Genomic DNA, 57,671 nt, shown 5'->3' with positions numbered 1-57,671 from the left:
TCATGTTTCGGGAGAATATGCCATGATAAAAGCAGCAGCAGAAAGAGGCTGGCTGGATAATGACAAAATTATGATGGAGCAGTTGATGTGTATCAAACGAGCCGGTGCCAGTCTGATTTCGACTTATTTTGCTAAAGAAGCAGCAATTCTTTTAAACAAACAATAATGAAAAAAATACTATTCTTATCAGCCGTTTTGGCTTTGGCTTCTTGTAAAAAAGAAACTTCAGAAACTCCGGTTCAAAATACTACAGAAACCTATTCGGAAGGCGAATCTGCAAAAGCCGCTACACCTGAAGCTTTAGGAAAAGAAATTTTTGAAGGAAAAGGAAACTGTACATCCTGTCATCAGGTTGATCAAAAAGTGATTGGGCCAAGTATTCAGGAAATTGCAAAAACGTACAAAGATAAAAAAGGTGATATTGTTACTTTCTTAAAAGGAAATGCAGAACCGATTGTAGATCCGAGTCAGTTTGCCGTTATGAAAACTAATTTTCCTGTTACTCAGGCAATGTCTGATGAAGAGTTGAAAGCAATTGAAACTTATATTTACAGCAATTTGAAGTAATTCAAAAACCTATAAAAACAAAAACGGCGCTTATTCAGCGCCGTTTTTTATACTTACAGATTACCAGATTTTAACTCGTTTTTCTGGTTCAACATACATTTTATCTCCTTTTTTGATATCAAAAGCTTTGTAAAAAGCATCCACATTCTGAATCGGTACATACGCTCTGTACATCCCTGGTGAGTGCGGATCTGTCTTTACCTGATTTTTAATTGCTTCGTCTCTTGTTTTTGTTCTCCAGACTGTTGCCCAGGAAATAAAGAAACGCTGTTCCGGAGTAAACCCATCTATTAGACCCGGGTTTCCATTTTTCTTTAAATACAACTGTAATCCGTCATAAGCAGCATTTATTCCGCCAAGATCGCCAATGTTTTCACCCAAAGTAAATTTACCATCTACGTGAATGCCCGGTAAAGGCTCTAAAGCACTGTACTGATCTGCCAAAGCAGTTCCTAATTGGGTAAATTGTTTTAAATCATCTGCAGTCCACCAATCGACAAGATTTCCTTCTGCATTGTAACGTGCTCCAGAATCATCAAAACCATGAGAGATTTCGTGTCCGATAACCGCACCGATTCCTCCATAGTTAACAGCTTCATCTGCCTGATAATTGTAAAATGGAGGCTGTAAAATTGCTGCCGGAAAAACAATTTCATTGTATGATGGATTGTAATAAGCATTTACAGTTTGTGGCGACATTCCCCATTCTGTTTTATCAACTGGTTTGTTCAGTTTTTCTAAACCTTTCTTAAAATTCCATTTTGACAAGTTGCGTAAATTCTCAAAAAAGGTTCCGCCTTCTGCTACACTTTTAATTTTCAAAGCAGAGTAATCCTTCCATTTATCCGGATAACCTACTTTTATGGTAATTTTATTTAATTTTTCGATTGCTTTTGCTTTTGTAGCATCAGACATCCATGTCAAATTATTAATTCGGTTTTGATATGCCAGAATCACATTATGAATCATATCAACCGCTTTGGTTTTAGCTTCAGCAGGAAACACTTTTTCAACATATAATTTACCAAGAGCTTCACCAATACTTCTGTTTACAACAGACAGGGCTGTTTCTTCACGTGGTAATTGTTTAATGGCCCCTCTTAGCGCCTTGCTGTAAAAGTCAAAATTTGCAGTTTCAATATCTGTTGTCAATTGTGAAGTAGAACGGTTTAGTACAGTCCATTTTAAATATTCTTTCCATTCTTCAACTTTGTTTTCTGTCAAAATTGTCTGTAAGGCTTTCATGTATCTGGGCTGTATAACTACAACTGTATCGAGTTTAGGCAAACCAAGCCCTGCAAAATAGGCATCCCATTTGATAGCCGGAGTTATTTTTTGAAGTTCAGCCACTGTCATTGGATTGTACTGAAGGCGACTGTCTCTACTTTCAACACGATCTAACCTTGGAGCAGAAAGTGCCGTTTCTAAAGCCAGAATTTCTTTTGCACTTTGTTTTGCTTTCTCAGGAGACTCTCCTATAAACTGCATCATTCTTGCGATATGCAGTTCATATTTGGCACGTTTTTCTTTCGGGTCTTTATCTTCTGATGAGTAATAATCTTTATCTGATAATCCTAATCGGCTTACATTAAGGCTTACGGAGTTTTTAGAGCTGTTTTTTTCATCAGCTCCAATATAAATACCAAAAAAATCGTTTCCTCCTTCAGGCTCCATTTCAACCAAATAATTCTGAAGATCAGTTACATTTTTAATTGCATCAATCTTTTTCAGATAAGGCTTCAACGGTTCTATTCCTCTTTTATTTCTGCCTACTGTATCCAGCACAGTTGTAAACAGGTTTACAGCTTTTCCCTGATCTGTGTCCGATTTATACTTTGGGTTTTTTGACGCTTCCTTCAAAATTGCCATTGCATCCTTATCGGTTTTTTTAATCAGTTCATTAAAACTTCCCCAAGTTGTACGGTCGTTTGGAATCTCAGTTTTGTCAAGCCATGTTCCGTTTACGTAACGGAAAAAATCTTCACCTGGACTAATTTTAGTGTTCATATATGAAACATTAACACCTGGTTCTTTGGTAGTTGTATTTTGTGCTTTGGCTGCTGTTAATGACAACATTACAGAAAAAGCACAAAACACAGGTTTATTAAACTGTTTTTTCATATTTATATATTCTTATAGTGGTTATACAAACATATTGTTATTATTTTAAACATTATGTTAAAATTATGTAATTGTGAATGGTAAGTTTTTTAATGCAAATATCTAATTAGCATCAGCTAAAAATTTCATGCATATATATTTGTTTTTAGTGTTCAATTTGAAATTGTTTTTGGAATATTTGTCAAACCAATAAAACTAAAGTGAAATCAAGATTACAAACTCTAATTCCGGGTAAGGTCCAGGCAATCGGATTACCGATTTTAGCCTTATGCTGGGTAAGCTTCTTTTGGGGAACAACCTGGCTGGCTTCAAAAGAAGGTGTAAAACATATGCCGGCTCTTCAAATGGCTGCAATTCGTCAATTCTTAGGCGGAATGTGTTTTGTAGTTTTTTATATTGTAAAAAAAGAATCATGGCCGAAAGGAAAACAATGGCGTACGATTTTAATTCTGGGTATTTTAAATTTTGCTTTGAGCAACGGCCTAAGTACCTGGGGTCTTAAGTATATTACCACAGGGTTGGGTGCGATTATCAGCGCTCTTTTTCCTATTTGGATTATTATAATCAATTTTTTTAATGGGAAAAAAATTGCCAAGATGTCTTTAATCGGAATCCTGATTAGCTTTGCTGGGATCTGTATTGTTTTTATTGATTACTTATCTGATTTTTTTAATCGTGATTTTCAATTCGGAATTATTTTGACGGTTGCTTCTACGATTTCATGGGCTTTTGGAATTTTAAAAACAAAGAAAAAGGCAGCCAGCTTCAATCCGTACTTTAGTCTGGGACTGCAAATGTTGATTTCGAGTATTTTTCTTTTTGGAATTACCGAAGCTTCGGGAACGAATATTCCGTATAGCCAGATACCATTAAGCTCCTGGTATTCTATTGCTTATTTGGTAATTATTGGGTCGGTGCTGACATTTGTTGCTTTTATATATTCATTGCAGCATCTGCCAACCGAGATTAGCAGTATTTATGTTTACATCAATCCGATAGTAGCCATGGTTTTGGGTGCTTTGATTTTTGGTGAATCTTTAACACAGGCTATTGCCATTGGGGCAACGGTAACTTTGACAGGATTATATCTTGTCAACAAATCGATTCGAAAATCCAAGAAGCCTATAATCTGATTTTTCTGTGTTTCGAGAATTGTTTTTCATAATATAATTCGTGAATTCATGGCAATGAAAATCATAATATTTAGGAGTTAAAAAAGTCTTTAATTAGAATTTTAGAATGTGCTTTTTGTATTTTTGCGCCAAATTATGTTTATGAAATCGCTTCTATATAAATACCGCAAATTCTTTATTGTTTTAATTTTATTTTCGGTTGTCACAATATCCCTGTTTTATTCGGCATTAAAACCACAAAAAACATTACCAATTTACAATCCTGCTGATGTTAATCCTGAATTGGTAGACAGTACGGTCCAATACAAAAGTAAGTACCACACCATTGCAGACTTTTCTTTTGTAAACCAAAACGGCGAGACCATTACACAAAAAGATTATGAAGGCAAAATTTATGTTGCCGACTTCTTCTTTACAACTTGCGGCTCGATCTGTCCAAAAATGTCAACCAATCTTGTTGAAGTTCAAAAAGCAGTTTTAAACAATCCGAAAGTAATGCTCCTTTCTCATACTGTTTTTCCTGAAGTTGACAGCGTATCTGTTTTAAAAGCGTACGCTATAAAATATGGAGTTGTTGACAGTAAATGGAATCTGGTAACGGGTGACAAAAAACAAATATATACTATGGCCAGAAAATCTTATCTGGCAGTAAAACAAGGAAGACCGGATCAATTGTATGATATGGTTCATACAGAAAATTTTGTATTGGTAGATCAAAAACGTCGTGTACGTGGTTTTTATGACGGAACCGATAAAGAAGACATCAAACGTTTACTGGAAGACATCGATTTTCTTTGTAAAGAATAAAATCCTTTTTTTAGAAACATTTAGCATTTGTAAAAGTGTTAAATCGTTTTATATATAGAATAAATGCCTACTTTTGCAATCTAAATTCAATCTAAATAAGCTTTGCAAAATACAATTCATACCCTAAAAAAAGGCGAGAAAGCCATTATCAAAGATTTTGATATCGAAGTTATTCCTCTCAAATTATTAGAAATGGGTTGTTTGCCGGGCAGCGAGGTAGAATTACTGCAAATTGCTCCTTTTGGAGATCCCTTGTATTTGGACATTAATGGCTCTCATGTTGCTATTCGTATAGAAACCGCTTGTCAAATTGAAGTTGAACTTATCAAAAACAATTTGCAATGAGTGTTCAAAATATTAATGTTGCCCTTATAGGGAATCCAAACACAGGAAAAACTTCAGTTTTTAATCAGCTTACAGGACTTAATCAGCAGGTTGGGAACTATCCCGGGATTACAGTTGAAAAGAAAATAGGTTTTTGTAAACTTCCACACGGAATAAAAGCCAATATTCTGGATTTACCGGGAACGTATAGTCTGAATGCCAGTTCTATGGACGAAAGTGTTGTGATTGAACTTTTACTGAACAAAAACGATAAGTTATATCCTGATGTTGCTGTTGTTGTGACTGATGTTGAAAATCTGAAAAGGAATCTTTTGATTTATACACAAATAAAAGATCTTGAAATTCCGACGATTTTGGTTATTAATATGGCTGATCGTATGGAAACAAAAGGAATTACTTTGGATATTCCGCTTCTTGAAGAAAGGCTAAAAACCAAAATAGCCTTAATAAGTTCAAGAAAAGGAACCGGAATTGAAGATTTAAAAAACCTGATCGTTTCCTATAAAACCATTCAGCACGAAGCTTGCCTTAATACTTTTGATATTGACCCGGAGTATTTTAGTTCTTTACAAAATTTATTTCCAAACCAATTGTTATATAAGTTGTGGCTTGTAATAACGCAGGATGTAAATTTCTCCAATCTGGACCGAAATGAAATCCGAAATGCATTTACCAAATCACATTCAGAATTAAAACGACTTCAGCAAAAAGAAACCATAAAACGTTATCAGTTCATTAATGATGTTTTAAAGGATGGATTAAAAATAGATGCTTCGATGGCAAAAGACATCAGGGCAAAACTGGATCGCGTATTAACGCACAAGGTTTGGGGTTATGTTATTTTCTTAGGTATTCTCTTTCTTATTTTCCAATCTATATTTAGCTGGTCAACAATTCCCATGGATTTTATTGACAGTACTTTTGCTTCATTAAGCAGTTGGGCTGCCGAAGAATTACCAAGCGGGATTTTAACCGATTTACTTTCGCAGGGAATCATTCCCGGCATTGGCGGTGTTATTATTTTTATTCCCCAAATTGCCTTTTTATTCCTTTTCATTTCTATTCTGGAAGAAAGCGGTTATATGAGCCGTGTCGTTTTTCTTATGGATAAAATTATGCGCAGATTTGGGCTTTCAGGAAAAAGTGTTGTGCCTTTGATCTCTGGAACTGCCTGTGCAATTCCGGCAATTATGGCTACCCGAAATATAGAAAACTGGAAAGAACGTCTGATTACTATTTTGGTAACTCCATTTACGACCTGTTCTGCCAGATTACCGGTATATGCTATTATTATTTCATTAGTAATTCCGAGCAAAAGAGTTCTGGGAATTTTAAACCTTCAGGGATTAACTCTTATGTTTCTGTATGTTTTAGGATTTGCAACTGCTATTCTATCCGCTTATATTCTGAATAAAGTTTTAAAATTAGAGACTAAAACGTATTTCGTTGTCGAAATGCCAAGTTATAAATTACCGCTTTTTAAAAATGTTGGAATCAATGTTGTCGAAAAAACTAAGGCGTTTATTGTGGGTGCTGGTAAAATCATTCTGGCAATATCTGTTATTTTATGGTTTTTGGCTTCTTATGGACCAGGAAAAGATTTTAACGAAGCAGAGGCTATCGTAAAAGAAAGAACAGCCGGAAAACAATTAACGGAAATCCAGGTTGAAAATGAAATTGCTTCTCAAAAACTGGAAAATTCTTATATCGGATTAATGGGAAGAGCTATTGAACCAGCGATTTCTCCTTTGGGTTATGACTGGAAAATTGGTATTGCACTTATAAGTTCTTTTGCTGCACGTGAGGTTTTTGTTGGAACATTGGCCACAATTTATAGTGTTGGTGACAGTGATAACGAAGCCACCATAAAAAGTAAAATGCAGGCAGAAGTAAGCCCTTCTACCGGTAAAAAGATTTTTAATTTTGCTACCGGAATATCACTCTTGCTCTTTTATGCTTTTGCGATGCAATGTGCCAGTACACTTGCCATCACCAAAAAAGAAACCAATTCATGGAAATGGCCGGCAATGCAGCTGGTTTTTATGAGCGGCCTGGCTTATTTTGTTGCTTTAATATCATATCAATTACTTAAATAAAATGCTATGTTACAAGAAATTATAGCTTTTGCCATTTTAGGGTTTGCTGTTGCCTTTCTTATTAAAAAGTTCTTTTTTAAATCTAAAAAGAAAAAAAACTGTGGCGATGGTAATTGTGGATGTTCGTAGAGTAAGGCACTGAGATGCTGAGATTCTAAGTTAGCTAAGGTCTAAAGGTTCCATTCACAGAGATATGCTAAGAAAACACAAAGCTTCACGAAGATTTCTAAAATCTCTGTGAAGCTTTGTGTTTTTTATATATGTAATATCTGTGGGATAAAAACTATTTAATCCCTTCCCACTCGGCATAAAATTGCGAAAGGAATGATTCCATAAATTGATGTCTTTCGGCAGCAATTTGTTTTCCGGTTTCTGTATTCATTTTATCCTTTAAGAGTAATAATTTCTCGTAAAAATGATTTATTGTTGGTGCATTATTCTTTTTGTACTCGTCTTTTGTCATATTGGTAACCGGGGCAATTTCCGGATTGTACAAAGCTCTGTCTTTAAAACCTCCATAATTAAAAGCTCTTGCAATTCCAATTGCGCCAATTGCATCCAATCGGTCTGCATCCTGAACAATATCTAATTCCAAAGAAGAGAATTTCTTTTCAAAATTACCGCCCTTATAAGATATGTTTTCAATAATGTTTACTACGTGTTTGATGATATCTTCAGAGACATTTTCGGCTTCCAGAAAAATACGTGCTGTTTTGGGCCCTATTGTTTCATCCCCGTCGTGAAATTTACTGTCTGCAATATCATGTAGCAAAGCTCCCAATTGTACCACTGTAAGATCACAATTAGTGTTTTTAGCGATCAAAAGTGAATTCTTATATACTCGCTCAATATGAAACCAATCATGACCTCCTTCGGCGTTATGTAATTTTTCTTTGACAAAGACAATTGTTTTGTCTATTAACTTTGTATCAGTCATAATGAATTTAAAATTTTATACCCTTACTCCTGAAATAAATCATACAGGTTTTTCGATGTTTTAATTGTGAACAATGTTGCATTAATAAAATGCTGTAAATTTTGGCACAAAAAAAATGTTGATTGTCAAAGATTTACCAGCTTCTTCAGTCAACACTTTTTTATATGCAATATCGTTGCGTTAAGCAATAATACTTATTTCTAGAAAATTATCCGAATAATTTATTCTTTATAATCTCGCAGGTTCTACCCATTTGAAAATATGGGATTCCTGAGGAATCACCAAACGTTCAGAAATTTTAGCCATGCGCGCTGGCAGTCTCATCAAATAATCACGAGCTTTTTCTGCTTCGTCAGTTAAATTAGAGATTTTATCAATCTCCCATTTATCAATTAATTTTTGCATGATATCAACATAATCACTTGCGGTATAAACTCCAATACGCTGAGCAGAATCAGAAAACTGTTCAAACGCAGTGCTTATCTTTTGGCCAGACTCTCTTAAAAAATGAGCAGGCATCACAATTTTTTGTTTCATCATATATTGAAATGCTAACATCATTTCGCTCGGATCAACCTGAAAGATTCTGGTAACAAATTCGCTATAAGCATGATGATGGCGCATTTCGTCACCCGCAATCATTTTACACATTTTAGACAATTTATTATCACCAAATTTCTTAGCCATCTGGGCTACTCTATTATGCGATACATAAGTTGCCAATTCCTGAAAACTGGTATATACAAAGTTTTTGTACGGATCAGATCCAGTTCCGATATCAAAACCGTCGTTAATTAAATGCTGTGTAGTCATTTCGATTTCACGCATATTAACACGACCAGACAAATACAAGTATTTATTTAATAAATCTCCGTGGCGGTTTTCTTCTCCAGTCCATTGACGAATCCATTTAGACCAGCCATTTCCACCATCTTCAACCTGATTTATTCCTTCTACATCCATTAGCCATGATTCATAAGTTGGCAAAGCTTCTTCGGTAATGGTATCACCGACAAGCGTAACCCAAAAATCATATGGCAATTCTTTAGCAATTTCACGCAATTCTTTTACCTCTTCAAAGAAGTTTTCTCCTTGAGAATTTGGTAGAAAATCCGTAGGCTGCCAAATTTTTTCCACTGGAATTAAATACTGTTCAACGAAGCTATCCACGTTTTTTTCCAAAAACTGCATTACTTCTAATCTAATGTTTTTTATAGACATTACTTATTTTAGATTTGGGATTTAAGATTTAGCTTTTGCTAAAACAAAAATCTATTTATATTCATTTACTCCTTCTACAACTGCCTTTTCAGTCAATGCCATTAATTCGGCAAAATCATAATCTTTCACAGCCAAAGCTTTATGAACGGTGAAAGAAAGGCGATTTCCTAATCCGACAGGAAACATTCCATATCTTACCATTTTCCAGGAATTGTTTATGCTTACCGGAACAACATACGCAGATGGCGCATATTTACATAATATTTTCAAACCACTCTGAGCAAATTCTTTCGGTTTTCCGGTTTTGCTACGGGTACCTTCAGGGAAGATAACGGCAGATCTGGTATGTTTTTCAATATATTCAGACAAGCCTTTGATTACTGGAATCGCTTGTTTAGGGTCTTTTCGGTCAATTAATACAGAACCTCCATGTCTCAAATTAAAAGAAACACTTGGTATTCCGCTTCCTAACTCTTTCTTACTTACAAATTTACAATGAAATCGTCTAAAGTACCAAATCATTGCCACGATATCGTACATACTTTGGTGATTCGACACAAATATCAAGGGAACTCCCACAGGAATGGTTTCTCTGTTTTCGATTTTATAAGTTGTTCCTACAAGATTTGTACATCTTAAAAGGAAAAAATTTAAATAGTCTACACTTTTTTTATGAGCCTGATAACCAAAAACTTTTAGGCAAAACCATTGTATTGGATGAAAAACAGCCAAACACAATCCAAAACATAAATAATAAATTACGGATATGGGATACGAAATTATCTTCTGCATGCTTAAAAAAATTAAAGGCCAAAAGTAATAAATATATTTTTAGCGGTATTAAAATTAAAAACAATAACCGTGTTTCTGGTTTAATTGTACCTTTGTCCTATAAATTTGCAACTTTTTTCTGAATTAAATGAACTTTACTTACCCAAAAAATGAACGCTTAAAAAGCAAAACAACAATTGGCTTACTATTTTCTGAAGGAAAATCGGTTTCTAAATATCCGTTGCGTTTGGTTTATCGCGAAGAAAAAGGTGAAGTTGATGAAAAAATTAAAATCGGGGTGTCTGTTTCTAAGAAATATTTTAAGAAAGCCGTTGACCGAAATTACTTCAAACGTGTTCTTAGAGAAACGTACCGATTAAATAAACATTTACTTTGGGATAATCTGCAAGAGCCTTATTCTATCATGTTTTTTTACCAAAGCAAGGACCGATTATCCTACGCAGAAATCAACACAAAAACCATTCAGCTGTTTGAGAAATTTCTTCTGCAAATAAACAAAACGAACGAATCTCAAAACAAAATAGATTTGTAAGGCCCGAAAGGTAAGTTTGTTTGTCAAATTAGACAGAAAATTATAAAAAAATTGTAGTTTTAGCTCTAAATTGAAACTTTATGCGATATTTTTTCTTTTTATTACTCTTTGGATTGCTTTTTCCGGGCTGCAGTAAACAGGCAGAAGCAGGCACTCCTGTATATAATAATGAAGTTGCAGCAATAACAATGTCTGCTCCTCTTCCTCCTAAAGAAAAAGTAATACAGCAGAAAATAATTAAATCGGCAAGTTTGCGATTTGAAACCAATGATTTGGAAGATACGTACAAGCAAATTCAGGCTGCAGTAAAAGAAAGCCATGCTTCTATACAGTCAGATTCTGAAGGCAAAAATGATGTTTCCCTGTACAGAACGATAATGATTCATGTTCCAAGTCAAAATTTTGATGTTTTTTTGCAATCAGTTTCAAAGGGTGTTTCTTATTTTGATCAAAAAGACATTTCTTCTGAGGATGTAACGGAACAATATATTGATCTGGATTCGAGATTGAAAACAAAAAGAAAACTCGAAGAACGTTATTTGGAAATTTTAAAAAAGGCCAATAAAATCAGTGAGATACTAGAAATAGAAGAACAGATTTCTCTGATTCGTGAAGAAATAGAAGCTAAAGAAGGTCAGTTAAAATATTTGGAAAGCCGCGTTTCTGAAAGTCGCATCTCTATACAATTTTACAAACCTATTGCCGAAAAACAAAGCATCAAAATTTCATACGGCTCAAAAATATTAACTGCCATAAAATCCGGTTTCAATGAATTATCTGGTGTATTTATCTGGATTATCAGTATTTGGCCGTTTATCTTTCTGTTTTGCTTATTAGCCTATTTTATTAGAAAAAGATTTAAAAGAAAAAATATATAACCCATGTATCCTTATTTAAAAAAGAAGTTTGTCATACCAGCCGTTGCTGCAGGATTTTTATTTATCGGAACCAGTTTCAAAGATGATTTTTTTGAAATAGCCAAGCAAATCGAAATCTTTACGACTTTGTTCAAAGCTGTAAATACAAACTATGTAGACGAAACAAATCCAGGGGATTTGATGGACAAGGCGATTAAAAACATGTTGGGAAGTTTAGATCCTTACACTGTATATTTTAACGAACAGGATGTTGTCAATTTTAAAATTAACAACACTGGAGAATACACGGGGATTGGTGCCATGATAGCCAGAAAAAAAGACCGCCTCATTGTGCGTGAGCCTTATAAAAATTATCCTGCCGATAAAGCAGGATTAAAAGCCGGTGATGAAATTATACAGATTGGAGACATTTTGGTTGCTGATTATAAAGATGATACATCACAATTATTGAAGGGAACCAAGAATACAAAAATCAATATAAAATATCTTCGTCAGGGTAAAACGTATACTACGGTTCTTGTTTTGGATGAGGTCGATATTAAATCGGTTCCGTTTTATGGAAAAATAGATGATAAAACCGGATATATTGTTTTGGCACATTTTAGCAGAAAAGCTGCTGCTGAGGTAAAAGCTGCTTTGGAAAAACTGAAAGCCGACGGAGCCAAACAGATTGTTCTTGATTTGAGGGGAAATCCCGGAGGATTATTAAATGAAGCTATAGATATTTGCAATTTGTTTGTTCCTAAAAATGAAGTTATTGTAACTACAAAATCCAGAATCGAAAAACACAATAATACGTATAAAACACAAAATGAACCAATTGACACAGAAATTCCTTTGGCCATTTTAGTAAACGGAAGAAGTGCTTCTGCCTCTGAAATTGTTTCTGGGGCTTTACAGGATTTAGATCGTGCTGTAATATTAGGAAGCCGCAGTTTTGGAAAAGGTTTGGTGCAGCGATCTGTTGACCTGACTTACGGAACGCAGTTAAAAGTTACTATTTCGCGTTATTACACTCCTTCAGGACGTTGTATCCAAGCTTTGGATTATGCGCATAAAGATAAAAATGGAGTTGCAGTAAGAACCGATGCCAAAAACTTCAATGCGTTTAAAACCAGAAAAGGAAGAACCGTATATGATGGCGGCGGGGTTTTGCCGGATATTGAGCTGGAAGAAACTAAAATGAGTCCGATTACAAATGCTTTATTAAAAAACGACGGAATTTTTGATTATGCTACAACTTACTATTACAAAAACCCAAATTTAGGAGATAAAATCCCTGTTTTGACTGATGCTGATTATGCTGGTTTTAAACAATATTTAAAAACAAACAAAATTAGTTTTGATACCGAAACTGAAGTGGCATTGAGAAATACACTTGCTGCTGCAAAAAATGAAAAAATAGACGAAACGATCGCGACAGAATATCAACAATTACTAAACGCCTTAGAAAAAAGCGAAACTACTTTACTTGACAAAAACCAAAAAGAAATCAAGGGACTGATTCAGGAGGAACTTATCAAAAGGTACCAATATCAGGAAGGTTTGTATCAATTTTACATTAAAAACAATTCAGAAATTAAAAAAGCCGTGAACGTTTTGAATAATCAGACTGAATATAAAACGATTTTAAAAATGTAAAAAAATGAAAATTTGTAAGGCAATATCTCTTTTCTTTATTTTGAATTTGTCAGCTCAGCAAAAGCCAATCGAAACGGTTTATTTTGATTTCGACAAATTTGATCTTAATGAAAAGCAAACGGAAGTTGTTACAAATTTTATAAAAACAATTGATACATCAAAAATAGAATCAGTACAGATTTACGGATATTGTGATGATCGCGGAAATGATGAATACAATTTTCGCTTATCCAGAAACCGGGTCAATACAATTCAGCAGCTGTTGGTTACAAAAGGATTTAAACACAGTAAGATCGTTATTCTAGAAGGTAAAGGCCGTGTTGTGATAAAACCGGATACGGTAGAGAATTTATCAGAAACACGATCTCAAAACCGGCGTGTTGACTTAATTGCAGTAAAAAAGAACAGTTACGGAAGAGAAATTCCAAACTCTTTTAAAAACAAATTAAAAATTGGGGACAAAATCTGCCTGGAAAATATATCATTTGATATTGGCAGCTCCAAGCTCACGCATGCTTCAAAAAAAGAACTAGACAAGATTGCTAAAGTACTTCAGGAAAAAAACACGCTGCAGTTCGAAATTCGAGGACATGTGTGCTGCACTCCTGAAGTATATACAGACGGAATTGACAGAGCAACCAAAGAAAGAAGACTTTCCTGGAACCGTGCCAAAAATGTTTTTATCTATCTACTAGACAAAAAGATAGCTATAAACCGAATGACTTTTCAGGGTTGCGGTAATAAATATCCTTTAGGAAAAGGAGATAATTTTGACAGACGGGTTGAGTTTGTGATCACCAAAACTTAGCATGATTCTTAACCTAACTGCATCTCAATATGCGGAATATCATCTTCTAAATACATTTCACTTGTTTGAACAAATCCGTGACTTTCGTAGAATTTCTTTAAATACAATTGTGCACCAATTGTAATTTTGTCCTGATCAAAATGTCTTTTTATTCCGGCAATAGCCTCACGCATCAAATCGTGTCCCCATTTTCTGTCCCGGTAATTGGCATCTACCACTACTCTTCCGATTGAAGCATTATCAAAACTGATTCCGGCATCGAACAAACGTGAATAGGCTACAATTTTACCATCGTATTCACCAATAAGGTGCAAAGCGAGTTTGTCTTTGCCATCAATGTCCAGATAAACGCAGTTTTGCTCCACTACAAAGATTTGGCTTCTAACTTTGAGCAAATCATATAACTCATGAACTGTTAATGCCTCAAAGGGCTTTATTTTCCATTTTAATTCCATTTCGGCAAGTTTAATTCTGTAAAATAGGTTTTAATGCTTTTACTTTCAAACATAAAAAATAAATAGCCTTTAACTGTCATAAAAAAACAATTAATTTAAAAAATATATGCCTAAAAGCCAAATACCCGATTACGGTTGTAATCGGGTATTTGGTGTCATAAATAAAAAAGAAATTACTTTCTCTTCATTAAAATTTCCATACTTTTATATTCTTCCCCATTTTTGAAATCAAACATTTCCATTTTTCGGGTATTCGCGTCAACAATAGTATAAATTTCCCTGTAAGGTGTTTTTTTACCGTTTAAGGGATTAACCATTTCTCCCTTTAATTCCATACTCTTACTTTTTTCATCAAATTTACCAGTTGCTACCATTATACCAGTTCCCATATTATCTATAAAAGTTGTGGTAAATTCTTTGCTGGCATTATTGTATGCGAGAGTGCTTTTTCCTTCAAAAGGCTGTCCCATCATCATTCCGCTATAATTTGCCTCCTGGTAACGGCCACCCAAAATCATTTTGATGGTTGCTGTAGAAGTTGCTTTATCGGGTTTTCCATTTGGTTCCATCCAAAAAGTCATTTCGCAGTTCCATGTTCCGGTCTCATCAGCCATCATTTTATGCAAACTGCCTGGCGTAGCATATTCTGTCCACGCTTTCATTTGTGCTGCAGAATCTAATGGGGCTTCTGCAATTGGCTCTTCGGTTTTAATACTATCAGTAACTTTAGTATTTTCTGATTCTGTTTTTATTTCTTTTTTACAAGATGAAAGACAAAATACCAGCATTGACAATGAAATACAAAAATTTTTCATAATTACTTGATTTATAGTTAACTAAAACAAAGTAACAAAAAAATACTTAATTATCTTTTGTCAATTTTTACGGATTTAATAATCGCTTCCAGTTCTAACATTAGATCACGTGCCTGATTTGATGGTGAATAACAAAACCCTTCAATTACCAAAATTCTGTTGTAAGCCTTGTCAATAATGGCATAATTGATAAATGGCCCTGTCATAAAATCATTTCTTAATTCCCATGTTCCTTTGGTTTCAAATGCTTTTTTTCCGTTTAGTTCCGTAACAGAAAAATAAGGTGCATAGGCTTCACCGGTAATCATTTGCGTATTGGGTTCGCGGCCTTTTATGTATCGGCCAACAGAATCTCTCATCTTTACTATGTTTTCTACGACATCAGGGCCCTGTTTTAATTTTTGTAATGGAATCTGATAAATAAGTAAACTGGTGTTTCCGCTTATGATTTCTTTTTTAAGCCACATGAAGTTTTTTTTATGCAGCATGTATTCATATCCGGTTGGAATTTTTAAGTCGACATGAAATTTGTTTTTTATTACAGCAGGGTTTAAGAGTGATTTGCTGTTGTCTTGCTGGATTTTCTGAATTTCAGCATCACGGATCATCTTAATAATCTGTGCCGAATTTAATTCTATACTGCAAATAATGTCATCTACAGATTTTCCATAAATACGGAAAGTATTGTGTGGGAGAGATTTAGAATTGTGCTTAATTTCGAATTTATCTGCCGCTGCTTTTTTAACTACAATGATGCTTCGGCTGTCGGTAACAAAACCTTCCAGAAGTTTGGCGGGATATTGATTTATAGTAAATAATGGTTCTTCTTGTGTAAGACCAAGAACCGGTGAGGCAAATTTATTTCTGATACTGTCGCCCACTTCTCCATACCACAACTGATCGTCGATGATAATAGAAATTGTGTTTGTTTTTCCGGATACAGGTTCAGGCTGTTTTTCGTTTTTAAAACAAGAAACAAACAGACACGAAAGTAAAAACAATAAAAAATGGGTTTTATTCATTTTTTTAATTTATGAAATAAAACCCAAATTTAGTTAAGATTTTTTATTATCCGTTTATTTTAAGTTTCATTCCGGGTTTTAAATCATCATCTTTTATACCGTTCCATTTTTTAATATCTGAAATAGTTACTCCAGGATATTTTTTTGAAATGCTGTATAGAGAATCTCCTTTTTTAACGTAATAATCTTCGCCGATATTTTTAGCAGATGCAGTTTTTTTCTTAAAAGAATCAATAGAGCTTGAAGCTATTACTGTGTTTTCTGCCTGTACTACCTCAATTTCTCCGGCATTTTTAGAAATAACCAAAGTTTTTCCTAAGCCAAGATTGTTTGCAGTCAGATTATTTAATTCTTTTAATTCAGCAATAGTCGTACCGAATTTTTTTGCGATACTTCCTAAATTATCACCAGAAACGACAACATACTCTAAAGGTTTAGCAGCAGCTTTATCTTTATTGTCTGCCGAAGCGACTGCTTCTTCAACTGCTTTTTTATCAATTTCAGGAGTTTTTAATTCTTTTGTTTTAACAGCAGAATCAGCAGCTGATTTGATTTTTATTGTTTTACCAAGAGCTAGTGAATTGGTTTTAAGATTGTTCCATTTCTTTAAATCTAAAATCGAACAGTCATATTTATCAGCAATAGAACCTAAGTTATCTCCTTTGCGAACTTTATAGAACTGAATATCCTGTGTGCTTTTTTCAAGAGTTTTCTTTGCTCTTGGAGTTACTTTTAAAGCCAGTCTTGTCGGAAGTGTTTTAAATTGAGACTGATGTTTTACGTAAGCATAGATTTTATCTTCATTAGAAACAAACGTGGCAATTTTATCTTTCGGCAAACGCAAATAATGTGGTTCGTTTTGATAAAATGGAACTACATTTAATTTGTATGATGGATTTAAAAGCTGAATTTGTGCTTGTGGCATGTCCAGTAAATCTGCAATTTGTTTGAAAGTCATTTGGGATTTAATCTGAACAGTATCTGTTTCAAAATTTTTGACAACAGCTCTTTCCGGGTTTATTCCGTGTTCTTTGTGAAATTCAAAAAGATACATTGTAGCCAGGAAAGCAGGAACGTAACCTTGAGTTTCTTTTGGAAGATGGTTACGGATATCCCAGTATTTGGTTTTTCCTCCAGAACGACGGATTGCTTTGGTAACATTTCCAGGTCCTGAATTATAAGATGCTAAAACAAGTTCCCAGTCTCCAAAAATATTGAACATTTTTGTCATGTATTCTGAGCAGGCTGCTGTAGCTTTCATAGGATCGCTTCTTTCGTCTATATAGGAATCAATTTTAAGATCATACTGTTTTCCAGTTCCGTACATAAACTGCCAAAGTCCTGTGGCGCCCATTTTAGAAACTGCTTTAGGGTTTAAAGCAGATTCTACAACGGCTAAATATTTAATTTCTAAAGGAACATTTTGTTTTGCAAAAGCATCCTCAAAAATTGGAAAGTAATATTCTGATAAAGACATTAATCGTGAAAATGATTTTTTACGATTCTTGAGAAATGACTTTATTATGTTTTCAAGACCTTGATTATATTCAATCTCAAAAGGCGATTTCTCATTCATAACCTGAAGTCGCTGTTTCAACAACTCAGTTGGCAATTCTTCATCAACAGAAACATCTGAATTGATGGTTTGAATGTCTTTCGTTAAATCATCGTAAATATCCAGACTTGCTAATTCTTTCATCCAGAGACTGTCTACTTTTGTAGCCATTTCATCTTTCTTAAAAGAACTCTTAACAGAATCTAAGTACGAGATCTTTACATCTGGCTTTATTTGAAGGTCTGTTTTGGCAACATCTTGTGCAAAACCAGCCATTGAAAATAAAACCGAAACCGCTAAAGAAACTTTTCTTATAATCATATAACATTTTTTTAAAATCCTATAAAACAAACAATTACGAGGACTTGTATTTTTGCAAACTTAAGGCCTTTATTGAAAAAAAATATTAAAAAAAATGTTAATTGTGATTTTTTAGTCCAAAATCGCAGCAATTCCAGGTAAGATTTTACCCTCTAACATTTCCAGCATTGCCCCCCCCCCAGTGGAAACGTAGCTCATTTTATCTTCAAATCCGAATTGTTTTACTGCAGCAACAGAATCTCCACCTCCAACTAAAGAAAACGCTCCATTTTGGGTAGATTCTGCAATATAATCACCTAAAGCGATTGTTCCTTTAGAGAATGATTCCATCTCAAAAACTCCTAATGGACCATTCCAAAGAATTGTTTTTGACTCTAAAATTACTTTTTTGAAATTTTCTAAAGATTTAGGACCTGCATCCAAACCTTGCCATCCGTCAGGAATTGCTGTTACATCTACAATCTGCGTATTTGCAGTATTTGAGAAATCATCAGCAGCAATAACATCAACCGGAATGTGAACCTGAACACCTTTTTCTTTAGCTAATCTCAAAATTTCAAGAGCCAATTCTTGTTTATCATCTTCACAAATAGACTCACCGATTTTTCCTCCCTGAGCTTTAACGAATGTAAAAGTCATCCCTCCACCAATAATCATGTGGTCAACTTTGTCTAAAATATTTTCGATTACAGTGATTTTAGAAGATACTTTAGATCCGCCCAAAACTGCTGTAACTGGTTTTTCACTGTTTTTAAGAACTTTGTTTAAGCTTTCTATTTCTTTTGCCAGTAATGTTCCGAAACATTTATCGTTTGGAAAAAATTGTGCAATGATAGTTGTAGAAGCGTGTGCTCTGTGTGCTGTACCAAAAGCATCGTTTACATAGATGTCTCCAAGTGAAGCTAATTCTTTTGCAAAATTAACATCTCCGGCTTCTTCTTCGTTATGAAAACGTAAATTCTCTAACAACAATACTTCTCCTGGCTTAAGATCTTTTGCGGCATTCTGTGCTACTTCTCCAACACAGTTTTCAGCAAACTTTACCTCAACTCCTAATATCTCAGAAGCAGTTTTTAAAATATGCTTTAATGAATATTTCTCTTCAGTTCCTTTTGGTCTTCCTAAATGCGACATCAAAATTACACTTCCGCCTTGTGCCAAAATAGCATCAATAGTTGGTTTTGCAGCTTCGATACGTGTTGCATCAGTTACATTAAAATTTTCATCCAGCGGCACATTGAAGTCAACACGGATAATTGCTTTTTTATTTTTAAAGTCGAAATCGTTTAAAGTTTTCATTTGATAGTTATTTAATTTTTTTTGAAAGAATAACAAATATAGAACTTTTAAAGTAGTATTAAATTTGAAAAAAACAAAAATAACCTATCTATAACAACGAAAACGTTGTAAATTATGAAAAAAAACAAATTTACTTTTAAAAAAGAGAAAATTGGTTGCTTAATCGTGAACCGGACTTTGTGTACAAGGACAGTTACTGATTGATCCAAAGAAATCAAATCCGATAGTTACGACGTGAGTTCCGGTGTTGTAATTACCCAAATCGTTGAACATGATCTGGTATGAATATCCAAAGTAAAACTTAGATTTCATGAAACCTGCCATTGGCCCAACTGATAAAGGTTTTGGAAACTGGTCGTTAAGGAAACGATATGAAACTCCAATCCAGTAATAATCTTCGTAACGGTTGTAACGTCTGTACTTAAAGTTAAAATCGGTAGTAGAACGTTTATCACTTGCAAAGTACTGGTAAAACACAGATGGTTCATATTCAATACGTCTGTTTTCTCCATCTCTGAATGTGTAACCTGTATATACCTGATAGTTTGATAGTAAATCTGGCTCTACTCCTCTGTACTTATTGGTGTTTTTCTTTAAAACGTTATTCGCATTAAAACTGATGTAGAAATCTTTATTACGATATAAAGCACTGACATCAAAGTTATTATTTGAAGTATAACGGTTATCGGTAATTGCAGGGTCAAAAACCGGCGCTCCTCCATTATTATAATCAAAATCATTTACATCAATTCGAAAACTGTTGAAATTATACGAAATACCGAATGACAAATATTGTTTTGAATAATAATCCAAAATCAAGTGATGCGCAAAAGAAACTTTGGCACCTGTTTGTCTTGTATAACCATTTTTATCATTATACAATGAAACTCCAACTCCTGAACGATCCATAATTCTAAAATCGGCATACAAAGACTGATTGTCTGGTGCATCTTTAATTCCGACCCATTGTGTAAGCCCATTGGCCCTAATCCTAAGATTATCACCAATACCGGCATAAGCAGGTGAAAGCACAAATGGGTTATCAGCAAGATACTGAGTAAACACTGGTAGGTTTAACTCTTGGCTGTAACTTGTTGTTACAGCCATGAGTACTAAGGATAATAATAATTTTTTCATTGTAATAATTTTTTTAGACAACATCATAGGGGCAATTATTTTGTTATCTGTATAAAGTAAAGTGTCCAACAAACTCTCTTGCATCTTTCTCGTCATTTAGTTTAAGAACATACCAGTAATCACCTGTTGGTAATTCGGCACCGTTATATTTACCATCCCATTTTTGACCATAGTGATATTTGGCTATTACACGACCGTATCTGTCAAAGATTTCGAATGTTAAGTTGTTGTAAATATTTGTACAACCAGGACCCCATTCGTCAAACTGACCGTCTCCGTTTGGAGTAAAGTGATCCGGTACGCAAACATCAACATAAATCATCGGAACAACTTTTGTTACCTCACAACCATTTTGATCTCTAACTATTACTGTATAATCTCCAGATTTGTAGATTTTGTATTTGTTGTCTGATGTAAATGGCTCACCGTTGAAGCTGTATAGGTAATCTGGTTTTCCTCCAACTCCTTTAACTTCGATTACGTTCATTTCAGTTACTCCAGCAGAAACTATAGTTAAGTCCAGCTTAGCAAAACCTTCAATTGTAAACTCTTGTGTTTCTAAAATACAGCTATTAGTGTGTCTTACAAATATTTTGTGCGGACCAGGAACAAGATCTTTAAATTCGTTCTCAGCCTGATAAGGACCAGCTATATTATCCAGTGCATAGTCAATATCTGCAGGGTCGATTGTTGTATCTAAAACATTTACTGTTACTGTATTAGTTTCACAACCATAAACCACATCTACTTCAGAAGTTAAATCAACCGGCAGTGGTACATCAACAGAAATCTCGAAAGTACAGCCATTAGCGTCTTTTACGTACACTTTGTGATTACCGCCTTTGATGTTATCAAACGGATGAGGTATTACTGTAACTGGTTCGTAAGTTCCATTTTTATCATCTAAGCTTACTGTATAAGGTGCTGTACCTCCTACAATATCGATTGTAAATCCACCATTAGAATCATTTAAGCATTCCTCTCCGTGTATAGATCCAGGAGTTACACCCACAAATAATGGAGTAGCTGGTCCTGTAACTTCAACTTCCTGCATAAACGGACATCCGTTTTGATCATTGGCCAGGATTATGTATGTTCCTACTTCTAATTTGTCAAATACTCCAGTATCGAAATATTGATCAGATCTTGGTGAGATAGAATAAACATAAGCTCCTGTACCACCTGCACCCACTACTTCGATTCTACCTGTTTTCTCTCCAAAACAGTATACCGGAGTAACTGTTACTGTAGCCGTAAATGGTGTAGCTGGCTGGCTGATAATAATTGCTGCCGATGTTTGTGAACAATCTTCGCTATCAACTTTTACGCTGTAAGTTCCTGCAACAAGATTTTCGAATCTGTCTTCTGGTTGAGGTCCTGCAAGAACGTTTCCGTTATTATCATATAAAGTATATTGATAGCTTCCTAAACCTCCTGTTGCTTTTGCAACAATTACGGCACTATTGTCTCCTGTACATTTTACAATTGCATTAGTTTGATCTAATGTAAGAGTCAATGGCTCTAAAGGATCAATTTTAATATCATTTGATACTACGCTTACGCAACCTTGAGCATCTTTAACATAATACTTATAAGAACCAGCAGTTACATCAAATGTTACCGGAGTAGTAAATGATCCAATCACTGTTGCAAAACTAGCATCGGTACTGTATGTATATGGACTTGATCCTCCTACTGCACTCAATGTAAGCTGCGCTAAAGTTGTACATGCTAAGCCTTTTGATTTAACTAAAGTTGCTTTAACCTCTGTTGGCTGATCAATGATGATGTTACCAGAAGTTGCAGAACAATTAAATCCGTCAGTTACTGTTACTGTGTAAGTTCCTGCACCCAAATCGGTAAATACCGGAGATGCCTGTGGACCTGAAGAAATAACCGGATTGGCAGAAACAACATTTAAAGTATATAAATAATTACTTCCCTGACCTCCTGTTACGCTTGTTACAGTAATGCTACCAGACGTATCTCCAAAACATGTTAACATAACATCTGGTGATGTTGTAATAACGATTGGAGCAGGAACAACTAATGTTGCAGTTGTAGTTGCGATACAATCATTACCGTCTTTAACATTTATTGTGTAAACACCTGCAGATAATCCAGAGAAAACAGACTGATCAGAATAATCGATCAATGTTGTTCCGGCTAATACTAACTGGTATTGGTATTTACTATCCCATCCTCCAGTTGCAACAGCTGTAATTATACCATCATTGTTACCTGTTATACAAGTAATGTCAGATTGTGTTGTTACTACTGTCAACGCTGCAGCTGGCTGCTCTATTGTGAACAATGTTGTCACAGTACATTCTGGATTGTTAACCAATTTTGCAACAACTGTATATTGACCTGCAATTAAATTAGCAATATTAAATGGACCGGCATTTGTTGTAGTTCCTGTAAGTGTAAGAGGACCTGTGATTGTGTAATCAAAAGCACCTGCATCATTTGTTGGAACCAATTGGTTGTCTACAAAAGTTAAATCTACACTTCCGTCAGTTGTTCCGAAACAGATTTTTGCGTTTGCTGAAACCGCTTTAATTTCGAAAGTATTAGGATCATTTACATAATGGATTTTCTCAATTGTACATCCTGTAGCAGGATTTTCAACTTTAATTAAGTAATCTCCAATTATTAAACCTGTGAAAACACCATTTGTATTTGTTTGGTTATAAGTATTACCATTCATACCTGTTACAGTATAATTTAATAGTACCGGTGTTCCTCCTGTTGATGTTACAGATACTGTAATATCCTCATTAGAAATACATGTAACAGCTGTGTTTACAGCAACATTTACAGCATCTAAGCTAATGAACGGATCTATAGTAACCGGTGCCGCAGTAGAACCTATACAACCATTATCATCATAAACATTTACAGTATAGTTACCTCCTAAGAAGTTTGATTCGCTATAAACATTTGATGAACCTGTTTGAACTATTACTCCATTTTTAAGGAATTCGTAAGTAATATAATTTCCTGAACCACCTGTAACTGTGCTTACTGTAATAGTAGCAAAATTTGAAGTGTTTGTTCCTGATGCACAACCATATTGTGCAATTACCGGAGCAGCGACAACAATTGGCTGAGGCTCAGTAATTCTGATATCTTCAGAATCCACACAACCTCTTCCTGATGTAACCGTTACTGAGTAATCTCCAGCTTCAAGATTATCAAAAACATTTAAAGTCTGAGCTGGTCTGTTAACAGCAACACCTAAAACTGTTGTTCCTGTTAATGTATAAGTATAAACCGGGTTATCATTTACACCTGCGCCATTTGGAGCAATGTTTGTCGTGATAGATCCGTCAGCAAAACCTTTACATGATACATTTTTACCAGTTAATGTTAATCCTGTAATTATAGTTGCAGGAGCAATTTCAACTGTAACATCAAATGTACATGTTGTAACTATGTCTCTTACTCTAATAATGTGAGTACCCGGAGCTACATTGTTAAATACTGTAGGAGTAGTTGTAAAAGTAACACCTCCGTCTAAAGTATATTCGTAATTAGCAGTTCCAGATCCACCTGTAGCAGTAGCTGTGATGATACCGTTATTAGCTGTACAGCTTGGTAATGCTGTTACAACTGCGTCAAGTTGTAATGCTGGTGCAATATTTACAGCAGCTGTTGCTGTAGCTTCACAACCATTAGCATCACGTACAGTTACATCATAAGTTCCTGAAGGCACTGTGAATGTTGGACTGCTTTGGAAACCATTTCCAATGCTGTACTCATAAGGAGCCATTCCTGAACCTACACTTACTGTAAATGTGAACTGACCTGTTGGTGAAGGACACTGACTTGCAACAACCGCAGTGATAGCAGTTGGCAATGGATCTACAGCAATTACAATTGGAATAAATGTTTCACATCCTTTTGAATCAAGAACATAAGCATCCCAGTTCAAACTTACAGCCTGATCTAAAACAGCACTATTGCTGTTTGTGTAATCTGCTGCTGTAGGAGTTGTTCCACTTACAACAAATGCATATTTATAATTTGGAGTTCCTCCTGCAGCTGTTACACTAACCTGAGCTCCTGTGTTGCAATTTGCATTAATACTAGTTGATGTCAATGTCAATGCAGATGGCTGACCAACGGTTACAGAAGTACTTGCTCTACAGCCTGTTGTTGTATCCACTACTTCAACTGTATAAGTACCAATTGTTAAGTTTGTTAATGTTACAACTTTACCAGCCTGAGTAAGTGTTCCTGTAGTTGGACCACCTATTAGAGTAGCTGTATAAGCACCTGTAACTTTATCAATATCAAATTTAACTGAACCATCTGCGCCACCGTTACAGCTTACATCATTTACCAATTGACCTGCAATAGTAATATTAGCTAATGGATCAACAGTATAATAAGCATCATCTTTACAACCATTGGCGTCAGTTACCTGAAATAAGTACGTATCTGCCGTTAAGCCTGTAAATATACCGTTGGCTGCTCCTGAAATATTTCCAACTGCACTTGCAGGAGAAAGAATTTCATAATGTAAAGGAGCAACACCGTTCGAAACAGCTATAGTAACTGTACTTGTAGTGTTTGCAGCCGGAGTACACCAGATTGGTGTTCCTGTAATAGTGTCAATTGTTGGCGGATCTAAGGCCGGAACTACAACATCAATTGGTGTAGCAATGGTACAGTTGTTAGCATCTTTTACATACACTGTAACTGTTCCTGCATTAAACGTTGTAAACGTATTGGTTGAACTGTAATTTGATCCTCCATTGAAACTGTATTGATAAGGAGCTGTACCTGTTCCTGCTGTTACATTAACTGTAATAACGGCTGGCTGGGTAGCATTTCCTGTACCACAGGTCAAACTCTGCGTTAACACTGCTGTTGCTGCAAGAGCTGCTGGTTGAGTTATAGTCGCTGTTACAATTACAGAAGTACACTGTTTGGCATCTCTTACAACAATGTTATAAGTTCCTGCAACTAATCCTGTGAATATATTAGATGTTTGGAATGTTCCTCCGTTATTAATACTGTATTGGTATGGTAATACACCATCTGCTGGAGTAACAATAATACTTCCGTTGTTTCCTCCTATACAACTCACATTTGTTTGAGTAAATGTTGCTGTTGGAGTTGTTATTGGTGATACTATTACCGGCATAGAAAGTGACTGACATCCCTGACTGTCTGTTACTCTGAAAGTATAAGTTCCAGGAGCAGTGGCAGTATAAGGTGATGTAGCAGCAGTATATCCGCCTCCATTAAAGTCAACTTCGAAACCTGCATAAGTAAGAGTTCCCTGAGTTGCTAATAATGTAATAGTTGCTGATCCTGCACAATCTAAATCTTTTGTCAGAGTAGCTTTTAATAATAATTCCTGATTTAATGTATATGGGCTTGATACGATACAACCGTTACCATCTTTGATATAGAATGTATAGTTTCCTGGTGCATTCAACACAAAGTTAGGACTTGCCTGGTATCCGTTTCCAATACTATATGTTGGAACTCCAACATAAGTTCCAGTGATTGTAATTGGCACTGGTCCTCCAGTGTAGCAATATAATCCTGCAGATGAATTAATTGTTGGTAATGGGTCTGTAGCAATTGTTAAATCATACTTAGCAGTACAACCGTTAACATCTTTTACATATACATCCCATTGTGTATTTACAGTTGGGCTTAGAACTGCATTGGCACTATTTGTATAGTTACCAGCTACAGGAGTAACTCCGTCCTGAACAAATGCATACACATAATTAGGTGTTCCTCCGGTTGCAGTTGCTGAAACTTTTGCACCGAAATTACAATTTGCATTTATTGAAACTGCAGATACATTTAATACTGGTGGCTGAGCAACAACAACAGAAGCCTGAGCCGTACAACCTGTTATTGCATCTGTTACCTCAACTGTATAAGTTCCCGGTACCAAAGCTGTAACATTTACTGTATTTCCTGTTTGAACTAATGTTCCTGTTCCGGCAATTAATGCAGCTGTGTAACCTCCGGCATTATTAGCAACTGTGAATCTCACAGCACCATTTCCGCTTCCGTTACAAGTTACATCACTTACTAATGCACCTGAAACTGTAATATTAGTAACTGGTTTAACAATATAAGATTCCTGATAAGTACATCCGTTAGCATCTGTTACCTGGAACAAGTAGGTATTAGGTGTTAATCCTGTAAATACAGCACTTGCTTGTTTAGCCACTGCAACAGGAGAAAGAATCTCATATTGAAGTGTACCCACACCATTAATTACATTACTAATTGTAACTGTACTTGTAGTGTTTGCAGCCGGAGCACAATAGATTGGTGTTCCGGTAATATCCATGTTTGTCGGTGGATTCAATACCGGGACAGTAATCGTAACTGGTGTTGCAATGATACAGTTGTTAGCATCTTTTACATAAGCTGTAATTGTTCCTGCATTAAACGTTGTAAACGTATTACTTGTACCATAATTTGCTCCTCCATTGAAACTGTATTGATATGGAGCTGTTCCTGTTCCGGCAGTAACATTGATAGTAATAGTTGCTGCCTGAGTGGCATTTCCTGTACTACTACAAGTTAATCCCTGAGTTAGAACTGCCGTTGCTGCAAGAGCTGTCGGCTGTGTAATTGTAGCCGTTACTGCTACTGATGTACATTGTTTAGCATCTCTTACAACAATGTTATAAGTTCCTGCAACTAATCCTGTGAATATATTAGATGTTTGGAATACTCCACCGTTAATACTGTATTGATATGGTAATACACCATTAGCTGGAGTAACAATAATACTTCCGTTGTTTCCTCCTATACAACTCACATTTGTTTGTGTAAATGTTGCTGTTGGAGTTGTTATTGGTGTTACTACCACCGGAATAGAAAGTGACTGACATCCCTGACTGTCTGTTACTCTGAAAGTATAAGTTCCAGGGGCAGTTGCAGTATAAGGTGATGTAGCAGCAGTGTATCCGCCTCCATTAAAGTCAACTTCGAAACCTGTATAAGTAAGCGTTCCCTGAGTTGCCAATAATGTAATAGTTGCTGATCCTGTACAATCTAAATCTTTTGTAAGCGTAGCATCTAATCTTAATTCCTGATTTAATGAGTATGGTCTTGATACGATACAACCGTTACCGTCTTTGATATAGAATGTATAGTTTCCTGGTGCATTCAATACAAAGTTAGGGCTTGCCTGGTATCCGTTTCCAATACTATATGTTGGAGTACCAACATAAGTTCCAGTGATTGTAATTGGCACTGGTCCTCCAGTGTAACAATATAATCCTGCAGATGAATTAATTGTTGGTAATGCATCTGTAGCAATTGTTAAATCATACTTAGCAGTACAACCGTTAGCATCTTTTACATAAACATCCCATTGTGTATTTACAGTTGGGCTTAGAACTGCATTGGCACTATTTGTATAGTTACCAGCTACAGGAGTAACTCCGTCCTGAACGAATGCATACACATAATTAGGTGTTCCTCCGGTTGCAGTAGCTGAAACTTTTGCACCGAAATTACAATTTGCATTTATTGAAACTGCAGATACATTTAAGACTGGTGGCTGAGCAACAACAACAGAAGCCTGAGCTGTACAGCCTGTTATTGCATCTGTTACCTCAACTGTATAAGTTCCCGGTACCAAAGCTGTAACATTTACTGTATTTCCTGTTTGAGCTAATGTTCCTGTTCCGGCAATTAATGCAGCTGTGTATCCTCCTGCATAATTAGCAACTGTGAATCTCACAGCACCATTTCCGCTTCCGTTACAAGTTACGTCGCTTACTAATGCACCTGAAACCGTAATATTAGTTACCGGAGCAACAGTATATGATTTTTGATCTTTACAACCATTATCGTCTGTTACTTCGAATAAGTATGTACCAGGAGCTAATAAAGTAAATATTCCTGATGAAGCTCCCGAAACATTTGTTGTTGCACTAGCTGGTGATAAAATTGCATAAGCTAAAGTTCCAACACCATTTGTAGTTGTAATAGTAACAGTACTTGTTGTACTGGCTACAGGATTACAATAAATAGGTGTTCCGGTAATATTTGTTATAGTTGGAGGGTTTAATGCCGGGATGTCAACTCCATTTACCAAAGTAAATATACATCCGTTAGCATCTTTTACAAGAACATTAAATGTTGTTCCTGCAAAAGCCTCATAAGTATTTGTACTTGTATAAGTAACACCATTATCGAAACTATATAAATAGTTTGGAGTACCATTTGAAGCTGTTACAGTTACCAAAGCTTTTGTTGGTACATTTCCTGTAGCACAAGTCAATGGAGTTGTAAGAACTGAAGTAGCAGTTAATGCTGTTGGTTGTGCAATAGTTATTGGTGCACTTGGGAAATCACAAGATTTATTATCTCTTACTGTGATGATATAAGAACTTCCTGCAGCCAATCCTGTAAATACATTTGAAGTCTGGAATGTACCACCATCTAATTGATATTGGTAAGGACCAACTCCAGAAGTTACATTAACTGTAATTGTACCGTCTGATCCTCCAAAACATTTAACAGCTGTTTGTGCTGTTGTGAAAATAGTAGCTGGTAATGGATCTAAAGTAATAGTTGCAGTAGCCTGACATGATGGTAAAGGTATCTTAGCATCAGTTACTCTGAACACATAATTTCCTAAAACACTTGTTGAAAGAGTATTTGAAGGCATAGTCGTAAAACCACCTCCGTTTACAGAATATTCGTAAGTGTAAAGTGTATTATATCCACCTGTTGCAGTCAAAGTAATTATTGCATTTGGTGTAACTGTACAATCTAATTCTTTTGTTAATGCAGCAGTTAAAAGTAATTGCGGCTTAACTTCATAAGTACTAGTTGCAGTACAACCATTACCATCCTTAATTACTAAATTATAAACGCCCGGAGCATTAAATGTAAAGTTAGGGCTTGTTTGGAAAGTACTTCCATTAACACTATAAGTAGCAGCACCTACAATTGCCGGATCAACAGTTCCGGAAATTGTTATTGTGAATGGGTTACCATCATAACAAATTGCAACAGGTGCCGCGATTGTTGGGTCAGCATCTCTGTTTAATGTAATTGAAGCAGGTTTAATACAACCATAAGCATCTTTCACATAAGCAATATAGTTTCCAGCATTTCTGTTGAAAGTATTAGCCGCAGCCCAACCAGCAGATGCAGCCGTTGGAGCCGGATCTGTAGCAAGCAATAATTGATATGTATATGGGGCAGTACCATCTTTTGCAATAGCAGTTATAACACCAGAATTAGGGTTACAATTTGCGTTTTTAGAAACAGAAGCTGTAATAGATAAATCAATTGCAGATTCAGTAATATTAAATGGAGCAGTTGCAATACTACATCCTGCATGCGTAGCACCGGCTGTTTCTTTTACTACAACAATATAATTACCAAAAGGTAACGGACCAAAATTAGTAACATTCAATGTTCCGTTTGCAGGAACAGATCCTGTACCTGTAATTCCGGTTGTAACTAATGTTTGTGAATTGAATATCTCATAGCTAACCGGAGTTGCTGATGGGTAAATACTTGTAATTGTAAATGATACGTTTCCATTAGCGCTTCCTTTACAAGTAACATTATTCGCTACAAGCGCACTTGTAGTTAATGTTGAATTTGTTGGGATAGCGAATTCAGCTGTTTCATAATAGTAACAACCTGTTCCAGCATCGTGTACGATGAAAGTATATTTAACACCTGGCAATAAGTTTGGTATCGTTGTTTTTTTACTTCCCGGAGTTCCCAGAACGTCTTCATCATACCATGGTAAAGCAGTTGGAGCAGTATAAGTCATTCCCGGACCTGTGTACACAGCAAAATGAAATGGGCCATTACCTGTAATATTGGTAGATGCTGATCCAATTGCAACTACAGCAGAACCAAGGCTAGAACAATCTGCAGGTGGTGAAATAACTGTAATATCCAAATCTTCTGGTGGAGATGCCACTAGTACATTTTGAATTAATACAGAACATCCATTAAAATCTACTACATTAATTTGGTATAATCCAAAATCAACAACATTGAAACTTACAGAAGTAGTTCCAAGATTATTTAATTCAGACTGATTATATCCATTAACACCAGTTACGAAATAGTTGTAAGGACCAACTCCTCCACTAACACTATCAACAATTACAGAACCTTTAGAAACTCCTGCACCATTACAAGTGATTGGCACTGCATGATGAGCTACAAGAATAGCTGCCGGTTCAGCAATATTTATTAGGAATGTATCTGTACATCCTTTAGCATCTGTAACAGTAATTATATAATCTCCTGCTGCTAAACCAGATGTTTGTGTACCATAGTTTACACTAGTTGTGTTATTAAATACATTATATACAAATGGAGCTTGTCCCAGAGTATTATTAATAGTTATAGAAATAGCTGCATTCGTATCACCATGACAAGAAATAAACTGAGTCTGAACAACATTTGTAATATCCGGATTAACTGGAGTTGTGATGATAATTGGAGTTGTAGTTTCAAAACTACATCCTCTTGCATCCGTAACTCTGAAAGTATAACTTCCGGCAGCCATTGTATTGAAAACATTTGAAGCCATCGCTGTATATACACCAGATTCCTTAGATTCATAAGTGTAAGGAGCCGTTCCTCCATTTGCTGTTAAAGTAACCTGAGCAGCAGTAGGGATTGAACAAGTAATGTTTTTATCCAACACAGCTGTTAATCCTAACATACTATCAACAATAACAACGTTACTGTTAGCAGTACAACCGTTACCGTCTTTAATTCTAACAGTATAAGTTCCAGGAGTAGTTATTGTGAAAGTATTACCTGCCTGATATGAAGCTCCATTGTTAATGCTATAAGATAATGGCGCTACTAATCCAACTCCAGGAGTTGCAGTAATAGTATAAGTTCCAACTCCAAAACATTGACCTGTAGCCGAAGCTGTAACTGTAGGAACAGCATCTTTGGTAATGGTAACATCTAATTTAAATGTACAACCATTAGCATCAATTACGTGAACATCCCAGTTTAAACTAACTAGTGGATCTAAGTTTGCTTTGTTGCTGTTTGAATATGTTCCTGCCGGTAAGCCGTCCTGTACAAATGAATATCTGTAAACCGGAGTTCCTCCTGCAGCAGTAACAGTAACTTCTGATGTTGAAACAAAACAGTTTGCGTTTACGGTAGCATAAGTTGCTGATAAAGCGGCTGCCGGCTGATTAATAGTGATTGAGGCATTTGCCGTACATCCTGTTACTTCATCCGTAACAACGATAGCATATGGTCCTGCAACCAGGTTTGTCAGGTTAATTGTTGGAGAGGTCTGTGCTGTAACAGCTGTACCTCCGTTAATTGTATAGCGATATGTCGTACCGAAACCAGAAACACTATATCTGATAGATCCCGTGTTTCCTCCGTTACATAATGCATCGCTTAATTTATTACCCAAAACAGTAACCGGAGTAACTGGCTGAATAGTATAAGATTCTGTATAATAACATCCGTTTGCATCTGTTACTTTAAACATATAAGTACCAGGCGCAAGGTTTGCGAAAGCATTCGATGTTTGTTTTGCAACAATCACTGGTGATGGTGCAATAGTTTCATATTGTAAAGTTCCAACTCCATTTACAGCTGTTAATGTAACAGTTGTAGTAGTAACTAAACAAGTTACATTTGGAGCAGCAAAAGTTAAATCTGTTGGAGGGTTTAATCTCAATAGAGTTCCTGAACCAGAGATTGTACATCCTTTTGCATCTTTAACGGTATAAGTATAAGGCTGGTCAGCTCCGTTATCATTTAATGTTAATACATTATTTGATCCGAATCCTCCGCCGTTAAAACTAAATTGGTAAGGTGAAGTTCCTGTTCCTGCAGTTACATTAACAGTAACTGTTCCTGCAACTTTTCCATTAGAAGTGTTACATGAGAATGGAACTGTAACAGCGGTTGCTGCTAAAGTAACTGGCTGTGTAATTGTCACAGCTACTGATCCAACACATCCTTTACTGTCTTTTACATAGAAAGTATAAGCACCTGCAGCCAATCCTGTGAACGTTGGATTTGTTGTAAATCCTGTTGTAGCATTGTTGCTATAAGTAAAGTTTCCTGATCCACCGGCACCTGTAAGTGTCACTGAACCATCTAAAGCTCCATTACAACTAGCATTTGTCTGAATAGCTGTAACTGTTGGATTTGTAATTGGGTCAACAGTAACTACTGCAGTTTTTGTACATCCGTTTGCATCTGTTACAACAAATGTATAGGTATCTGCATTGGCAGGTGTAACTGAATATGTAAATGTTGGTCCGGCAATCGGAGCACTTGACGCACTTGGCGCACCAGCACCTTTTTGAACAGTATAAGTAAATTGACCTCTACCTCCACCAATTGTTACTGTAATAGTAGCATTTGGAGTAGCAGAACAATCTAATTCTTTTGTAACGGTTCCTGCAGCTGTTAACTGAGGATAAACAATTGTTGCTGCCGGAGCAGAAGCAATACATCCGTTTTTATCTTTTACCGAAATAGTGTAAGTTCCTGCAGCAACATTAAATACATTTGAAGTCTGGAAATTTATTCCGTCTTTACTGTAAGTTAATGGAGCTAATCCTGTTCCTGTAGCAGTAATTGTAAATGTGCTTGAAGAACCAGTGCATTGGTTGTTCACCACTGCCGTAACTGAAGGCATTGCATCCAGAATAACTGTAGCAGTAGATTTGGCAATACAGCCATTTGCATCTTTAACGTATACATCCCATACTAAGTCAGCACCAGAATTAGTATCTACTGTTAGTATATTACTATTCCCATAAGCCGATGATGGCACGGTTGATGGGCTTTTCGCGAAAGCGTAAGTATAATTTGGAGTTCCTCCAATTGCTGTAATTGTAATTTGTGAATTATCATTATTACAATTTACGTTTGTAGCAACAGCAGAAGTGATTCCTAAAGCAACTGCTGGTTCACCAATAGTAATGCCTGCAGTATTTGTACATCCTGTAGCTGTATCAGTAACTGTTATTGTATAAGTTCCAACAGCAGCATTTGTCAAGGTAAGAACATTACCTGCTTTTGTAATTGTTGCTGTATTTGGAGATAATGTATATGTATAAGCTCCAACTGTTGCATTACCAGAAACGGTATAAGTTCCAGATCCTGTGTTTCCTCCTTTACATAAAACATCACTTGTTTTATTTCCTACAACTGCAATCGGCGTAACCGGATTTACAACATAGGCTTCTGTATAATAACAACCGTTAGCATCTGTAACTCTAAATGTATAAGTTCCAGGTGCAAGGTTTGCGAAAGCATTTGAAGTTTGTTTTGGGATAATTACTACCGAAGGAGCAATTGTCTCGTAACGTAATGTTCCAACACCATTTACAGCTGTTAAGGTAACAGTTGTTGTTGTTGCATTACAAGTAACCGCTGGTGAAGTAAAAGTTAAATCTGTCGGTGGGTTCAATCTCAATAGAGTTCCAGAACCTGTAACCGGACATCCTTTTGCATCTCTTACAGCATATGTATATGGCTGGTCTGCTCCGTTATCATTTAATGTCAATACATTAGTTGAACTGAATCCGCCTCCATTAAAACTATATTGGTAAGGTGAAGTACCTGTTCCTGCAGTTACATTAATTGTAACTGTACCTGCAACTTTTGCATTAGAAGCATTACATGAGAACGGTACTGCTGTAACTGTCACTGCCAAAGTTGTTGGCTGACCAATTACAACTGGTACAGAACCTGTACATCCTTTACTGTCTTTTACATAGAAAGTATAAGAACCTGCTGCTAATCCTGTAAATACAGGGTTAGTAGTAAATCCTGATGTAGCATTGTTGCTATAAGTGAATCCGCCAGATCCGCCAGCACCTGTAAGAGTTACTGAACCATCTAAAGCTCCGTTACAACTAGCACTAACCGGAACAGCTGTAACTGTTGGGTTTGTAATTGGGTCTACTTTTGTTACTGCAGTAGTCTGACATCCGTTTGCATCTGTAATAACAAATGTATAAGTATCAGCATTTGCCGGAGTAACAGAGAAAGTAAATGTTGGACCTGCAATTGAAGCACTTGGTGCACTTGTTGCTCCAGCACCTTTTCTTGAAGTATAAGTAAATGGTCCTTTTCCTCCAGTAATTGTTACTGTAATAGTAGCATTTGGAGAAACTGAACAATCTAATTCTTTTGTTACAGAACCAACAGCAGTTAATCTTGGATAGATAACTAATGCAGCAGCTGTCGTAGCTGTACATCCGTTTTTATCTTTTACTGTAACAGTATATGTACCTGCTGTAACATTAAATACGTTTGAAGTCTGGAAATTTGTTCCGTCAATACTATAAGTCAACGGAGCCAATCCTGTTCCAGTCGCCGTAATAGTGAATGTATTTCCAGAACCTGTACATTGATTATTATTAGTAGCTGTTACAGTTGGTAAATTATCATTAACAATAGTAACAGTTTTTTTAGTTGTACAGCCATTTACGTCTTTTACATAAACATCCCATACTAAATCAGCACCAGAATTTGTATCTACTGTTAAAGTAGCACTATTCCCATAAGGCGATGATGGTACGGTTGATGGGCTTTTCGCGAAAGCGTAAGTATAATTTGGAGTACCGCCTGTTGCAGTAACTGTTATTTGCGAATTATCATTATTACAATTTACATTCGTTGCGGTTGCAGTAAAATCAACCAAAGAACCTGGCTGAGTTAATGTAATCGAGAATGTAGACTGACATTTTGTTAATCTGTCTGTTGCTGTAATTGTATAAGTACCTGCTGGCTGAGGAGCAGTAACATTTATTACTGTAGTTGTTTCAGAAACGTTATTTTGTTGCTGAATAATTGTTCCTCCGGCATTTGTTATAACATAATCATAACCTCTGTTTTTAACACCACTTACTGTATACTGAAGTGTTCCTGTTGCTCCATTACATTGAATATTAGTTAACGCTGAACCAGCAGTTATAATATCTGGAGATCCTTTTACGGTATAAGGTACTGTGAAAGAACAGCCTGATTTAATATCAGTTGCCTGAAAAACATAATTACCTGGTGCTAACGATTTAAATTCACCATCTGAATTTGAAGCACTATTATATCCTGCAGGACCTGAAATTATCTGAAAACGAATTGGCGCAGAAATATCTGTTTTTACTGCGGCAATGTTTACGTGACCGCCAGGAGGAGTTGTAGAACAATCGTATCCGCTATCTGTTATGGTAATGCCTGTAATTCTGTCTAAAGCAGCAATTGTAACCGATAATGGCCCGAACTGGCAATTATTGGCATCTCTGATATATGCTGTAACTACACCACCTGTAGAAGTAGAAAATGTATTTGTACTGGTAAAATTTGTTGTTCCGTTGAAACTATAAGTATAAGCACCTGTTCCTCCGGCACCATTAACAGTAACAACTGCAGGTGTAGTACCTGTACCGTTACACTGAAGTTCTGTAGCACTTATTGTTCCTGATACAGCAGTTGGCTGAGTTAATCTGATAGTAGCACTTGCAGAAGTACATCCTTTACTATCTCTAACCAAATAAGTATAATCAATATTTGGACTTAAGTTAGAATATAAAGAAGTTGATGACCATCCTGCATTATTAAAATTATATTGATATCCTCCTGAACCACCTGCTCCTATTAATTGTACACTACCGTTTGTTAAACCGTTACAAGTAATTTGTGTTGGAGTAGCAGTAACTGTAGGATTTGAAATAGGGCTAATGGTTCCACTAACAGTAGTAACGCAACCTTTTGAATCTGTAATTTCAAAAGTATAAGTACCTGCTGTAGTAGCTGTGTATACAAAAGAAGTTCCGGTTACTGGTATGCTAGAACCGTAAGCTCCTGTTCCTCTTTTAACTTTATAAGTAAATGCACTTGTTCCACCCGTAATGGTAACTGTAATTGTAGCATTTGGTGATGTTGTACAATCTAATGTTTTAGAAATTGCTGCACTACCTTTTAATTCTGGTGCAATAACAATATTGCTTACTGTTGCAGTACAATTGTTACTGTCTGTTACCACAACACTGTGAGTACCAGGTCCAACATTTGTAAATGTATTAGAAGTTTGAGCAGGCGCACCGTCTAAACTATAAGTCAACGTTCCGCTTCCTGTAGCTGTAACTACAAGTGTAGACTGATTTGTTGTATCATAACATAAATCTGAGGTCGCTGCCAAAGATGCCGTTGGCAAATTTGGAGCATTGATATCAACACGTACTGAAGCCGGAGATGAACAAGAATTAGCATCTCTTGCTACTACTGTGTAAGATCCCGTAGCAATATTAGTAAATACGTTTGAGGTTTGAAACGGAACTACTACCGTAACACCATTTAATTGTCTTAACTCGTATTGATAATTAGGTGTTCCTCCAGTAGCTGTTGCTGTAATAGAAGCACCATTTGTACAAGTTGGCTGTGCTGTAACCTGAGCTGTAACCGTCAATGCTGATGGAGCTTTGATTACTTGTGAGAATGGGAATACACAACTAGATGCAGAAGAATCAAAACGAACTCTTATTGCATATGTTTTATCTGATAATCCTGTAGCTGTTACCGGAGATACTTTTGAGTTAACCCAGGTTACACCATTATCTAATGAATAATCAAATCCGTATGGAAGATTAAAGTTTTGAGCTGCAATAGTAATTTCTCCATTATTAGAACCCGCACAAGTCAAATCTTTAAATCCTGTGATAGAAGCACTAAATGCTTTATTACTGTCAATAACAATAGGGAAATCTTTTTGGCTAATACATGATTTTGGAATCTGACGAACCCAGATATCATCAATAACCAAGTCATTTCCTGCATAATCAACACTTCCTGAACGAATTCTGAATGTTAAGTTTGTATTATTACCCGGGTTTAATGAAAGGTTAATCGGCACCCATTTTGTTCTGTTAGGATCATTTGCAGCTTCTGCGATTTTTCCTGTATCTTGTGTAGCAACAACAACACCAGCACTATTAACTAACTCAAATCTAACGATTGGAGCAGCACCGTTAACACCCGTGTTTAATAAATTGGCAACATATAAATCAACCATTACCGGCTGATTAGGAATAACATCAATAATTGGTTTACTATATAAAATTCCGTAAGGACCTGCTGCAGAACCAATATTTACTAATAAATATCTTCCGTTTGCATCAGCTCCATTAGTAGTATGATCTTTAAATTGATACCATGCTGTGTCATTTCTCCAGAAGAAGCTCGTTACAGAGTACTGGTTATCTTCAACAGAACGAGTTGGAGTTCCGTTTAGAGAACATGTATAAGGTGGATTAACTCTCTGGTCATTGAAACAATAAGCTGCTGCAATACCAGGTGAAGTTGTTGTTCCTCCTGAACCAAAATTTTCTAATAATAAGTTACTGTATGTTGGTACAGAAACTAAATTATATTTTACGCTAACTGTATGTGATCCAGAAGGAACATTTAAAAATACATTTGGAGGCGTATTTGTATTTAATACATTATCTAAATAATACTCGTAAGAGTAATTTGCTCCGCCATTATTTGTTACAGTAACTGTACTTGTTGCTGTTCCATTACAATTAAATACAGGAGCGCCAACAGCAATTGTAGGATCAGCTGGTTTTGGATCTAAAACTACTCCAGGCATACTGTATACACAACCTTTTGAATCTTTTACATATAGTGTATAAGTTCCGGGAGCAACATATGCTTCATTAGATGGACCATAAACATTTCCTCCGTCAAAACTATAAGTATATGGAGGCGTTCCTCCCTGAGGATTAGTAATACGAACCTTACCAAATCCGTTTCCAGAAGGATCACAACCTGCTAATTCTGAAACCCCCGCAGATGCTGATAATGCGTTTGCTGGTTCTGTTATTGTAATAGGAATAGCCGGATCTGTACAAGTTGTTCCTAATAAAGTATATCTAACTACAATATTATAAGTACCTCCTGAAAGGTTACTAAAAACTGGGTTAGTAGTAAATGCACCACCATTAATACTATATTCTAAAGTATATCCGTTTGCATTTGTTACATTAACAGTAATCTGTGTTTTTTCACCACTACAATTAATATCTGTTTTTGTTACCGTATAAACCGGTTTTGGATTTGCTGTAACAGTAATAGATGTTGAAGCTGTACAGTTATTAGAATCTACAACCTGAATATCAAATTTACCCGGAGCAGTAACAACAATTTCATTTGATGTCTGGAAAGTCGTAGATCCGTTTATGAAGTAAAAATAAGGGGCAGTTCCTCCTGTTGGTGTAATAACAATTTTTCCGTCGCTGCAAGAAGTTAACGGAACTGTTAAAGCGGCCGTAGCAGTTATTGCTGCAGGAGCAGGTGCTAAAGCTTGTGTGTCTACAATTTTACAATCACTTGTAACTGTATTTCCAGCTATAGTAATGTTTCCGGAATATACTTCGATTGTATAAGTTATTCCAGGATTTAAATTAGGGAATATATAATTGTTATCAGCAGTTGGCCCAAAACTGTTTACCAGTGTTGCTCCATTATATATTCTATAATAATATTGTGCGTCTACATTATTTGCAACAACAGCAATAGATCCTTTATCACCATTACAAGTAGCATTTACTACATTTTTAGTAATAGTAAGATCTCTTTTTCTGATTTGGATACCCGGAATAGTAAAATCACATGGATTTGTAGTAACTCCTATTTGTCTAATGTGAACTGTATAATAACCCGGAGTTGTTATTGGAAAAATATTGCTTGTCTGGTATGCACCAATTGCACCATTTGGATCTGTGCTAAGCGCATATTCATAACCAGTCGGAACACCTCCTACAGTAATGTTACCATTTTTAGAACAAATTATATCAGTATGAGTTTCTGTAGCATTTAGTTTGTTTTCATAAACATTAAAATAAAAACGGTTGAAACAAGCACCTGTATAATTTATAGTCAAACGATATTGTCCAGCTGTATTTGCCGCGTAATCAGGACCAGTAGCAACCTGAACCCATCCCGTACAGTCTTTATCTTCGTTTGGACAAAGTTTATTATTGCTTGGACAAATTGCTGTGTCGAGCCTTTCCCAAACAATTGATGAAGTACTTTCTGTGATGTTCGTATTAATAAGTTTTGACGCATTATTTCCGCATAAGAAAATATTTGGCAATGGCTTTCCTGTGTCAGGACAGGTTACTACCTGATCTGCAAAAGGAATTACCGGGTTTGTTGCAGTGTTACCAAAACGTGTTACCACAAACTCCTGATAGATTGATCTACAAGGTGCTGCAGCTAAATTGTATACATAATAAGTTCCCGGATTTTTAACGTTTAATGTCTGTCCGCTTCCAATTTGTACAGTATGGGCTGCATCGCTATACCAGGTATAATTTGTATAACCATTTGCTGCAACCAAATCTACATCGTCCTTACACAAGGTAACATTTGACGAAAATTTACAACCGTCAACACCAACTAAGAAGTTAGTAGCTTTTGGAACTAAAAGACAACCCGTATTGGTATTCACACTCGGGTCATCAGAAATAGTAAAAGTTGTATTTGTAACACCTTTATAAGTAGCATAAGCAGAGTTGTCAATACTATTAGAACAAGCTTCGCTCAACATACTACAATCAGGAACAACTTGTACTTTAAAACTAATAACTGTGTTCTTTTTGTTAAGCCCTGATCTTACAAGACTATTAGCAACATTAAAAACAATATTTCTTGTAGTAGGATTATAACTCTGAACTGTTACGCCTGTTGGTAAAGTATTAAGATCTGCCGGATAATTAAAAATAATATTTATAGGCAGTTGATCTCTAATCGTAAAAGAAGTAGCATCATCATTACCTGTATTTTCAAAACCTATTTCATAATTTAACTTCTGTCCTAATGTTACATTCTGACCACCGATATTAACTCCGCTTTCATTTTTAACAATCTTAGTTAAAACAATCTTAGGCTCAATAATTTCGACGTTAAATGCATTAAAGAACAATCCGTAACCATCACCGCTTGTTGTCAGTTTTAACTGTGCAGAGGTATCATTATTTTTTATGACACTACCACCGGGGAACGCTCCAGTAGCGGGGTTGGGTACATTTAAAATCCCTGCTTCAAAACCAAGCGTGTTTCCACTCGCTGGATTCCTGTTAGTATAAGGACCATTTGTATCATTGATTGTACTATTAAAAAAGTTATTTACAGGACGTTCGGTTGTAGAGATATCTGTACCATTAATAGAATAACGATCGCCTGTTAAGTTAACATCTCCTTCTAATGCTGCAAAAGCCAATTTTGCTTTTACCCCTCCTACCGGAATGGTTTTAAAACCAGAAATATCATATGTTACAGGTCCGCTTGAAGCCTGGATCCATCTGAAACCATCAAAGGTTGTGATATATTTTGCAGACGACTTAGGATCTTCGTAAACAATGAATAAATTCCAACCCGCAGAATATCCACCATTAATAGTCCCTCTTGCAGCTATAATATTTGCTGCAGTATAAGTTCCCTCAGGATTTGCTAATCCCTGTACTAATGATGTTGCGTCATAGTAATAGGCATAAGGCATCTGATCGCCGTTCGAAGTTGTCGGATAGTAATCATATATTAATGACCCCGTAATATTATTATAGGTAGTCTGACCAGGAAGCTTAAATTTAATCGAACCTAAATTAGCACGATTTACAGTTCCATTATCAACAGCACCTTTACTATAAATACCAGCCCAGTACAGTCCTGCATAGACAATTTTATAACACTCTCTACTAGCAGTTGGGATAACTAAATTAGCCGAACTCGAACTAAAAGTAGTATTATCACTATCGACATCAACATACTGCATGTCAAGGTCATTATTATTTTTATCAGTTGCATTGAAGGCATTGTTTGGCCGTTCACCATTTCTGATATCTCTATTCAAAATATTATTTCCTATCAAAAGCATATCACCCTTTAAACTCTGATCAAATCTGGAGGTGAAAGGTTTTTGAGCGAAAACAATAAAACTTTGTATAAAAAATAATACAACTAAAATTGATTTTAATGTAGTAGGTTTTTTCATAGTATTACGGTTTCAGTTTAACTAACTATCTCTCTGAAGGGGCATTCAAAAAAACAATATGTAATCTTAATTTATTTTTAACTTTTTTAATATGTACTTCTCAAAATAAGAAGCTGCCAGCCATATTTATTCTTTACTAATTCTTATTATTAATTCTCCACTTTTACGATGGCCATTTTCCCATTATATGGCTTGCTTCCTTTAGTTCCTAATGCTTGTTGAGCCTCAGATAATCCATCGAATTTTTCGTAATAGATGTAATATTTACTAGTTGCAATATTGTAGAAGAAATTAATGTTTGTAACTCCTGCAGCAACTGCTTTAGTTAAAAATTCATCTCTTTTTTCAACGCTGCTGTGTACCGCAACAATCATATAGTACCCACTTTCAGAATTTTTGATATTCTTGATAATCTGCATATTTGACTGGTCTTCTCCAAAATCAAAATCACTTGCAGTCAATGGTGTGCTACTAGGTTTTGTTGTTTCCTTAATACGTTTCAGAGCAGCCAGATCCTGTGCATATCTTCCCTGGTCATTTTCGTATGCCGCCTGTTTAATTCTACGTTTCTTCTCAATTTCAGTTTCAGCTTTAATACGCTCTAAATTTGCCAGTAAGTCTATACTATCCTGTTCCATTTTAAGCTGTGCCGCTTTCAATTGATTTATTTTTTCCAGATAAGCTTTGTTTAAAGCATCATTTTTATTTGGTACTTTTTTAAGTCTTTCGTTATATAAATTAGTCAATTTGGCAATTTCATCTTTTTGAGCTCTATTGGCTTCAGCAATCTGCAACTTCAAAGCTTCTAACTGGCTGTTTTCTGCGGCAACACTTTTAAATGGTTTCGGTTCTTTGTAAATACCTTTATCACTTAAATCATTTTCTTCTCTTAAATCATTAAGATCTTTTTGTTTGTTTGCCACTGTTGCATTAAACTGTGCCAATAAATCGCTTTGTGTTTTAGCACTAGCATCCAGAGATTGCGTCAGGTTATCTATAGCTTTTGCTGTCTCATCTTTTTGAGATGCCATTAATCTTGCTTGTGCTTCTGCATCAGCTTTGGCTTTAGCTTCAGCTGCAAGTTTCGCTTCCTCTGCTAATTGTAATTGTCTTATTTCTTCCTGAGCTTTTAATTTATCATTAGCTTCTGCGTCGGCTTTTGCTTTTGCATCTGCTAATAATTTAGCCTGAGCTGCTTCCATATCCGCTTTCGCTTTGGCGTCTGCTGCAAGTTTCGCCTGAAGTGCTTCTGCATCTGCTTTCGCTTTAGCATCAGCTGCAAGTTTCGCCTGAAGTGCTTCTGCGTCTGCTTTTGCTTTGGCATCTGCAGCTAACTTAGCTTGAAGTGCTTCTGCATCAGCTTTGGCTTTCGCATCCGCTGCTAGTTTCGCTTGTAATGCTTCTGCATCTGCTTTCGCTTTGGCATCAGCTGCAAGTTTTGCCTGAAGTGCTTCTGCATCTGCTTTCGCTTTGGCATCAGCTGCAAGTTTCGCTTGTAATGCTTCTGCATCTGCTTTCGCTTTGGCATCAGCTGCAAGTTTTGCCTGAAGTGCTTCTGCATCTGCTTTCGCTTTGGCATCTGCTGCAAGTTTCGCCTGAAGTGCTTCTGCGTCTGCTTTTGCTTTGGCATCTGCAGCTAACTTAGCTTGAAGTGCTTCTGCATCAGCTTTCGCTTTGGCATCAGCTGCAAGTTTCGCCTGAAGTGCTTCTGCATCTGCTTTAGCTTTGGCATCAGCTGCAAGTTTCGCTTGTAATGCTTCTGCATCTGCTTTCGCTTTGGCATCAGCTGCAAGTTTTGCCTGAAGTGCTTCTGCATCGGCTTTTGCTTTGGCATCTGCAGCTAACTTAGCTTGAAGTGCTTCTGCATCCGCTTTCGCTTTGGCGTCGGCTGCTAACTTAGCTTGACGTTCTTCTTCTATTTGTATTTTTTTAGCTTCTGCTTCTGCTTGTAATCTTGCTGTTGCTTCTGCATCAGCTTTTACTTTAGCATCAGCTATTAATTTAGCTTCCATATCAGCTTTCGCTTTGGCGTCTGCTGCAAGTTTTGCTTGTTGAGCTTCTGCGTCGGCTTTTGCTTTTGCGTCCGCTGCTAACTTAGCTTGTAATGCTTCTGCATCGGCTTTTGCTTTTGCATCCGCTGCTAACTTAGCTTGTATTGCCTCTGCATCAGCTTTCGCTTTTGCATCTGCTGCAAGTTTTGCCTGTAATGCTTCTGCGTCGGCTTTTGCTTTTGCGTCCGCTGCTAACTTAGCTTGGAATGCTTCTGCATCTGCTTTTGCTTTTGCGTCAGCTGCTAACTTAGCTTGTATTGCTTCTGCATCAGCTTTCGCTTTTGCATCTGCTGCAAGTTTTGCCTGTAATGCTTCTGCATCGGCTTTTGCTTTTGCGTCAGCTGCTAACTTAGCTTGTAATGCTTCTGCATCAGCTTTTGCTTTTGCGTCAGCTGCTAACTTAGCTTGTATTGCCTCTGCATCAGCTTTAGCTTTCGCGTCCGCTGCTAGTTTTGCTTGTATTGCTTCTGCATCGGCTTTTGCTTTTGCGTCAGCTGCTAACTTAGCTTGTAATGCTTCTGCATCAGCTTTAGCTTTCGCGTCCGCTGCTAGTTTTGCTTGTATTGCTTCTGCATCGGCTTTTGCTTTTGCTTCGGCTGCTAGTTTTGCTTGCAAAGCATCTGCTTCAGCTTTTGCTTTTGCGTCGTTTGCTAATTTTATTTTCAGTGCTTCTGCATCAGCTTTGGCTTTTGCATCTGCAGCAATTCTGGCCTGTCTCGCTTCTTCATCTGCTTTTGCTTTTGCTTCTTGTGCTGCTTTTTCTTTTAGTGCTGCTTCTTGTGCTGCTTTTTCTTTTGCATCTGCAGCAGCTTTTGCTCTGTTTGCAGCATCAATACTAGCTTTAGTTTTCACAGCAGCGGCAGCTTTTGCTTTTGCTTCTGCGGCTAACCTTGCCTGAAGTGCATCAGAATCTGCTTTTGCTTTTGCATCTGCAGCTAATATAGATTGTAAATCTGCAGCCTCAGCTTTTGCTTTTGCATCTGCTTTACGTTTAGCCTCTGCAGCGTCTGCTTTTGCCTGAGCATCTGCAGCTAATTTCGCCTTAAGTGCTTCTGCATCTGCCTTAGCTTTATTATCTGCATCTAGTTTTGCTTTTGCTGCAGCTTCTGCATCTGCCTTAGCTTTATCAGCAGCCAGTTGCGCCGCAGTTTTTTGTGGCTCAGCGGGTGTATTTGTAACAGCTGGCGTTTTAGCTACGCCTTCTGCATCAACTTTACCTTTTGCAGCAGCCAATCTTGCACGCTCTGCAGCCTGCGCATCTACTCTTGCTTTATTATCTGCAGCCAGTCTTGCTCTTTCTGCGTCCTGGGCATCGGCTTTGGCTTTATTATCTGCTGCTAATTTTGCTCTTACAGCAGCTTGCGCATCGGCTTTGGCTTTATTATCTGCAACTAATCGTGCTCTTTCTGCTGCTTGTGCATCTGCTTTTGTTCTGTTATCAGCAGCTAATCTTGCACGCTCTGCAGCTTGTGCATCTGCTTTTGCTTTGTTATCTGCAGCTAATTGTGCTTGTGTCTGCGTTTGTGTTCTTTGAGTTGCAGCTGGTTTATTTGCAACGGCTTTAGCTCTCGCTTCTGCTTCGGCATCGGCCTTCGCTTTAGCATCTGCAGCTAATTTTATTTTTAATGCCTGTGCGTCTGCTTTGGCTTTTGTATCTGCTTCTAATTTTGCTTTTGCAGCAGCTTCGGCATCGGCCTTGGCTTTTTCTGCAGCTGCAAGTCTTACTCTTTGAGCTTCTGCATCGGCTTTGGCTTTTGCTTCGGCAGCAAGTTTCGCTTTTTCAGCACCACTTGTTCTTGTAACCGGTGTGGTTGATGTTGTCTTTTTAACCATTACAGGTTTTGCCTTAGCAGGATCTATAATAGAACCTTCTTCGTCATCACCATAATAATAGTTTTTGTTTTTGAATTTGTATGCGATAGCAAATTCATGAGAACCACCCAGATTAGAAAAGTTCCCCATTCCTCTTTCATAATTGTATTCTATAGCAATACTTGGTGAGATATTAATACCAAGTCCTGCAGAAACTCCATATAATGAATTATATCCTGCCTGTGCCCAAACTCCTTTTGGAATAGCAACCATGGCAAGTCCGGAAATTATTGTTTTCTCTTCTTTGATTTCTGTTTTTACAATTCCTGAAAATTTACTTCTGTCAAAAAAACCGTAACTGTCAATATAACCTGTGTACATTGCATGTAGTTCGATAGCTCTTTCCGGGTCATTTTTTACAACACCTGAACCAAAATTGTAAAGAATTAAATTATTTACAGATACTCCAAAATCAAGGAAAGCTGTACCATAATTAATACCTGGGTTAATGGTAAGCATTGTGTTTGATGGATAATCGACATTTCCAATTTGAGAATCATCTGATATTATTTTCCCTTTGTCCAATCCGCTTTGGTAAGCGCCCACATTAAGACCAAAAGTTAAATTACTGTCTTCCTGCAAAACAATATTATGGGCAAAGTTACCAACTCCGCCAAATACTGTCATTAATCCGTAATTCTGTTGAAATAATCCAAATGCAAAGGCTTCATTTTCTCTAAAGCGTCCTGAATAACCAAATAAATAGGTGTTTGGTGCATTCTCAAACTGAGTCCACTGTCTTTTATTATAGAAACTTATGTATGCATTCTGTTCGCGAACAAAGCTAAATGCAGGGTTAATTAAATATCTATTAAACTTTAATGAATTTCTTATAGGTAACGAAAACGAAACAACTCCATTCTCAGGAACTTCCTGGGAATAGAGTAAATTTGAAAAACCGTAAAATAAAGTTATGAATAGTAAAATTTTCTTCATATTATTTTATCACAGTTATTGATCCTTTTTTTTCACCTGTGTCGGATTGAATGACATAGTAATATACTGGATTTACATTTTTAAAATCTTTAATAACCCATTTTGAAGAATCATAATTAACACCCTCAAAAACAATTTCACCTTGCGAACTGAGAATAATTACATTCGTTTGTTGATTTTGATATTCAACTGGTAGATCCCAATATGGGTTTTGCATGCTAACTATATTTGGAATTACAGTTGATTTGCCTTGGCCTCTTATAGTAAAATTAAATTCTCTAGTTGCCACACAACCCGAAGCCTGAGAGATTACCACTTTATAATTTCCTCTTAGGGTAACTAAATAACTTAGTCCATTTGCGCCATTAATAGGATTATCGTTTAGATACCACTGAATTGTTGGGGTCGTAGCATCTGTAGTTAATGAAACGTTTAATGTCTCACCTTCTGCAAGTATATGTTCATCTGCAACATCGATACTTGCCGAAAAACCGTTAACTTTTAAATCAATACTTCCTGTAGCTATACACCCGCCAAAATCAACTTCTACTGTATATATACCAGCATTATCTGCAGTATACGAACGGGTAGTAACTCCAGGAATTACAACTCCGTCTTTTTTCCAAACATAACTGTTACCAGACGTAGCTAGCAAGACAGTTCCTGTCCCGTTAGGGCAAAAAGGATTTCCTAAGCTTGAGGTAATAGTAACAGCGCTTCCTGAACTTGACGAAGTAACCGTAACACGATTTGAACTGATGTTTTCAGAAGTACAAAATCCGTAATCAATTTCAGCATAGTAAATTCCGGTACTGCTAACAATGATTGAACTTGCCGTTTGTCCGGCAATAAGGACATCATCTTTATACCATTTATATTTCAGGTTTGGGCTGTTTGCAGGAGATGATTCAGGTACTTCCGGAGTTGGATTATAAACCGATAAGGTTAAATTACCTCCAGCACAAATAGTAGCATTCTGATCCTTGTTATTAATAAAAAAGGAATTTACATACGACATATAATAAGCTGAAAATGTAGTGTTTCCCGAAAAGTTTTTAACGTTCTGGCTTTGTACATTTTTGTTGCTGATGATACGCAGACTGTAACTGTCTGATCCTTTTAAATTGGTCGGAACGGCAAATTTTATTGTTTGCTGCGTTGCCGAAACCTGTATTGTTTCAAGAGTTGTTGTTGCAGTTGGGTTTGTAAAATTTCCAAATTCATCAGATAACTGAGCTTCAAAAACTACATCTGCAGGGAAGTTTAAATAAGTAAAAGAGACAGAGTATTCATTAAACTTAACTCCATCAACAATATCACCAGCACAAATTCTTTCAAAGGATACTTGTTGTGGTGATATCGATGATATTTGCGCATGTAAATTTGCTTCAGTGAATAAAAGAAGGCTTAAAAATACAACACAATGAGTTAAATATAAAGTAGTTTTTCGAATCATATAGTGCGTTTTCTAGCTAAATCTATATCTTCAAAAAACAAAATATCTATAAATGTTTCTGAAAAATCGTATTTATAGTTCTCGATAATGTCTTTTGCAAGAGCAGAGTAAGAAGCTGATAATACTGAGTTTTCTTCGCATTCAGATGTAGTCTGATCATTCTCATCAGCTGCCATACTAAGGCTATCCTTGGGGATGGATAGCCCTACTATAAACTGATTAGAATTCTCTAATTTGCTGATGATACGTTCATCAGCTATATCATTCTTTTGATTACATGTAGACGCAGTTTCACAAGTAGCATTAACAGAAGATACAGGATTTTCTGTTGCACTTTGTGCATATAAACTTAGCGTTACAGGCGAAACCAAAAATATTATATTAATAAAATATTTTTTTATCGTTGGGGCCATTATGTCTTGATCTTTATTTGAGTCCGGTAGAAGACGAATACATAAATTGTGTCTGGGGACTTTATTAATAAAATTTACGCTCTGAAATAAAAATCTAAATCTATTATCTGTTTCCGCTAGATGCTGTAATTTTTCCTAATTGTAATCTGAAATCTGGTTTTTTAGGATTGAAGATATCAATGAATGTTTCTTTGTTATCACTTTGTGAGTAAACGTTAAAGAACACGCTATTTCCATACCAGCTCTCTAAATCTTCGTTGTTAGAATTGTATTCTGTAAAGATGTTACCATTACATAGGTTAAAATACATTTCTTCAAATTTGATTTTTTTAAGGTTGGCATCATTGATCTCAGTTTTGCTGTCTAATAATACAGCTGGATTAAATCCGGAGATAACGCTGCGTTTCATTTCAAGTGAAGCAGTTTCTGCAACATATATAGCTTCTTTTACTAAACCTGACTGAATATCAGCTTTGATATTCTCACTGTCATTAAGCATAGTAATGTTTGAAGCAACAACTAAAGTAGTTTTTTTAGTAAAGTCTGTTTCGTTTTTCTTTTCGTATGTTTTTACTTCCATACAACGAGATCCGTCTTTGTTACTTGATAAGTAAGAAGATCTTACAGCCAATGAGTTATATAAACGACATTGAACACCTTGTGTAAATTTAAAGTCATCATTGATTGATTTATAAGAAACCAATTTAGTAGCATTTAAGTCTCCACCATAGAAAGCAAATGAGTCACCACCAGAGTAGCTAACCATAACGTTTTCAAGGATTGTTTTGTTTCCTGCACCAGCAATAGTTAATCCGTTGAATGATTCCATTCCTTTAACTTTTTTACCAGCAAATTCGATTCTCACAAATCTTAAGATTCCAGAGTTTCCTGCAGCATTATCACCACCATAAGTAGTTAATGTAGGATCAAGATCTAAATTATACGAACCAACATTTCCAAATTTATTGATTGGAGCATCACCAAGAATTACAATTCCTCCCCAGTCTCCAGCTTTTTTCACACTGCGGTTAGAAGTAAATACGATAGGATCAGTCTCTAAACCGTCTGCAATAATTTGTGCACCTTTTGTAACTACCAATGTTCCTTTTGTTTCGAAATCACCAATAATTAAAGTTCCAGGTTCAATTGTTAAAACAGCATTGTTTGTAACATAAACGTTTCCTTGCAAAACATAAACATTCCTTTTCATCAATTTAGTATTAACAGAAATATTTCCTGCTAATATTTGATTTGCTTCTCCATACTCTACTTTGTTAGGCTTAAATTCGGTCCAGTTGTTCAACCAATTGTTGTAGCCCATAATTCCTTTCTCTTGTTGAGCACTCATAGTAGTAACTGTCAAAAGGATGCAAAAAATTTGAGTAATTTTTTTCATTATAAGGTGGTATTAGGGTTAAAAATAAATTTGGGATATGCGTATGCGTAATATGATAAAAACTCTTCTCGAATTTTCTGAGATAATTTCAGACCCTTCGAGAACGAGTTATTATTTTTAATCTTTCCCCAGATTGAATACACTTACGTAAACTTTCCTGAAAAGGTTTTAAAATATTTTTTGATTTATTACATTTCGTTCAAATCGTTGAACTCATGTAAAGATTTTAATGTGCTTTCGTAAAATAAAATAGCCGCGATTAAGTTCCCTTTATCAGAATAAGGCATCATTTTTCTTTGGAACTCTACTGTAGTGTCCAAGAATGCAGATGTACCTACTGCCTGATTATCTAAAACTTTTTTGTGCTCACTATCGTCCGGAATACCTAAGTCTGCCATTGTAACTCCTGGCTTAGTAACCAAAGCGATGTAAGGAAGGGTTTTCACTAATACTTTAATTCGCTCAATGTACAATTCCAAAAGTTCACCTTTTTGCATACCGCTCAATTCTTTTTGATCGTGGTATTTACGAATAAGTGCAGTTGTACTAATAATACTTCTTGGAGCGTTCTTGGCCTGAGCAGAAGCTGCAGCAGTTGTCAAGATAAAAAATAAACTAAAAAAAATAATTTTCCCTTTCATAAATTCTATTTAAAATTGGTTGTTGATGCAAACAAAAATATATAAATTATGTTAAATCGCAACTTTAATGTTTTTTTTTTTGAAAAATTCACCTTAAAATTACCTTAAAAAACAGTCGCAGGTCGAGAAAATATGCGTTTTGCCGAGTTTTTTGTTAATTTTGTTAAAATTTTTTCTTGTAAGAAACTTACTAGTTATATTATAGCTTTACGCATTATTGTATATAAAAAAAAGACATGTTTTCAATAATTTTGTAAAAACTATTAACAAAAAAATCTTAATATCTATCCAAATGGACTCAGTGTTGATAAAAGATGACAGGAATAAAATAAACATTTTGGTCTCTAAAGCCGTTTTTGAAAACAAAAAAAGGACTCATAATTATTCTTTATTCCGAAAATTTTTGCCTACATCATTTTCTTATATCTTTGCTCCATGCAATTTTCTCAAATTTTAGGTCAGGATTACATCAAAAGTCACTTGATAAAAAGTGCATCTTTCGGAAGAATTCCGCATGCGCAATTATTTATTGGGCCGGAAGGAAGTGGCACACTATCAACCGCTATTGCTTATGCACAATACATCTTATGCAGTAATACCGGTAATGAAAATTCAAACGGAAATGATTCCTGCAATCTTAAGTTTGAAAACATTTCGCATCCCGATCTTCATTTTATTTACCCTACTGTAACAACTGAAGATGTAAAAACAAAACCAAAAAGTTTAGATTTCATTCAGGACTGGCGAACTTTTATTCAGGAAATGCCTTATGGAGGATTATTTGACTGGTATAAAATTTTGGGCGTTCAGAACAAACAAGGAGAAATAAGGGTCGAAGATGCTCAGGAGGTTTTAAAATCGCTTGCGCTAAAATCATACGAAGGCGGTTACAAAATTATGATTATATGGATGGCCGATAAAATGAATATCGCAGCATCCAACAAATTATTAAAACTGTTAGAAGAGCCATCAGATAAAACGATTTTTATTCTGATTTCTGAAAATGAAGAAGATATCATCCAGACCATTCGTTCCCGTTGCCAGGTAATTCACTTTAATGCCTTACCAGAAAAAGTAATTGCACAGGCATTAGTTTCTCAGGAAAATATCGAGCAGAATTTAGCACTCAAAATTGCGCATCAGGCTCAGGGAAATTTTAACAAAGCACTTTCTATTTTAAAAGAAGACGGCTCTGAATATCCTTTTGAGCAATGGTTTGTCAATTGGGTCCGTGCAGCTTTTAGGGCAAAAGGAAATGCTGCCGCTATTCAGGATTTAATTTCCTGGAGTGAAGAAATAGCATCACTTGGTCGTGAAAGCCAGAAAAAATTTATCCAGTTTTGTATCGAAATGTTCAGACAGGCCCTTTTACTAAATTATCAGGCGCCACAATTAATTTATATTGAACCAAAAGTTGATAAGTTTAAACTTGAAAATTTTGCACCGTTTGTAAACGGAAATAATATACACGACATTTTTAAAGAGCTTTCTGATGCGATGTATCATATTGAAAGAAACGGAAATGCAAAAATAATTTTGACCGATTTATCTATAAAACTCACACGTTTAATTCATAAAAAATAATTTGTAATGACCAATGTTGCTTCAATTTTACTTTTGATTTTTTTGGCCTTAACTTTTTTACAATCAGGCTATGAGAAAATTTTTTACTGGAAAGATAATGTTAATTGGTTAAAAGAACATTTTACCAAAACACCATTAAAAAATCAAGTCCCGCTTGCCTTAGCACATCTTTTAATTTTAGAATTAATTTCCGGAATTTTATGTGTGGTTGGTGCAATACAATTACTAACAAACAGTGGTCGTGAATTTGGTTTTTACGGCGCTATTTTTTCCTGTATCTGTTTGTTAATGATGCTTTTCGGACAACGATTGGCTAAAGATTATGATGGCGCAAGAACCATTGTTATCTATTTTATTCCGGCTGTCATGGCTGTTTACTGGTTGAATTAAAAAACATGCCGCAGATTTCACGGATTAAAGTGATTTGAAAAAAATCTGTGAAATCTGTGGCAAAAAATAAATTTTATTATTAAAAAAAATGAATCCAAAACATCCTTCAGAATCCTTAACTATACTAACTGATTTAGTTTTACCGAGCGAAACAAATCCATTAAACAATCTTTTTGGCGGTGAATTATTGGCCAGAATGGATCGTGCAGCAAGTATTGCAGCTCGCAGACATTCGCGCAGAATTGTAGTTACGGCATCTGTAAACCATGTTGCTTTTAACAGAGCCATTTCTTTAGGAAGTGTTGTCACTGTTGAAGCAAAAGTATCGCGTTCTTTCAAAAGTTCAATGGAAGTTTATATTGATGTATGGGTAGAAGACCGTGAATCGGGAAGCAGAACAAAAGCCAATGAAGCTATTTACACATTTGTAGCTGTTGATGATACCGGAAGACCGGTTGAAGTTCCTCCAATAATGCCTGAAACCGAATTAGAAATTCAGCGTTTTGATGCAGCTTTGCGCCGCAAACAGTTGAGTTTAGTACTTGCCGGAAAAATGAAACCTGCAGATGCCACAGAATTAAAGGCTTTGTTTCTATAGTGAAAATTGTGACAATTTGAGACAATCTGAGGCAACCAAACTTCAAAAAAAAGAAGTATTTTTACAAAATTACAATCCTCATAAAAATCTAAATCAGTAAGTTACTTTTCTGTTTAGTTTTGAAGAGAAAAAACATAACCAATAGAAGAAAGAAAAGATGAGTGCAGAGAAAGATGCCAAATTAAAAGCGTTACAGCTTACGCTGGATAAACTTGATAAAACTTACGGAAAAGGAACCGTAATGAAAATGGGCGACAAAGCCATTGTAGAAGTAGAAACTATTTCTTCTGGCTCTCTGGGTGTTGATTTAGCTCTTGGAGTAAACGGTTACCCAAAAGGAAGAATTATTGAAATATATGGTCCGGAATCTTCTGGTAAGACCACACTTACATTACACGCAATTGCAGAAGCTCAAAAAGCCGGAGGAATTGCTGCTTTTATAGATGCAGAGCATGCATTTGACAGAAATTATGCAGAAAAATTAGGTGTAGATATCGAAAACCTGATTATTTCTCAACCAGATAATGGTGAGCAGGCATTAGAAATTGCCGAAAATTTAATTCGTTCGGGAGCAATTGATATTGTTGTAATTGACTCTGTTGCAGCCTTAACACCAAAAAGTGAGATCGAAGGTGAAATGGGAGATTCTAAAATGGGTCTGCATGCACGTTTAATGTCTCAGGCATTAAGAAAACTAACGGGAACAATCAGTAAAACAAATTGTACTGTTTTCTTCATCAACCAGTTGAGAGAAAAAATTGGTGTAATGTTCGGAAATCCTGAAACCACTACCGGAGGTAACGCATTAAAATTCTATGCTTCTGTACGTTTAGATATCCGTCGTTCTTCTCAGATTAAAGATGGTGAGAATGTAATTGGAAACAGAACGAAAGTAAAAGTCGTTAAAAACAAAGTGGCTCCACCGTTTAAAACAGCAGAATTTGACATCATGTATGGAGAAGGAGTTTCTAAAACTGGAGAAATTTTAGACTTAGCTGTTGAATTTGAAATCGTTAAAAAAGCAGGATCATGGTTTAGTTATGGTGATACCAAATTAGGCCAGGGCCGTGATGCCGTAAAAGCTTTAATTAAGGACAATCCTGAATTGGCCGATGAATTAGAGATTAAGATCAAAGCTCATATAAAAGAATTAGCTAACGCTTAAAACATTTAAAGTCTGCAATTTGCAGACTTTTTTTTGCGATTATAATTTATTTTAAATCCCTTAATTTCAATCAACATAATTTACCCTTTTGTAAACTTTAGCAAAAAATAACGCAACCTTTTATAAAAATTCTTATCTCTTAAATAAGAAACTAAAAATGTGGGCATGCGCCATAATACCCTCATTAACACTGTTTCAGTAAATTTGGTTGGTTAAATTCAAATAAAGATCCGTTAGTTTTTACTGGCGGGTTTTTATTATTTTTAAAAAATTCATCTTTCTGACGCAACCTTTTTTGTTTTTAGTTATCTAATAATTATCTCGTTATTGCAAAGCTGTCTAAAGTTCAATTATTAACCGTAAATGTTTTTAATTATGAAAGAGAAAATTGTGCTGCTGTTCCTTAAGAACCGTAAAATAACCAGAAAAAGAATTAAAAAAGTATTGCGGTTTATTTCAGAAAAAATAATTCAACGATAAATTTTTGAATATTAAAAGGGGTTTTAAATTCAAAAGAAAACCCGGCATGATTCATACTCTGTGCCGGGTTTATTATTTAAGCTATTTCTTTTTGATCTTTTTTCTTAAATTGAAGTAATCCTTTATAAATCAATTGTCTGACCTGATCTCTTAACTCTTTTCTGTTTTCACTTGTCAGTCCTTTGGTATCAATAAAACTGAATATTTTTCCCCGCATTGTTCCAGGGCTTCCACTCAAAAAAGTATACGAAAACCGTTCTTTATTGTCTGCATAAACAATTGGAACAATTGGAATCTGATGCTCTATGGCTAATCGAAAAGCACCGTCTTTGAATTCATCAAGTAAAATTGATTCATCATCCGGAACTCCTCCTTCGGGAAAAATACAAATACTCAATCCTTGATTCAGACGGCTTTGTGCGCGTTTAAAAACCTCATTTTTACTTTTTGATGAGCTTCTGTCTACCAAAATACAGGTTCTTTTATAGAAAAAACCAAACAACGGAATTTTTACAAGCTCTTTTTTGCCAACAAAAACAAACGGGTTTTTAATAATGGCAAGCGTGAGCATAATATCTGTCATCGAAGTATGATTGGCAACAATCATGTAACTTTTATGTTTTTCGAGCTTTTGTTCACGTTCAATTTTATAATAAAATCCCATTCCGAAAAGAATGAATTTAGCCCATATACGGGCCATTTTAAAAAAATACGGATAACCACTTTCGGTTATAATAGAAGCCAGCAAAAATGGCAGCATAATCAATATCGGAATGGCCATTAAGATGTAAAACCAGATACGCCACAAGATCCAAAAAACAATTTTTATTCCTTTCATGGTTTCAAATGTAAGAAAACCGAAGGGAATATATATTTTTAGTGCATCAGAATTTTTAGATTATTGGATTAAACTTAAAATAAAACACAAAATCTGACCGGAATATTAGAAAACTTTCTAATTTTTGCAAAAAGAAAACAAACCTTGCAGGCTTTGCAAAAAACTTTGCGAACTTTGCGGTAAGAAACAGAAATAATGGCAAAAATACTTACTGGTGTTCAGAGCACAGGAACGCCGCACTTAGGCAACCTGCTGGGAGCAATTATCCCGGCAATCGAACTATCAAATAATCCGGCAAACGAATCTTTTTTGTTTATCGCTGATTTACATTCGATTACGCAGATCAAAGATGGTAAAACATTAAGAGAAAATACATACAGCACAGCTGCCGCATGGCTTGCCTGTGGTTTAAATCCTGATAAAGTTACTTTTTACAGACAATCTGATGTTGTACAAACTGCGGAATTAACCTGGTATTTAAGCTGTTTTTTTCCGTTTCAGCGTTTGACATTAGCACATTCTTTCAAAGATAAATCAGATCGGCTTGATGATGTTAATGCAGGCCTTTTCACTTATCCGATGCTAATGGCAGCAGACATTTTGCTTTATGATGCAGAGTTTGTTCCGGTTGGAAAAGATCAATTGCAGCATCTGGAAATTACCCGTGATGTTGCTTCGCGTTTTAACCACCAAATGGGAGAAACATTTGTTATTCCTGAAGCCAAAATTCAGGAAGACAGCATGTTGATTCCTGGAACAAATGGCGGAAAAATGAGTAAATCGGCAAATAATATTATCAATATTTTTCTTGATGACAAAACACTTCGCAAGCAGGTGATGAGTATCGAGACTGATAGCACACCACTTGAAGAGCCAAAGAATCCGGATACTTGCAACGCGTTTGCAATTTATTCTCTTTTGGCTACAGAAACTCAGATTGCCGAAATGAGAGCAAACTATTTGGGCGGAAACTATGGTTACGGCCATGCCAAACAAGCTCTTTTTGAATTAATTACAGAAAAATTCAAAACAGAAAGAGAGAAGTATAATTACTACATTAATAACCTTGAAGAAGTTGATGCTTTGCTAAAAAAAGGAGCTGAAAAAGCAGCAATTGTAGCAAACCCAGTTTTACAAAAAGTTAGAGCTGTTCTTGGATTTGGTAAATAGAAATCTTTTTACCATTTATCATAAAGGTCTACTATTATAACATAAAAGCCTGAGAGACAAAATCTTTCAGGCTTTTTGTTTATTAAAGAAATATTATCAAACTACATTCTGCCGCATCTTGCCATTAGCAATATTAATCTAAGTACAATTATTCCAATTACTACATATGTCCAGGGAGACATTCCTCCTGAACTGCTGTTAGATACACTTTCTGTTTCAGCATAGACCATATTTCTGTTGACAGTAAGCAAATTTGCAAAACCAGGATCAACAGGCTTATAATTTGCCATTGCAGTCATTACAGGATTTAACAGCTGATTTTTAATTCTAACGTCTACAAGCGGACTGCTAACCTTGTTATTAATAGCCTTTATTTTTTGATCCATTTCTTCTGATCTAAAATGAGAAACAAGGTCATAAAAGCTTTTTTGCTGAATAAAAGAAATTGAAGAAAATGAGTCTCTTAAAGACGAATCTGAACTCATTTTTTCTAGTATTTCATCTAATTTATTGGACAATTTTAGCCCTAAAGTATCGATCAGGCTTTGAGGTAAATACTCTTTTACGATCAGCAAATCGTCTATACTTTCAAATTTATTACTCTCCAGAGACTTATCAAAAAAAGAATCCAGGTCTTTTTCAAGATATTTTTTTATAAATAATTGTATTGCTTCTGCACTTACAGAAACTGAATTATCTGAACTGAATCGGTTTCTTGAATAATTTTTGCCGGAGAAAAAATTATACAAAATTCTATTATTAGAAATAAACAAAAGTTCTCTTGGGTTTTCATTTATTGCTAAGATCAAATTATCTGCAACATCCCTGTTAATACCCGGGTTTTGAGATTGTTCGATGTCAAATTGTTTCTTAACTTTGATAACATCTTCCGGAGTAAATCCTCTTAGGTTTTCGGAGTAAATTCCAGAATATTCAAATAATTCAATAATATTCATTGGTCGTTGTTTTTGGTGAAGCGCAAATGTAAAATTTAAATTATTTAAACCTAATTCATCAACAAAAAAAATGTTAAAACAATTTAAATTTTATTTTGTAAATTCATGATAATAAAATAACTAGAAATTGTTTCAGAAAATAATTTCGTTAAAACTTCAAGATATGAACAAGTTTATTGAAGAGTACGACATTCCACCCTATTTAT

The 57,671-nt window shown here is 35.7% G+C and carries 34 protein-coding genes (1 of these 34 running past the window's edge); 16 read left to right on the top strand and 18 right to left on the bottom strand.

What is annotated here, in order from left to right; genetic code table 11:
* Together hemB and JOD96_RS03870 are read left to right on the top strand one after the other, a co-directional pair.
* On the top strand, nt 1-166 hold the end of the coding sequence (gene hemB, locus JOD96_RS03875; RefSeq protein ID WP_209562950.1) for a porphobilinogen synthase. The gene continues 830 nt to the left of window position 1, outside the view; 166 of the gene's 996 nt are visible here — the last part of the coding sequence; its start codon lies beyond the left edge, outside the window; its stop codon occupies nt 164-166.
* Entirely contained in the window at nt 166-567 is a 402-nt protein-coding gene (locus JOD96_RS03870; RefSeq protein WP_209562949.1) for a c-type cytochrome, read from the top strand. The genes hemB and JOD96_RS03870 overlap by 1 nt, the downstream gene beginning before the upstream one ends.
* Nucleotides 568-627: 60 nt before the next feature.
* Here JOD96_RS03870 and JOD96_RS03865 read toward each other — a convergent pair whose 3' ends face one another.
* Nucleotides 628-2,688: a M13 family metallopeptidase gene (locus tag JOD96_RS03865; protein ID WP_209562948.1), complete on the bottom strand. Its 2,061-nt coding sequence runs from the start codon at nt 2,686-2,688 to the stop codon at nt 628-630.
* 200 nt (nt 2,689-2,888) lie between these two features.
* Between JOD96_RS03865 and JOD96_RS03860 the strand changes: the two genes are divergently transcribed.
* The 5 genes from JOD96_RS03860 (at nt 2,889) to JOD96_RS03840 (ending at nt 7,198) form a co-directional block, all read left to right on the top strand.
* The gene (locus tag JOD96_RS03860) at nt 2,889-3,821 is read left to right on the top strand and encodes a DMT family transporter (protein ID WP_209562947.1); all 933 of its coding nucleotides are present in this window, start codon (nt 2,889-2,891) and stop codon (nt 3,819-3,821) included.
* Between the two features lie 141 nt (nt 3,822-3,962).
* On the top strand, nt 3,963-4,628 hold the full coding sequence (locus JOD96_RS03855) for an SCO family protein (protein WP_209562946.1): 666 nt from the start codon (nt 3,963-3,965) through the stop codon (nt 4,626-4,628).
* Between the two features lie 102 nt (nt 4,629-4,730).
* Nucleotides 4,731-4,973, top strand: coding sequence for a ferrous iron transport protein A (locus JOD96_RS03850; protein ID WP_209562945.1), 243 nt, complete (start codon nt 4,731-4,733; stop codon nt 4,971-4,973).
* Nucleotides 4,970-7,069 (top strand): ferrous iron transport protein B, encoded by a 2,100-nt coding sequence (gene feoB / locus JOD96_RS03845; RefSeq protein WP_209562944.1) that lies wholly within the window; start codon nt 4,970-4,972, stop codon nt 7,067-7,069. Before JOD96_RS03850 ends, feoB begins: the two co-directional genes overlap by 4 nt.
* A gap of 6 nt (nt 7,070-7,075) precedes the next feature.
* Complete coding sequence (locus JOD96_RS03840) at nt 7,076-7,198, top strand: FeoB-associated Cys-rich membrane protein (RefSeq protein ID WP_209562943.1); 123 nt, start codon at nt 7,076-7,078, stop codon at nt 7,196-7,198.
* Nucleotides 7,199-7,352: 154 nt separating this feature from the next.
* On the opposite strand, the gene JOD96_RS03835 is transcribed toward JOD96_RS03840, so the two are convergent.
* The 3 genes from JOD96_RS03835 to JOD96_RS03825 all read right to left on the bottom strand — a co-directional run bounded on the left by JOD96_RS03835 (nt 7,353) and on the right by JOD96_RS03825 (nt 10,019).
* Entirely contained in the window at nt 7,353-8,006 is a 654-nt protein-coding gene (locus tag JOD96_RS03835) for an HD domain-containing protein (RefSeq protein ID WP_209562942.1), read from the bottom strand.
* 228 nt (nt 8,007-8,234) lie between these two features.
* On the bottom strand, nt 8,235-9,227 hold the full coding sequence (locus JOD96_RS03830) for an acyl-ACP desaturase (RefSeq protein WP_209562941.1): 993 nt from the start codon (nt 9,225-9,227) through the stop codon (nt 8,235-8,237).
* A 51-nt stretch (nt 9,228-9,278) separates the two neighbouring features.
* Nucleotides 9,279-10,019, bottom strand: coding sequence for a lysophospholipid acyltransferase family protein (locus JOD96_RS03825; protein WP_116750569.1), 741 nt, complete (start codon nt 10,017-10,019; stop codon nt 9,279-9,281).
* Nucleotides 10,020-10,146: 127 nt separating this feature from the next.
* Here JOD96_RS03825 and rnpA point away from each other — a divergent pair, with 127 nt between their 5' ends.
* From rnpA to JOD96_RS03805, 4 genes are all read left to right on the top strand, one after another.
* A complete protein-coding gene (rnpA, locus tag JOD96_RS03820) occupies nt 10,147-10,551 on the top strand; it encodes a ribonuclease P protein component (RefSeq protein WP_209562940.1) in 405 nt (134 codons plus the stop codon).
* Nucleotides 10,552-10,631: 80 nt separating this feature from the next.
* Nucleotides 10,632-11,429 carry a DUF4349 domain-containing protein gene (locus JOD96_RS03815; RefSeq protein ID WP_209562939.1) on the top strand — a complete coding sequence of 266 codons (798 nt, stop codon included), beginning with the start codon at nt 10,632-10,634 and terminating at the stop codon, nt 11,427-11,429.
* Between the two features lie 3 nt (nt 11,430-11,432).
* On the top strand, nt 11,433-13,070 hold the full coding sequence (locus JOD96_RS03810) for a S41 family peptidase (RefSeq protein ID WP_209562938.1): 1,638 nt from the start codon (nt 11,433-11,435) through the stop codon (nt 13,068-13,070).
* Nucleotides 13,071-13,074: 4 nt separating this feature from the next.
* Nucleotides 13,075-13,878, top strand: coding sequence for an OmpA family protein (locus tag JOD96_RS03805; protein WP_209562937.1), 804 nt, complete (start codon nt 13,075-13,077; stop codon nt 13,876-13,878).
* 8 nt (nt 13,879-13,886) lie between these two features.
* Here JOD96_RS03805 and JOD96_RS03800 read toward each other — a convergent pair whose 3' ends face one another.
* The 12 genes from JOD96_RS03800 to JOD96_RS03745 all read right to left on the bottom strand — a co-directional run bounded on the left by JOD96_RS03800 (nt 13,887) and on the right by JOD96_RS03745 (nt 50,284).
* On the bottom strand, nt 13,887-14,333 hold the full coding sequence (locus JOD96_RS03800) for a GNAT family N-acetyltransferase (RefSeq protein WP_209562936.1): 447 nt from the start codon (nt 14,331-14,333) through the stop codon (nt 13,887-13,889).
* A gap of 173 nt (nt 14,334-14,506) precedes the next feature.
* On the bottom strand, nt 14,507-15,148 hold the full coding sequence (locus JOD96_RS03795; protein ID WP_209562935.1) for a DUF1579 domain-containing protein: 642 nt from the start codon (nt 15,146-15,148) through the stop codon (nt 14,507-14,509).
* A gap of 50 nt (nt 15,149-15,198) precedes the next feature.
* Nucleotides 15,199-16,170 (bottom strand): DUF4837 family protein, encoded by a 972-nt coding sequence (locus JOD96_RS03790; RefSeq protein ID WP_209562934.1) that lies wholly within the window; start codon nt 16,168-16,170, stop codon nt 15,199-15,201.
* A 46-nt stretch (nt 16,171-16,216) separates the two neighbouring features.
* Complete coding sequence (locus tag JOD96_RS03785) at nt 16,217-18,046, bottom strand: LysM peptidoglycan-binding domain-containing protein (protein WP_209562933.1); 1,830 nt, start codon at nt 18,044-18,046, stop codon at nt 16,217-16,219.
* 111 nt (nt 18,047-18,157) lie between these two features.
* On the bottom strand, nt 18,158-19,345 hold the full coding sequence (locus JOD96_RS03780; RefSeq protein ID WP_209562932.1) for a phosphoglycerate kinase: 1,188 nt from the start codon (nt 19,343-19,345) through the stop codon (nt 18,158-18,160).
* Nucleotides 19,346-19,504: 159 nt separating this feature from the next.
* A complete protein-coding gene (locus JOD96_RS03775; protein ID WP_245188339.1) occupies nt 19,505-20,482 on the bottom strand; it encodes a type IX secretion system membrane protein PorP/SprF in 978 nt (325 codons plus the stop codon).
* Nucleotides 20,483-20,525: 43 nt separating this feature from the next.
* Nucleotides 20,526-41,519 (bottom strand): T9SS type B sorting domain-containing protein, encoded by a 20,994-nt coding sequence (locus tag JOD96_RS03770; protein ID WP_209562931.1) that lies wholly within the window; start codon nt 41,517-41,519, stop codon nt 20,526-20,528.
* Nucleotides 41,520-41,668: 149 nt separating this feature from the next.
* A complete protein-coding gene (locus JOD96_RS03765; RefSeq protein WP_209562930.1) occupies nt 41,669-46,378 on the bottom strand; it encodes a type IX secretion system membrane protein PorP/SprF in 4,710 nt (1,569 codons plus the stop codon).
* A 1-nt stretch (nt 46,379) separates the two neighbouring features.
* Complete coding sequence (sprC, locus tag JOD96_RS03760; protein ID WP_209562929.1) at nt 46,380-47,834, bottom strand: gliding motility protein SprC; 1,455 nt, start codon at nt 47,832-47,834, stop codon at nt 46,380-46,382.
* Nucleotides 47,831-48,247 (bottom strand): hypothetical protein, encoded by a 417-nt coding sequence (locus JOD96_RS03755; protein ID WP_209562928.1) that lies wholly within the window; start codon nt 48,245-48,247, stop codon nt 47,831-47,833. The genes sprC and JOD96_RS03755 overlap by 4 nt, the downstream gene beginning before the upstream one ends.
* A gap of 103 nt (nt 48,248-48,350) precedes the next feature.
* Nucleotides 48,351-49,643, bottom strand: coding sequence for a hypothetical protein (locus tag JOD96_RS03750; protein WP_209562927.1), 1,293 nt, complete (start codon nt 49,641-49,643; stop codon nt 48,351-48,353).
* Nucleotides 49,644-49,831: 188 nt separating this feature from the next.
* Complete coding sequence (locus JOD96_RS03745) at nt 49,832-50,284, bottom strand: hypothetical protein (RefSeq protein WP_116750556.1); 453 nt, start codon at nt 50,282-50,284, stop codon at nt 49,832-49,834.
* A gap of 435 nt (nt 50,285-50,719) precedes the next feature.
* Here JOD96_RS03745 and JOD96_RS03740 point away from each other — a divergent pair, with 435 nt between their 5' ends.
* From JOD96_RS03740 to recA, 4 genes are all read left to right on the top strand, one after another.
* Nucleotides 50,720-51,868 carry an ATP-binding protein gene (locus tag JOD96_RS03740; protein WP_209562926.1) on the top strand — a complete coding sequence of 383 codons (1,149 nt, stop codon included), beginning with the start codon at nt 50,720-50,722 and terminating at the stop codon, nt 51,866-51,868.
* A 6-nt stretch (nt 51,869-51,874) separates the two neighbouring features.
* The gene (locus tag JOD96_RS03735) at nt 51,875-52,258 is read left to right on the top strand and encodes a DoxX family membrane protein (RefSeq protein WP_209562925.1); all 384 of its coding nucleotides are present in this window, start codon (nt 51,875-51,877) and stop codon (nt 52,256-52,258) included.
* An 88-nt stretch (nt 52,259-52,346) separates the two neighbouring features.
* Nucleotides 52,347-52,856 (top strand): acyl-CoA thioesterase, encoded by a 510-nt coding sequence (locus tag JOD96_RS03730; RefSeq protein WP_209562924.1) that lies wholly within the window; start codon nt 52,347-52,349, stop codon nt 52,854-52,856.
* A 157-nt stretch (nt 52,857-53,013) separates the two neighbouring features.
* Complete coding sequence (gene recA, locus JOD96_RS03725) at nt 53,014-54,021, top strand: recombinase RecA (protein ID WP_209562923.1); 1,008 nt, start codon at nt 53,014-53,016, stop codon at nt 54,019-54,021.
* 556 nt (nt 54,022-54,577) lie between these two features.
* On the opposite strand, the gene JOD96_RS03720 is transcribed toward recA, so the two are convergent.
* Nucleotides 54,578-55,339: a lysophospholipid acyltransferase family protein gene (locus JOD96_RS03720; protein WP_209562922.1), complete on the bottom strand. Its 762-nt coding sequence runs from the start codon at nt 55,337-55,339 to the stop codon at nt 54,578-54,580.
* A 195-nt stretch (nt 55,340-55,534) separates the two neighbouring features.
* On the opposite strand from JOD96_RS03720, the gene trpS reads away from it, so the two are divergent.
* The gene (gene trpS, locus JOD96_RS03715; RefSeq protein WP_209562921.1) at nt 55,535-56,509 is read left to right on the top strand and encodes a tryptophan--tRNA ligase; all 975 of its coding nucleotides are present in this window, start codon (nt 55,535-55,537) and stop codon (nt 56,507-56,509) included.
* A 101-nt stretch (nt 56,510-56,610) separates the two neighbouring features.
* On the opposite strand, the gene JOD96_RS03710 is transcribed toward trpS, so the two are convergent.
* Nucleotides 56,611-57,465 carry a hypothetical protein gene (locus JOD96_RS03710; RefSeq protein ID WP_209562920.1) on the bottom strand — a complete coding sequence of 285 codons (855 nt, stop codon included), beginning with the start codon at nt 57,463-57,465 and terminating at the stop codon, nt 56,611-56,613.
* Nucleotides 57,466-57,671: the final 206 nt, after the last annotated feature.

The organism is Flavobacterium sp. 1355 (assembly GCF_017833415.1).
Taxonomy (GTDB): domain Bacteria; phylum Bacteroidota; class Bacteroidia; order Flavobacteriales; family Flavobacteriaceae; genus Flavobacterium.
Note: the sequence above shows the minus strand (reverse complement) of the source record. Positions and strands in the feature narration are given on the sequence as shown.

Coding starts and splice junctions, on each gene's coding strand:
- JOD96_RS03745 (WP_116750556.1), bottom strand. CDS start 50,284: ATGAAAGGGAAAATTATTTTTTTTAGTTTATTTTTTATCTTGACAACT.
- JOD96_RS03735 (WP_209562925.1), top strand. CDS start 51,875: ATGACCAATGTTGCTTCAATTTTACTTTTGATTTTTTTGGCCTTAACT.
- JOD96_RS03795 (WP_209562935.1), bottom strand. CDS start 15,148: ATGAAAAATTTTTGTATTTCATTGTCAATGCTGGTATTTTGTCTTTCA.
- JOD96_RS03775 (WP_245188339.1), bottom strand. CDS start 20,482: ATGAAAAAATTATTATTATCCTTAGTACTCATGGCTGTAACAACAAGT.
- JOD96_RS03810 (WP_209562938.1), top strand. CDS start 11,433: ATGTATCCTTATTTAAAAAAGAAGTTTGTCATACCAGCCGTTGCTGCA.
- JOD96_RS03730 (WP_209562924.1), top strand. CDS start 52,347: ATGAATCCAAAACATCCTTCAGAATCCTTAACTATACTAACTGATTTA.
- sprC (WP_209562929.1), bottom strand. CDS start 47,834: ATGATTCGAAAAACTACTTTATATTTAACTCATTGTGTTGTATTTTTA.
- JOD96_RS03865 (WP_209562948.1), bottom strand. CDS start 2,688: ATGAAAAAACAGTTTAATAAACCTGTGTTTTGTGCTTTTTCTGTAATG.
- JOD96_RS03805 (WP_209562937.1), top strand. CDS start 13,075: ATGAAAATTTGTAAGGCAATATCTCTTTTCTTTATTTTGAATTTGTCA.
- JOD96_RS03750 (WP_209562927.1), bottom strand. CDS start 49,643: ATGAAAAAAATTACTCAAATTTTTTGCATCCTTTTGACAGTTACTACT.
- JOD96_RS03800 (WP_209562936.1), bottom strand. CDS start 14,333: ATGGAATTAAAATGGAAAATAAAGCCCTTTGAGGCATTAACAGTTCAT.
- JOD96_RS03825 (WP_116750569.1), bottom strand. CDS start 10,019: ATGCAGAAGATAATTTCGTATCCCATATCCGTAATTTATTATTTATGT.
- feoB (WP_209562944.1), top strand. CDS start 4,970: ATGAGTGTTCAAAATATTAATGTTGCCCTTATAGGGAATCCAAACACA.
- JOD96_RS03755 (WP_209562928.1), bottom strand. CDS start 48,247: ATGGCCCCAACGATAAAAAAATATTTTATTAATATAATATTTTTGGTT.
- JOD96_RS03830 (WP_209562941.1), bottom strand. CDS start 9,227: ATGTCTATAAAAAACATTAGATTAGAAGTAATGCAGTTTTTGGAAAAA.
- JOD96_RS03815 (WP_209562939.1), top strand. CDS start 10,632: ATGCGATATTTTTTCTTTTTATTACTCTTTGGATTGCTTTTTCCGGGC.
- JOD96_RS03790 (WP_209562934.1), bottom strand. CDS start 16,170: ATGAATAAAACCCATTTTTTATTGTTTTTACTTTCGTGTCTGTTTGTT.
- JOD96_RS03765 (WP_209562930.1), bottom strand. CDS start 46,378: ATGAAGAAAATTTTACTATTCATAACTTTATTTTACGGTTTTTCAAAT.
- JOD96_RS03870 (WP_209562949.1), top strand. CDS start 166: ATGAAAAAAATACTATTCTTATCAGCCGTTTTGGCTTTGGCTTCTTGT.
- trpS (WP_209562921.1), top strand. CDS start 55,535: ATGGCAAAAATACTTACTGGTGTTCAGAGCACAGGAACGCCGCACTTA.
- JOD96_RS03785 (WP_209562933.1), bottom strand. CDS start 18,046: ATGATTATAAGAAAAGTTTCTTTAGCGGTTTCGGTTTTATTTTCAATG.
- JOD96_RS03840 (WP_209562943.1), top strand. CDS start 7,076: ATGTTACAAGAAATTATAGCTTTTGCCATTTTAGGGTTTGCTGTTGCC.
- JOD96_RS03780 (WP_209562932.1), bottom strand. CDS start 19,345: ATGAAAACTTTAAACGATTTCGACTTTAAAAATAAAAAAGCAATTATC.
- recA (WP_209562923.1), top strand. CDS start 53,014: ATGAGTGCAGAGAAAGATGCCAAATTAAAAGCGTTACAGCTTACGCTG.
- JOD96_RS03710 (WP_209562920.1), bottom strand. CDS start 57,465: ATGAATATTATTGAATTATTTGAATATTCTGGAATTTACTCCGAAAAC.
- JOD96_RS03740 (WP_209562926.1), top strand. CDS start 50,720: ATGCAATTTTCTCAAATTTTAGGTCAGGATTACATCAAAAGTCACTTG.
- JOD96_RS03720 (WP_209562922.1), bottom strand. CDS start 55,339: ATGAAAGGAATAAAAATTGTTTTTTGGATCTTGTGGCGTATCTGGTTT.
- rnpA (WP_209562940.1), top strand. CDS start 10,147: ATGAACTTTACTTACCCAAAAAATGAACGCTTAAAAAGCAAAACAACA.
- JOD96_RS03835 (WP_209562942.1), bottom strand. CDS start 8,006: ATGACTGATACAAAGTTAATAGACAAAACAATTGTCTTTGTCAAAGAA.
- JOD96_RS03770 (WP_209562931.1), bottom strand. CDS start 41,519: ATGAAAAAACCTACTACATTAAAATCAATTTTAGTTGTATTATTTTTT.
- JOD96_RS03855 (WP_209562946.1), top strand. CDS start 3,963: ATGAAATCGCTTCTATATAAATACCGCAAATTCTTTATTGTTTTAATT.